At 64.3% G+C, this 49,058-nt stretch carries 44 protein-coding genes and 2 pseudogenes; 27 read left to right on the top strand and 19 right to left on the bottom strand.

The window, feature by feature from the left end; all coding sequences use genetic code 11:
- Position 1 precedes the first annotated feature (1 nt).
- Positions 2–877: a DUF2336 domain-containing protein gene (locus JWR89_RS08370; RefSeq protein ID WP_299714213.1), complete on the top strand. Its 876-nt coding sequence runs from the start codon at positions 2–4 to the stop codon at positions 875–877.
- Positions 878–1,053: 176 nt separating this feature from the next.
- Here JWR89_RS08370 and JWR89_RS08365 read toward each other — a convergent pair whose 3' ends face one another.
- From JWR89_RS08365 to JWR89_RS08355, 3 genes are all read right to left on the bottom strand, one after another.
- Entirely contained in the window at positions 1,054–1,398 is a 345-nt protein-coding gene (locus JWR89_RS08365) for a DUF1491 family protein (protein ID WP_299714211.1), read from the bottom strand.
- Between the two features lie 69 nt (positions 1,399–1,467).
- Positions 1,468–2,196: a peptidoglycan-binding domain-containing protein gene (locus tag JWR89_RS08360; RefSeq protein WP_299714208.1), complete on the bottom strand. Its 729-nt coding sequence runs from the start codon at positions 2,194–2,196 to the stop codon at positions 1,468–1,470.
- Positions 2,189–4,030 carry an ATP-binding protein gene (locus tag JWR89_RS08355; protein WP_299714205.1) on the bottom strand — a complete coding sequence of 614 codons (1,842 nt, stop codon included), beginning with the start codon at positions 4,028–4,030 and terminating at the stop codon, positions 2,189–2,191. The genes JWR89_RS08360 and JWR89_RS08355 overlap by 8 nt, the downstream gene beginning before the upstream one ends.
- A gap of 420 nt (positions 4,031–4,450) precedes the next feature.
- On the opposite strand from JWR89_RS08355, the gene JWR89_RS08350 reads away from it, so the two are divergent.
- Positions 4,451–4,843, top strand: coding sequence for a DUF5330 domain-containing protein (locus tag JWR89_RS08350; protein WP_299714202.1), 393 nt, complete (start codon positions 4,451–4,453; stop codon positions 4,841–4,843).
- 78 nt (positions 4,844–4,921) lie between these two features.
- The gene (locus JWR89_RS08345) at positions 4,922–5,353 is read left to right on the top strand and encodes a SufE family protein (protein WP_299714200.1); all 432 of its coding nucleotides are present in this window, start codon (positions 4,922–4,924) and stop codon (positions 5,351–5,353) included.
- A gap of 171 nt (positions 5,354–5,524) precedes the next feature.
- Here JWR89_RS08345 and JWR89_RS08340 read toward each other — a convergent pair whose 3' ends face one another.
- From JWR89_RS08340 to JWR89_RS08325, 4 genes and pseudogenes are all read right to left on the bottom strand, one after another.
- Complete coding sequence (locus JWR89_RS08340; RefSeq protein ID WP_299714224.1) at positions 5,525–5,854, bottom strand: DUF6456 domain-containing protein; 330 nt, start codon at positions 5,852–5,854, stop codon at positions 5,525–5,527.
- A gap of 29 nt (positions 5,855–5,883) precedes the next feature.
- Positions 5,884–6,117, bottom strand: a pseudogene (locus tag JWR89_RS08335) (DUF6456 domain-containing protein); the annotation flags it as partial.
- A 167-nt stretch (positions 6,118–6,284) separates the two neighbouring features.
- Positions 6,285–6,695, bottom strand: a complete 411-nt coding sequence (locus JWR89_RS08330) for a MucR family transcriptional regulator (protein ID WP_299714197.1) — start codon at positions 6,693–6,695, stop codon at positions 6,285–6,287.
- Between the two features lie 102 nt (positions 6,696–6,797).
- Positions 6,798–7,649, bottom strand: a complete 852-nt coding sequence (locus tag JWR89_RS08325) for a hypothetical protein (RefSeq protein ID WP_299714194.1) — start codon at positions 7,647–7,649, stop codon at positions 6,798–6,800.
- 370 nt (positions 7,650–8,019) lie between these two features.
- Here JWR89_RS08325 and JWR89_RS08320 point away from each other — a divergent pair, with 370 nt between their 5' ends.
- Both JWR89_RS08320 and JWR89_RS08315 read left to right on the top strand, forming a co-directional pair.
- Positions 8,020–9,669, top strand: coding sequence for a glycosyltransferase family 39 protein (locus tag JWR89_RS08320; RefSeq protein ID WP_299714191.1), 1,650 nt, complete (start codon positions 8,020–8,022; stop codon positions 9,667–9,669).
- 193 nt (positions 9,670–9,862) lie between these two features.
- Complete coding sequence (locus JWR89_RS08315; RefSeq protein WP_299714188.1) at positions 9,863–10,642, top strand: class II aldolase/adducin family protein; 780 nt, start codon at positions 9,863–9,865, stop codon at positions 10,640–10,642.
- Between the two features lie 198 nt (positions 10,643–10,840).
- Here the strand turns inward: JWR89_RS08315 and JWR89_RS08310 are convergent, their stop codons facing one another.
- Together JWR89_RS08310 and JWR89_RS08305 are read right to left on the bottom strand one after the other, a co-directional pair.
- Positions 10,841–12,244, bottom strand: a complete 1,404-nt coding sequence (locus JWR89_RS08310; protein ID WP_299714185.1) for a M20/M25/M40 family metallo-hydrolase — start codon at positions 12,242–12,244, stop codon at positions 10,841–10,843.
- A gap of 117 nt (positions 12,245–12,361) precedes the next feature.
- On the bottom strand, positions 12,362–13,642 hold the full coding sequence (locus JWR89_RS08305) for a glycosyltransferase family 87 protein (protein ID WP_299714221.1): 1,281 nt from the start codon (positions 13,640–13,642) through the stop codon (positions 12,362–12,364).
- 318 nt (positions 13,643–13,960) lie between these two features.
- Between JWR89_RS08305 and JWR89_RS08300 the strand changes: the two genes are divergently transcribed.
- On the top strand, positions 13,961–15,307 hold the full coding sequence (locus tag JWR89_RS08300) for a hypothetical protein (RefSeq protein ID WP_299714182.1): 1,347 nt from the start codon (positions 13,961–13,963) through the stop codon (positions 15,305–15,307).
- A gap of 149 nt (positions 15,308–15,456) precedes the next feature.
- Here the strand turns inward: JWR89_RS08300 and JWR89_RS08295 are convergent, their stop codons facing one another.
- Positions 15,457–17,025: a helicase HerA-like C-terminal domain-containing protein gene (locus tag JWR89_RS08295; RefSeq protein WP_299714179.1), complete on the bottom strand. Its 1,569-nt coding sequence runs from the start codon at positions 17,023–17,025 to the stop codon at positions 15,457–15,459.
- A 337-nt stretch (positions 17,026–17,362) separates the two neighbouring features.
- Between JWR89_RS08295 and JWR89_RS08290 the strand changes: the two genes are divergently transcribed.
- From JWR89_RS08290 to JWR89_RS08220, 15 genes are all read left to right on the top strand, one after another.
- A complete protein-coding gene (locus JWR89_RS08290) occupies positions 17,363–17,728 on the top strand; it encodes a DUF2267 domain-containing protein (RefSeq protein ID WP_299714176.1) in 366 nt (121 codons plus the stop codon).
- Between the two features lie 70 nt (positions 17,729–17,798).
- The gene (locus JWR89_RS08285) at positions 17,799–18,206 is read left to right on the top strand and encodes a DUF4332 domain-containing protein (protein ID WP_299714173.1); all 408 of its coding nucleotides are present in this window, start codon (positions 17,799–17,801) and stop codon (positions 18,204–18,206) included.
- 121 nt (positions 18,207–18,327) lie between these two features.
- Positions 18,328–19,182, top strand: coding sequence for a dihydropteroate synthase (folP, locus tag JWR89_RS08280; protein WP_299714170.1), 855 nt, complete (start codon positions 18,328–18,330; stop codon positions 19,180–19,182).
- Positions 19,179–19,544, top strand: a complete 366-nt coding sequence (folB, locus tag JWR89_RS08275; RefSeq protein ID WP_299714167.1) for a dihydroneopterin aldolase — start codon at positions 19,179–19,181, stop codon at positions 19,542–19,544. Before folP ends, folB begins: the two co-directional genes overlap by 4 nt.
- Positions 19,545–19,547: 3 nt before the next feature.
- On the top strand, positions 19,548–20,039 hold the full coding sequence (folK, locus tag JWR89_RS08270; protein WP_299714164.1) for a 2-amino-4-hydroxy-6-hydroxymethyldihydropteridine diphosphokinase: 492 nt from the start codon (positions 19,548–19,550) through the stop codon (positions 20,037–20,039).
- Between the two features lie 266 nt (positions 20,040–20,305).
- Positions 20,306–22,171, top strand: a complete 1,866-nt coding sequence (locus tag JWR89_RS08265) for a methylmalonyl-CoA mutase family protein (RefSeq protein WP_299714161.1) — start codon at positions 20,306–20,308, stop codon at positions 22,169–22,171.
- 3 nt (positions 22,172–22,174) lie between these two features.
- Positions 22,175–22,639 carry a GFA family protein gene (locus JWR89_RS08260; protein ID WP_299714158.1) on the top strand — a complete coding sequence of 155 codons (465 nt, stop codon included), beginning with the start codon at positions 22,175–22,177 and terminating at the stop codon, positions 22,637–22,639.
- A 147-nt stretch (positions 22,640–22,786) separates the two neighbouring features.
- Positions 22,787–24,943 carry a methylmalonyl-CoA mutase gene (gene scpA, locus JWR89_RS08255; protein WP_299714155.1) on the top strand — a complete coding sequence of 719 codons (2,157 nt, stop codon included), beginning with the start codon at positions 22,787–22,789 and terminating at the stop codon, positions 24,941–24,943.
- A 35-nt stretch (positions 24,944–24,978) separates the two neighbouring features.
- On the top strand, positions 24,979–25,296 hold the full coding sequence (locus JWR89_RS08250) for a nucleotidyltransferase domain-containing protein (protein ID WP_299714152.1): 318 nt from the start codon (positions 24,979–24,981) through the stop codon (positions 25,294–25,296).
- Complete coding sequence (locus JWR89_RS08245) at positions 25,297–25,641, top strand: DUF86 domain-containing protein (protein ID WP_299714150.1); 345 nt, start codon at positions 25,297–25,299, stop codon at positions 25,639–25,641.
- Positions 25,638–26,657, top strand: a complete 1,020-nt coding sequence (gene meaB / locus JWR89_RS08240) for a methylmalonyl Co-A mutase-associated GTPase MeaB (RefSeq protein WP_299714147.1) — start codon at positions 25,638–25,640, stop codon at positions 26,655–26,657. Before JWR89_RS08245 ends, meaB begins: the two co-directional genes overlap by 4 nt.
- A gap of 1 nt (position 26,658) precedes the next feature.
- Positions 26,659–27,306 carry a pyroglutamyl-peptidase I gene (locus JWR89_RS08235; RefSeq protein ID WP_299714144.1) on the top strand — a complete coding sequence of 216 codons (648 nt, stop codon included), beginning with the start codon at positions 26,659–26,661 and terminating at the stop codon, positions 27,304–27,306.
- 159 nt (positions 27,307–27,465) lie between these two features.
- Positions 27,466–28,713: a multidrug effflux MFS transporter gene (locus JWR89_RS08230; RefSeq protein WP_299714141.1), complete on the top strand. Its 1,248-nt coding sequence runs from the start codon at positions 27,466–27,468 to the stop codon at positions 28,711–28,713.
- 97 nt (positions 28,714–28,810) lie between these two features.
- Positions 28,811–29,074, top strand: coding sequence for a hypothetical protein (locus JWR89_RS08225; protein WP_299714138.1), 264 nt, complete (start codon positions 28,811–28,813; stop codon positions 29,072–29,074).
- A gap of 118 nt (positions 29,075–29,192) precedes the next feature.
- Positions 29,193–30,563 carry a TIGR03808 family TAT-translocated repetitive protein gene (locus JWR89_RS08220; protein ID WP_299714135.1) on the top strand — a complete coding sequence of 457 codons (1,371 nt, stop codon included), beginning with the start codon at positions 29,193–29,195 and terminating at the stop codon, positions 30,561–30,563.
- An 85-nt stretch (positions 30,564–30,648) separates the two neighbouring features.
- Here the strand turns inward: JWR89_RS08220 and JWR89_RS08215 are convergent, their stop codons facing one another.
- The 4 genes and pseudogenes from JWR89_RS08215 to JWR89_RS08200 form a co-directional block, all read right to left on the bottom strand.
- Positions 30,649–31,116, bottom strand: a complete 468-nt coding sequence (locus tag JWR89_RS08215; protein ID WP_299714132.1) for a TIGR03809 family protein — start codon at positions 31,114–31,116, stop codon at positions 30,649–30,651.
- Between the two features lie 397 nt (positions 31,117–31,513).
- A pseudogene (locus JWR89_RS08210) lies at positions 31,514–33,210 on the bottom strand (S8 family serine peptidase).
- A gap of 173 nt (positions 33,211–33,383) precedes the next feature.
- Positions 33,384–34,100, bottom strand: a complete 717-nt coding sequence (locus JWR89_RS08205; protein WP_299714129.1) for a hypothetical protein — start codon at positions 34,098–34,100, stop codon at positions 33,384–33,386.
- Positions 34,097–34,666: a sigma-70 family RNA polymerase sigma factor gene (locus JWR89_RS08200; RefSeq protein ID WP_299714219.1), complete on the bottom strand. Its 570-nt coding sequence runs from the start codon at positions 34,664–34,666 to the stop codon at positions 34,097–34,099. Before JWR89_RS08200 ends, JWR89_RS08205 begins: the two co-directional genes overlap by 4 nt.
- A gap of 658 nt (positions 34,667–35,324) precedes the next feature.
- On the opposite strand from JWR89_RS08200, the gene JWR89_RS08195 reads away from it, so the two are divergent.
- The 3 genes from JWR89_RS08195 to JWR89_RS08185 all read left to right on the top strand — a co-directional run bounded on the left by JWR89_RS08195 (position 35,325) and on the right by JWR89_RS08185 (position 38,768).
- Positions 35,325–36,470 (top strand): GGDEF domain-containing protein, encoded by a 1,146-nt coding sequence (locus JWR89_RS08195; RefSeq protein ID WP_299714126.1) that lies wholly within the window; start codon positions 35,325–35,327, stop codon positions 36,468–36,470.
- 70 nt (positions 36,471–36,540) lie between these two features.
- On the top strand, positions 36,541–37,653 hold the full coding sequence (locus JWR89_RS08190; RefSeq protein WP_299714124.1) for a DUF2336 domain-containing protein: 1,113 nt from the start codon (positions 36,541–36,543) through the stop codon (positions 37,651–37,653).
- Between the two features lie 401 nt (positions 37,654–38,054).
- Complete coding sequence (locus tag JWR89_RS08185) at positions 38,055–38,768, top strand: DNA helicase (protein WP_299714122.1); 714 nt, start codon at positions 38,055–38,057, stop codon at positions 38,766–38,768.
- 159 nt (positions 38,769–38,927) lie between these two features.
- On the opposite strand, the gene JWR89_RS08180 is transcribed toward JWR89_RS08185, so the two are convergent.
- The gene (locus JWR89_RS08180; protein ID WP_299714119.1) at positions 38,928–39,566 is read right to left on the bottom strand and encodes a DUF1109 domain-containing protein; all 639 of its coding nucleotides are present in this window, start codon (positions 39,564–39,566) and stop codon (positions 38,928–38,930) included.
- Complete coding sequence (locus JWR89_RS08175) at positions 39,566–40,111, bottom strand: sigma-70 family RNA polymerase sigma factor (protein WP_299714116.1); 546 nt, start codon at positions 40,109–40,111, stop codon at positions 39,566–39,568. The genes JWR89_RS08180 and JWR89_RS08175 overlap by 1 nt, the downstream gene beginning before the upstream one ends.
- Before the next feature lie 327 nt (positions 40,112–40,438).
- Between JWR89_RS08175 and JWR89_RS08170 the strand changes: the two genes are divergently transcribed.
- Both JWR89_RS08170 and JWR89_RS08165 read left to right on the top strand, forming a co-directional pair.
- A complete protein-coding gene (locus tag JWR89_RS08170; RefSeq protein WP_299714113.1) occupies positions 40,439–41,119 on the top strand; it encodes a hypothetical protein in 681 nt (226 codons plus the stop codon).
- Positions 41,120–41,210: 91 nt separating this feature from the next.
- On the top strand, positions 41,211–41,987 hold the full coding sequence (locus tag JWR89_RS08165) for an enoyl-CoA hydratase (protein WP_299714110.1): 777 nt from the start codon (positions 41,211–41,213) through the stop codon (positions 41,985–41,987).
- 159 nt (positions 41,988–42,146) lie between these two features.
- Here the strand turns inward: JWR89_RS08165 and JWR89_RS08160 are convergent, their stop codons facing one another.
- Positions 42,147–43,991: an acetyl-CoA hydrolase/transferase C-terminal domain-containing protein gene (locus tag JWR89_RS08160; protein ID WP_299714106.1), complete on the bottom strand. Its 1,845-nt coding sequence runs from the start codon at positions 43,989–43,991 to the stop codon at positions 42,147–42,149.
- 387 nt (positions 43,992–44,378) lie between these two features.
- Between JWR89_RS08160 and JWR89_RS08155 the strand changes: the two genes are divergently transcribed.
- Entirely contained in the window at positions 44,379–45,740 is a 1,362-nt protein-coding gene (locus JWR89_RS08155) for a TolC family outer membrane protein (protein WP_299714104.1), read from the top strand.
- Positions 45,741–45,797: 57 nt separating this feature from the next.
- Here JWR89_RS08155 and JWR89_RS08150 read toward each other — a convergent pair whose 3' ends face one another.
- Positions 45,798–48,347 carry an HWE histidine kinase domain-containing protein gene (locus JWR89_RS08150; protein ID WP_299714216.1) on the bottom strand — a complete coding sequence of 850 codons (2,550 nt, stop codon included), beginning with the start codon at positions 48,345–48,347 and terminating at the stop codon, positions 45,798–45,800.
- Between the two features lie 126 nt (positions 48,348–48,473).
- Positions 48,474–49,058, bottom strand: a 585-nt coding sequence (locus tag JWR89_RS08145) for an efflux RND transporter permease subunit (RefSeq protein WP_299714101.1), incomplete at its 5' end; no start/stop codon positions are given.

Raw genomic sequence — 49,058 nt, 5'->3', positions numbered from 1 at the left:
GCTGACGGATCTCTACGTGCAGGCCAGCACGCATACGCTGGATGAGGAAAAGCAGTTCGTCGAACTGACCGCGCGATTGATCGACCAGGTGGATGACGCGACCCGCGCCGCGGTGCGTGCGCGGCTGTCGGTCTATCCGCATACCCCGCGTGCGATCCTGAACAAGCTCAATCTGCGCCCCGCAATGCCCGACCAGCGCATGCCGCTGGCGCCATCCATCGCGCCGGTCGAAGCGCCGGCGGTAGCGGCCGCGAAGCCGCCGACCGATGCACAAATGCGGATGGCAGCCAGCATGACCATGCAACCGCAGGACGCCTCGGAAATCAGCGCCATGTTCTTCGCGGCCAATGCCAACGGGCGCGCGCAGATCCTGCACAACCTCGCCGAGACGCCGCTGAAACCATCCGCCCGGATCCCGGAAGCGCGCGCCGAGCGCGCGATGCACATCCTCGAAATGGCGGCGTTCGCCGAGGACCGCGACAACTTTGCCCGCGAACTCGGCGAAGCCCTGCTGCTGCCGCATCAGGTCGCCGAACAGGTCGTCAACGATGCCGGCGGTGAGCCGTTGGCGTGCTGCGCCAAGGCGCTCGGCATGAGCAGCGCGATCTTCCAGCGCGTGCTGCTGTTTCTCACCCCCGAATTCGGCACCTCGGTGACCAACGTCTACCGGCTGTCGCGGTTCTACGACATCCTGAGCGAACGCTCGGCGCTGATCATGGTGGCCGCCTGGCGCGGCGCCACCGTGGCCGCGACGCGTGCGAAATATCGCCCGGCGCTGTATGACGACGAACGCCACCGCGCGCGGTCGGCACCGGTCGCGCGGCCGGCGGTGCAGCCGGGTGTCGATGTCACGCGTATGCGAAATACCGGGAAGTAGTTCGGACGAGCACTATCAGCCGTCGTCCCGGCCAAGCGAGCAGAGCGAGCGCAGAGCCGCCGAACTATCAATTGATAGCAAGATAGGCGCAGCTATCCTGGAAAACCAAAACCTCAGAGGTTATAGGTCCCGGATCGGCGTTCGCTAACGCTCACTTGTCCGGGACGACACTGCGTTCAATTCTTCACCAGATCCAGGAAATGCCGGCCGGCCTTGTCCTCGATCTCGACGATCCAGACATCCGGATCGAACGAAATCTCCTTGATCAGCCGCTCCTCGATCTTGCGCTCCTCGACCGGCTGCGGCGGCGAGGCGGCGAACACGCGCTCCACCGGGCGGCTGTCGTCATAGGCGCTCTGCGGCGCAGGGGCGTAGAGCATGGCGTTGCCGTCGAGCAGCGCAATCTTGACGAACACCGCACCGGCCTCCTCCGCGCCGCGCCTGCGCACCGCGCCGAACACGCCTTCGGACTGGCAGCGGCGCAGATAGGCGGCCACCCATATCGATGATTTGAGTCTCATAAGGAGGCTATAGCATCGATTCTCATCCCGGGCGCGATGCGGCGCGCAACGTCCGTGGCAAGTAAGCCGCTACTCGATCGGCCGACCGGTCACGGTGGCCAGTTCGCGGACCATGCGGTCCGACACCTGCCCGGTCACTGGCAGCTTGCGCTCGCGTTCGAAGCGCTGGATCGCGGCCTGCGTATCGGAGCCGACGGTGCCGGTCGGCTTGAGCTGGCCGTAGCCATATTCGGTGAGCGCGCGCTGCACGGAAGCGACGCGGCGCGAATTGACGATTAGGTCGCCGAGCGGATCGCGCGCGGCGTTCGGGATCGGCGCCGGCGGACGCGCTACCGCGGTGGAATTGGCCGGCGGATGGGTGGTGGATTTGACCAGGCCGGCCATCGGATCGGCGGCTGCCGCACGCGACTCCACCGGCTTGCTGTCAGCCTTGGTCTCCGGCTTGCCGTCCACGGGCCGGGCATCGAGCATCCGCGAATCCAGTTTGGCTTCGCCTGGGCGCAGCGTCGCGTCGGCCGGACGCGGCTTCGGCAGCAGATTGACCGACGCCGACGGCGCCGGCAGCGGCACCACCACGCTGGAGCCGAACATCGGCGACGGATGCCGCCCGGCCTGCAGGAAGATCGCGTTGCCGATGATGGCGCTGACGGCGGCGAACGCGATCAGCCCGGCGACCATGTCCTTCGGGCTGTGCAGCAGCATGCGCAGCCACAGGCTGCGCTCGGCCGGCGCTTCGATCACGGCCAGCGCGCGGCTGCGGCGTGGCTTCTTGTCTTTGGGGGAATTGTCCTTAGGCACTCTTCTTCACCTGGTGATCTTGATCCGGGGACACGACACGGAACGCCGGCGTCAGCGTGGCGATATTGCTGGCGGGGGCTGCCGGCGGCGAGAACTGCAGTGGCAGCGCGATGGTGATGGTGGTGCCTTCGTCGAGCCGGCTCTGCACGTTCATTTCGCCGCCATGCATGCCGACCAGGCTCTTGACGATCGACAGGCCGAGGCCGGTGCCTTCGTGGCGGCGCTGGTAGGTCTTGCCTGCCTGGAAGAACGGATCGCCGATCCGCTTCAGGTCGTCGCCGGCGATGCCGACACCGGTGTCGCTGACGCGCAGCAGCAGCCGTGCGCCTTCGACGCCGGCGGTGACGCTGACGGTACCGCCGCGCTCGGTGAACTTGATGGCGTTGGAAACCAGGTTGAGCAGGATCTGCTTGAACGCGCGCAGGTCGCCGTTGACCTCGGGCAGATCCTTCGGCGCGTCGGTGACGAGGTCGATGCCGTTCTCGCGCGCCTTCAGCGCCAGCAAGTTGCAGCAGTTGATCAGCGCCGGACGCGGTGCAAACGGCTCCGGCGAAATCTCGAAGCTGCCGGATTCGAGCTTCGACATGTCGAGAATGCCGTTCACCACCGACAGCAGATGCTGCCCGGAATCGTTGATCAGCTGCGCGTATTCCTTGCGCTTGTCGGCGCTGACCATCAGCAGGTCTTCCTGCACGAGCATCTCGGAGAAACCGATGATGGCGTTGAGCGGCGTGCGCAGCTCGTGGCTCATGGTGGCCATGAAACGCGTCTTGGATTCGCCGGCGCGTTCGGCCTCGGAACGGGCCAGCGCCAGCGCTTCTTCCTGCACCTTGCGGTCGGTGACATCGCGCAGCACGGCGACGACTTCCAGTTCGGCATCCGCCGGCAGCGCCTTGTCGGCACCCTGCTCCATCGGCCGGCAGCGCATCTCGACCCAGATGAATTCAGCCGTTGCAGGCCGCATGCGATCGGCGTTGCGCGCGACATCGCGGCGCAGCCGGAATTCAACGCTGCGGGCTTCGCCACCGCGCGCCGCATCGGACAACGCCGTAAGATAGGCTGGGCGATCGGCGACATGGACGCGGTCGAACAGGCCGTGGCCGAGCAGCCGCTGCGCGGGCGCGCCGACCAGCGCTTCCGCCGCCGGCGAGATGAACTGCACCGCGCCGTTGCGGCGGTGCCGTGAAATCACATCGCTCATGTTGCGCGCCAGCAGGCGATAGCGGTCTTCCTCGACATAGAGCAGCGAGACGCTGGTGCGCGCCAGCGATTCCGCGCCGAACGCGAGACCCGCCGCATAAATCGTCGCCGACGCGACGCCGAATGCCATGAAGAGGCCACGACTTGCAGCCGGGTCAGCCGCCGGAAGCAGATCGAGACCGGTCATCCCGATCAGCATCGCGACACAGACCACGGCCAATGCGGATGCAAAGCCGACGACGCGACGCGACGCCGACAGCGCGGCTTCCAGGGGGACTACCACCAGCCAGATCGCGGCAAAGGATTCGATACCACCAGTGGAGATCGCCACCGCCATCACCAGGCTCGCAAGCGCGATCGACGACAGTATCTGCGCGCTCTCGTAGCGGCCGGTGCGCGACAGGAAGTAGGACAATAGAATCGGTGCGATCAGCCAGGCGAACGCCGCGACCTCCAGCGGATTCGGCGCGCCGCGCATGGCGAGATACGCCGGGAATGCTGCGAGGGCCGCGAGGCTGCCGAGCAGCCGCGGTGCCATGAAGGCGCGATGCCGCGCACTCGTCAGCGCATCGTAGCGCGCCGAGGGATGCAGCAGGGCATCAAGACATTCGCGGATGATGTTCAATACTGTCACGGCTTTCGCGCTACGGCCTGCTCGTCAAATCAGACGCGCCGGAACGCCTCCTTTATCGTTGCCACACCGTGTCAGAGCCGAATTAAGCGAACACTAAAGCGCTCGGCCCGATCACGTGGCTCAACGCGCGAAGGCTGTTTTACGGGGGTTTTCGCGATTTCAATCGGCGGTGATGGTGAACGACACGTTTAAAGCGCCGCGTCGATATGGTTTCGAAAGGGTGCACGCGCGCTTGCGCTTCGGAAACGCAGCGATGTTCATCAATGAAAAATTTACACCGAATCGATTGATGCGCCTTTTCGGCGAATTTTCGTCGATTTAACCGCATCGCAAATACTTGCAGTTTATCGACGGCTGCTAACTTCGATCTAGATTGCGACAAATCGCAACGGAGTTCGAAGAGACCAACGGGGTTGCGCGATGTTTTTCCTGCTTCGCATGGCATTCTGGCTCGGGCTGGTGCTCGTGCTGCTGCCGAGAGACAAGACACCTGAATCGGACAAGGGACCGCAGATCGGCACCTCCGAGGCGGTGTCGGCCGCGAGTGCCGCGATGTCCGACATGAGCCAGTTCTGCAAGCGCCAGCCGGCGGCCTGCGAAGTCGGCGGCCAGGCCGCCACCGCGATCGGCGAACGCGCCAAGGAAGGCGCCAAGAAGATCTACCAGATCATCACCGAGAAGAAGCCGGATCACACCGGTTCGATCGGCGGCGCCGACGGTTCGGAGCCGGGCGAAATACCGGCCACGCCGCCGGACACGCTGACATCCGACGATCTCGCCGCGGAATGGCATATGCCGGCCATCGCCCCCTAAGCGGAACTTCGCCGCCAAGGTGGTCGCTTTCGGGGCCGTCCGCCCCTATATAGGGCCTGCAACGACATGCGGGCCCCGATGACCACGATCGACGACATCAAAGACAATTTCGAGCTGCTGGAAGACTGGGACGACCGCTATCGGTACGTCATCGAGCTGGGCCGTACGCTGGCGCCGATGCCGGACGGCGAGCACTCCGCTGCGAACAAGGTCAACGGCTGCGCCAGCCAGGTCTGGCTGTCGCGCCAGGTGGCGCGCTTCGACGCCGGCGAGCCGGTGCTGACCTATCTCGGCGACAGTGACGCCCACATCGTGCGCGGCCTGATCGCGATCCTGCTGGCGGTGTGGTCCGGCCGCACGCCGCAATACATCCTAGACACCGATCCGATCCAGGTGTTCGACGAACTCGGCTTCAAGGAGCATCTCACCCCGCAGCGCTCCAACGGCCTGCGCGCCATGGTCGAGCGCATCCGCAGGGACGCCACGGAAACGCTGGCCACGGCGACGTAGTTGACTGCGCACCCGCGGCGCGCCCCCTCGCCCCGCTTTTGCGGGGAGAGGGCTGGGGTGGGGGGCACTTGCGAGTGAAACTCTGGCTCCCCCACCCGGAGCCTCGCTAAAGCGAGGCTCCGACCTCTTCCCCGCAAGCGGGGCGAGGTTAGTAAGTGCACTGTGCGCAACCTAACTCTCGAACGCCACATCCTCCGCCAGCCAGATACGGACCTTCCCCGCCAGCCCCCGCACCTCCGCGGCAAAACCGTAGTGCCGCGCCAGCCGATCGAGCCCGAGCTGCAGCACCACCTTGGCGGAGCGCGCCGGCCAGCCGCGTTCGCGCTCGACATCTTCCAGCCCACGCAGGAAGCAGCAGACATCCATCAGGATGCCGGAAAATCCGGCCCGCACGCCTCCATCGCCTGTCCGACGCGCTGCCGCGACGTCACCATCGCGTCGGTCATCTCGCTCGGACTGCTGCCGGAACCGCGCGGACGGCCGCCGGTCGGCGCGGCCCAGTTCGCGGTCATGCGCGGCGCCAGGTTGCCGCGGGTGAAATCGGCGCGCAGTTTTTCGCCAGCGATGAACTGGTGCGGGCTGATCATGCTGCGGCCATCACGACCCTTGTGCCGCGCCAGCCACGCCAGCGGGCTTTCGCTGTCGTTGACCAGCACGGCGGTCGCGCCGTCGTCGGTGAGAATGGTGCGCGTGTCCAGCGACAAATGCTTGGCGCGGTGCGCATCGACGCCTTCGGAATAACGCGGCTTGCGGGAAGCTTTCATGCGGGCGACCTCCAGTTAGGATTATGGTCGCACACGCCAAATGAGGACACAAGTCCTTTTTAGATATTATTCCTAGTTTTGAACGCGCGCATCGCGTGCCGTCAATTCGTCCCCAGCCGCTTTCCGTCGCCGCTTTGTTCCATGTTGGTTCCCCGGAATGGAACCCGTTATTTGCGCCGCCGGCGCTGCTGGCCAAGGCCCATCTTCTTGGCGAGTTGCGAGCGCGCCACCGCATAATTCGGCGCCACCATCGGATAGTCGGCCGGCAGTCCCCACTTCTCGCGGTACTGCTCAGGGGTCATGCTGTACTGCGTCCGCAGATGCCGCTTCAGCGACTTGAAGCGCTTGCCGTCCTCCAGGCAGACCAGATAATCGGCGGTCATCGACTTCTTCAGCGACACCGCGGGTTTCGATGGCTCGGCAGCGACCTCCGGCCGACCGCTGGAAACACGCAGCAGCGCCGCGTGGACCTGGCTGATCAGCGCCGGCAGCTCTGCCGCCGGGGTCGGGTTGTGCCCGACATAGGCTGACACGATGCTCGCCGTGAGGTCGATCAAGCTTTTCGGCGTATCGGTCATGGCCTGCATCTTCTCGCGGAACGGAGCGATTTACTTGACGATTACCTGGCGAAACTTCGCTTCGCGGGGAATGAGAAAACGCGGGCCGCGAGCCCTGCCCGCTTACCCGCGCTGGTCGAGGTGCTCGCGCAGTTCATCGATCGAGGCGAAGCGCATCATGCCTTCGGGCATCTGCGCCTCGATCGAGCCATCGGAATACAGCGAATAGGCCATGCCATCGACCACGCCGGATTTCAGGACGGTCACCGCGGCGGCTTCTTCCTTCGGCGGCGGCGACGGCGGCTCGTAACGCTCCGGAATCAGTTGCTCGTCCGGCGCGCCCTCGGTGAAGGTCGATGGCGCCCGGGCGGCGCGGCGAAACCCTTCGGCGCGTGGCCGCTCGTTGTTCGGCCAGGCGTCCTCAAAACTCTTCGGCGGCGTCGGCGTGGCGCTCTCCACGGCGGACTGCTTCTCTGCGGCTGCGGCCTCGGCGCGTTCACGCTCGCGGCGGGTGGACGAGAACAGCAGATTGCGTCGCTTCGGTTCTTCCGGCTCTGGCGGTGGAGCAGCGGCAATGCCACCCCGCGCGCGTGCCGCCTCTTCCTGCCGTGGCGGCAGTGATCCACCCTCGGTGCCCCGCGCCGCTGCGGGCAGATCGCGGCTGAACAACGGTCCACTGGATTCCGCTGACTGCTCGTCGCCAGAGCCATCTTCGCCGGGTGCCGGAAACTGCAACTCGCGTTTTGGAAGGCGGGCGGCCGCTTCCGGTTCTACCTCCTCTTGCTGCGGTGCGAGTTTCTTCACTTCGCGAACCACAATCGCCAGGCTGATCATGATCAGGCCGGTGCACGCTCCGATTGTACCGGTCAGAATCAGCGTATTGCCGAAGCCGAATTCCTTGACCGGAATACCGAAACCGATTGCGAGAATACCAGCAAGGATAACCGCGATCCCGGCAGCCAGCAGCAAAGTCATCGTCGTGAAACTCCCGGACGGCGTCCGAGCATGTCTCGTCGCCGGTGTCACAATAGCGTCTAAAGTCGCACTTCACCAACTCGCAAAGCTGGATTCACAACTTCTGAAAACGCAAAACATCGCTCAAACTCCGCTCATGTTCAGCAACCATTCAAATATGGCAGGGTATGTTCCAGGCGCGGCCCAAGTGGCAGGCTGCACGCTTGGCGAGCAAATATTCTACCTTGTCCCGATTGGTGCGGCGCACTATGAAGATTGGCCACATTTCCCAATTACTTGATAAGGGAAAGTGCGCTATATCGATGCCGGGGAAACGAGGCTCAAAGAGCGGTTAAGCTGAGCCACTGGGGACACCGGGTTACCAACAATCATGTCATCCATTACGACTTCTGCCCTCGAGACGCCGCTACGGCGATCGGTGGAACGGACTTGCGACGACCTCGCCATCCTGACGCTGGTGGTGGTCAGCATCGTCGCGAGCTTCACCTTCCGCGATTATGGCCTCGGCTGGGACGATTACACCCACGCTGAATATGCCGATCTGTTGCTGAAGATGTACGGCTCCGGCTTCAAGGATCTCGGCGCGCTGTCGTTCGCCAACCTCTACATGTATGGCGGCGGCTTTGACATGGCCGCGGCGCTGCTACACAAAATCATTCCGCTGGAACTGTTCGAGACCCGCCGGCTGCTCGGCGCCGTGGTCGGCGTGGTCGGCCTCGCCGTCACCTGGCGACTCGGCCGCCGCGTCGGCGGCGCCGCGGGCGGCCTTGCCACGCTGCTGCTGCTGGCGCTGTGCCCGACGTTCTACGGCCACATGTTCATGAACCCGAAGGACGCGCCGTTCGCGGTTGCGATGATCATCCTGATGCTCGGCCTTGTCCGGCTGGCGGAGGAATATCCGAAGCCGTCGCCGCGCACGATCCTGATCGTCGGCCTCGGCGCCGGCGTCTCGATCGGTTCGCGCATTCTCGGCGGGCTGGCGCTGGTCTACGCGCTGATCGGATTCATCCCGCTGCTGCTCGAGGAAGTGCGCAACCAAGGCTGGCGCGAAGCCGCGCATCGCTTTCTCCATGTGGTCTACGTGCTGCTGCCCGGCCTCGTCTTCGGCTACCTGGTGATGGGCCTGATCTGGCCGTGGTCGATCCTCGAGCCCGGCAATCCGATTCACGCGCTCAGCTATTTCTCGGCTTTCTTCGAAAAGCCGTGGAAGGAAATGTTTGACGGCGCGATGATCTCGGTGCCGGACATGCCGTGGTCGTATCTGCCGACGCTGTTCGCACTGCAACTGCCGGAAGTGCTGCTGTTCCTGACTCTCGGTGGCGTGGTCATCACCATCATGTCGCTGTCACGCGACAGCGTGTCGCCGCGCCGCAAGACGATCCTGCTGATGTTGACCATGGCCGCAACGCTGCCGCTGCTGATCGCGATGGTGAAGCGTCCCGCGCTCTACAACGGCATCCGGCATTTCATCTTCGTGATTCCGCCGATGACGGTGTTGGCTGGCGCGGCCTTCGCGTGGGGCATGGACTGGTTGCGCGTCAACCATCGGGGCTCCCAGGCCGCGGCGGTCGCCGTGTTCTCGTTCGGACTGATGCTGCCGCTGGCCGAGATGATCCGGCTGCATCCCTATCAATACACCCACTTCAACTACATCGCCGGCACTGTGCGCCAGGCCGACGCGCTGTTCATGCTGGACTATTGGGGTCTCGCGCTGAAGCAGGCCTCGGACGCGCTGAAGGAGCAGATCACCGAACGCCAGGAAAGCCCGCCGGTCGGCCGCAAGTGGAAGGTCGCGGTATGCGGTCCGCAACGTCCGGCGCAGGTGGCGCTCGGTCCGGACTTCACCATCGGCTGGGACAGCCACGCCGCCGACTTCGCCATGACGCTTGGCGAATTCTATTGCAAGGGCCTCACCGCCCCGGTCATCGCCGAGATCAAGCGCGACGACGTCGTGTTCGCCCGCGTCTACGACATCCGCGGCAGCAGCATTTCGAGCCTGCTGGAGATACCGGCGCCGTAAGCGACGCGCGCGGCCGGTAAGTTATAGAAAATCGTTCTGCGCCGGAACAGGACTTGTCGGCCGAACGCGCCGATACGCCGTTCCGCTAGCGTCAAAGCATGACTGCCGCGCAAATCCGCGTGCTTGCTTGGTGGCCCGGCGCAGGACTAGGCTGCACCCAGAACGCAACAAGCATTGCAACCGGGAGATACCCATGTCGCCAGCCGAAGCACGCCTCAAGGAAGTGCCGTCCGAGATGACCGAGGCCGAATGGGCCCAGCGCGTCAACCTCGCCGCCGCCTATCGCCTGGTGGCGCATTACGGCTGGGACGATCTGGTCGATACTCACATTTCGGCCCGGGTGCCCGGCCCCGACCATCACTTCCTGATCAATCCCTACGGGCTGATGTTCGACGAGATCACCGCCTCCAGCCTGGTCAAGGTCGATTTGCACGGCAACCAGCTCAGCGAGAGCGAATACAGCATCAACCCCGCCGGCTTCACCATCCATTCGGCGATCCACGAGGTCCGCGAAGACGCCGGCTGCGTGATGCATCTGCATACGCCGGACGGCACCGCCGTGGCCTCCTGCCTAGAAGGCCTGCAGCCGCTGAACCAGACCGCCCAGCTCGTCGTGCCGCATCTCGCTTACCACGACTATGAAGGCGTCGCGCTGGACCATGACGAACGCCCGCGGCTGCAGAAGGACCTCGGCGACAAGTTCTTCATGCTGTTGCGCAACCACGGCACGCTGACGGTCGGCCAGACGGTCGCCTCGGCGTTCGAACGCATGTTCCACCTCGAGCGGTCCTGCACCATGCAGGTGCGCACCCGCATGCTCGGCCCCACCGCCTATCCGGTAGACCAGATCGTGATCGACAAGAACGCCGAGCTGGTCTCCAACCCGGAGCGCTCCGAACTGCGCTCCATCAAGCTGGTATGGCCGCCGCTGCTCCGCAAACTCGACCGGCTGGATCCCTCTTACAAGACCTGAGTTTTCAGCTATAAAGAGGTCACAAGACCTCTGCACTGAATCAAAACGCCGTCCAATTCCGGACGGCGTTTTTTTGTCTTGTCATTCCGGGGCGCGGGCGGCGTCAGCCGCACGCGAACCCGGAATCCCGAGATGTTCAAAACAGTTCCGGATTCCGGGTTCGCTCGGGCTGCGCCCTCGCGCCCCGGAATGACAGCCTCACTTCTTCGCCTCCGCGAACGCCGCGAGAATCCGCGCCCATGACCGGATGCCCTTGTGAAAACTCTTCAGGTCGTACTTCTCGTTCGGCGAATGGATGTTGTCGTCGTCGAGGCCAAAGCCGACCAGCACGGTGTCGAGGCCGAGCGTTCGCTTGAAATCGGCGACGATCGGAATCGAGGCGCCGGACGCGATCAGCAGCGCTTCCTTGCCCCACTCGTCGGTCAATGCCTGCTTCGCCGCCGCCAGCGGCTTCATGTTCCAGTCGAGCGCGATTGCCGGCGCATTGGAGTGATCGAGGAACTCCGCGGTACAGTCGCCGGGCAGCCGCGCGGTGACGTAGGCGCGAAACGCGTCGCGCACCTTGAGGGGGTCCTGGCCCTCGACGATGCGGAACGAAACCTTGGCCGAGGCATGCGAGGCGATCACGGTCTTGGAGCCCTCGCCGGTGTAGCCGCCGACAATGCCGTTGATATCGCAGGTCGGCCGCGACGAGATCTGCTCGATCAGTTCGCGATCCTTCTCGCCCGCCGGGATCGACAGCCCGATCGGCTTCAAGAACGTCTCCGCGGTGAGGCCGAGCTTCTTCCACTGCGCCAAAATCTCGGGCGGCAGGTCCTTTACGCCATCGTAGTAGCCGGGAATGGTGATGCGGCCGTTGTCGTCGTGCAGCCCGCCGAGAATCTTCGTCAGCACCCGGATCGGATTCTGCGCGCCGCCGCCATAGATGCCGGAATGCAGGTCGCGGTTGGCCGCGGTGATCTTCACTTCCTCATAGACCAAGCCGCGCAATGCGGTGGTGATCGCCGGCGTGTTGGAATCCCACATGCCGGTGTCGCAGACGACGGCGAAATCCGCCGCAAGATCCTTCTTGTTGGCCTCCAAGAACGGCACGAAATTCTTCGAACCGACCTCCTCCTCGCCCTCGATGCAGATGGTGAGATCGATCGGCAGCGCGCCGGTGACATTGACCCAGGCGCGGCAGGCTTCAACGAAGGTGGAGAGCTGGCCCTTGTCGTCCTGCGCCCCGCGCGCGACGATGATGTCGCGCCCGTCGGCATGTTTGGTCACCACCGGCTCGAACGGCGGGCGATGCCAGAGATTCAGCGGATCGACCGGTTGCACATCGTAGTGGCCGTAGAACAGCACATGTGGCCGCTTGCCGGTGTTGCCGCGGGCGGTGGCAACGATCGCCGGATGCCCGGCGGTGGGCCGCACTTCGGTGTTGAAGCCCAGCGACTCGATATCGCTGGCGAGATGTTTCGCCGCAGCCTTACAGTCATCGGCAAAAGCCGGATCGGCGGAGATTGACTTGATCCGCAGCAGCGCGAACAGCCGCTCCAGGCTCGAATCGAAATCGGCATCGACACGGTCGAGAACGGACTGAAGTTGTGCATTCGACATGGCGGATTTCCTTGGGATCTAGTCGCAGGGTGGGCAAAGCGAAGCGTGCCCACGTCTTTCATCATGCTCGGGAACGCGTGGGCACGGCGCAAGGCGCCTTTGCCCACCCTACGAGGTCTACTCAATCGCGGCAGAATCTACCAGTCGCGGCGCGTGGTGCATATGCCAGATCAGGCCGCCGGCAAGCAGCGCGGTGGCCAGGAGGTTATTGCCCCACGCTTGCAGCATGGCGGGGAACACCGGCAACGACAGCGCCATCAAGATGCCGATGACTCCCAGCAACGTCCACGTCCCCGTGCGCACCCTGGGTCGGTCGTCAAATGCCGCGCGATGCATCAGCACCGTCAGCGGCAAAAACAGCCACATGAAGTAATATTGCCGGGCCAGCGGCGACGCCACCGTCATCAGGCAGAACAGGATGCCGAGCTCCTCGGCGGTCGAGCGCGGCGTCATTTTCGCATAGGCCGGGATCACGAGGATGAAGCCGAGCCCGATCAGGCCGGATACCGCCAGCACGATCCAGTTCGCGGTCTTGTAGGGAACGTCGATGACGTTCATGTATTCGGGCGCGTGCTTGGGATCGTCGAGAAAATAGTTGATCGGCCGCACCAGCCGATGCGTCACCGCGATCACGGACTGATTGACCCACGACCAGTTCTGCTCGTCACGCTGGCCGAAGCCCTTCTCCGAGCTGGAGCCGACCATTGCGGAGAACCAGGTCTTGAGCTCCGCGGCGTTGCGTTCGAAACCGCGCACCGGTGCCGGTATCACGTACAATAGCAGCAGCGTGCAGGCGATCATGCTGGCGGACGCCGCCCAGCGCCGCCGCCATAGCAGATAGGGCAGCACCGCCACCGGAAACACCTTGATCGCGGTGGCCAGCGCGAACATGCTGCCGCCCAGCCATGGCCGGTCCTTCTGCATGAACCAGAAGCCGAGCAGCATCATCGCCAGCAGCACCAGGTTGGGCTGGCCGAGATCGTACATGTCGAACACGAAGGTGATGGTGGCGAAGCCCGGTAGCGCCGCCAGCCACGGCGCGGGAATTTTTTCCGAACCGGTCATCGCATTGGACAGCTGGCTGGTGATCGCCCATGCCGCGGAGTTCAAGATCGAGAGCGCGAGATAGAGCGGAATCTTGCCGAACCAGCTTGGGATCGCCAGCAGGACGGCCGGCAGCGGCGGATAGATGAAATCCAGCGCACCATTGGTCATGCGGGTATAGAGATCATTGCCATGCAGCACCTGCTGCCCGGCCCAATACCACAGCGAATAATCCTTGGTCTTGCCGTGCCCGAAGATTTCCGGGACCAGCACGTCCGCCGTCAGCAACAGGCAGGTTAGCAGGAACAGCACGTCCAGCGGCTGCCGCAGGGACGGCCATCGCAATACCGGCATCTGGCCGTCATTCTGAGTCAATTCGCAGTCCTGCAGATGGCGGCAGCAGCCCATGCGCCGCCGGTTCGGGTGGGTAGCAGACAAAGCCCGCCCTGCAAACCCGCAGACCGGTAGCCGGATGAAGCCAACGGCCACGCGAATGCGTCGCCACGTTGCGACGCGGCAGGCTGACTTCTCCCGGGGCTACGAAAGCAGCCGCAGAAACGTTCAGCAACTTGTAGTTCCGTGCTGCGCCCCCTACGGTGTGAGCACCCACAGCCACCGATCGGCCCCTCCCCCATGTCCAGCGACTTGCTACGCCGTCACTGGCCATGGATCATGTTGGCCGTCCTCGCGCTGTACTTTTTGGCGTGGCCTATCTGGCGCGCGCAACTCCTGCTGGAAATCTGGCCCACGGAAGGCTGGAATGCCTATCTTCAGGACGCGGCAGCCCAAGGCCGTCCGCTGTATCCGACCATCGATGCGCTGACGGCGAATAACTATCCGCCGCTTTCCTTCTACGTCGTGGGGGCACTGGGCAAGGTATTCGGCGACAATCTGTTCGTCGGCCGTGCCGTGTCGATCGTGGCCCTGCTCTGCGTCGCCGTCGAAATCTTCTATGCGGTCAGAATATTGGTCGGTAGCCCTGTCGGCGGCCTCGTCGGCGCAACGTGGTACGTCGCCATCATGGCCCGCAACTCCACCGCCTACATCGGAGTCAACGATCCTCAGCTCGCCGGCGAAGCGATCATGGGAGCCGCCCTGGTCTGGTTTCTGGCGCGAGACCGGGCCGGCAAGTCGAGTTACCTGCCGCTGCTGTTGATGGTCGTCGGCGGATTCTGGAAACACAACCTGTTGGCCATCCCCATGACCGCGGTCACTTGGCTCGCGATCAATACCGGCCGCCAGGCTGTCTTCCCGATCTTGTTCAGCGGCCTGGCCTGCCTGACTGGCCTCGGGATCTGCGTCGCATCTTTCGGCAGCGATTTTATCTGGAATATGCTTGCGAACCGCCACTACGCCTGGGCAAATCTGCTGACCAACGTCGGCCACCTTCAATGGTCGGCGCTCGCGCTGGTCATCTGGGCCGGATGGGCGCTTTACAATCCCGCCTCACGCGCAGCCCGCTTCACCACTCTACACATCGGGTTTGGCCTTTTCGCCTGTATCATGCAGTGGTTCGGCCACGGCGTGAGCGGAAACGCGGAATTCGATCTGATACTCGCCTTGGGTATTGGTATCGGCGTGACATTCGCCAGGATTGAGAAGTCATGGCTCGGCCAACGCATCGGCGCGGCCAAGACACGCCATCTGATGACGGCAGCCCTGGCGCTTCGGCTGCTGATGGCAGACCGTCAGGAGACCGCGCTGCTGATCCTGAGCCCGCATTTCAGATCGACGGTCCAAGACGCGGAGCGTGCCTCTCTGCAAGAGATTGCGGTCGTCGCCGCGATGATCGGAGACGTCGCCTGCTCGAACAAAGTCATCTGCCGCGCTGCCGGCAAACCGTTCGTCGTCGACGAATTCAAGATGGAGGAGCTCGTGGCAACGGGAAGGGCAACCGAAAAGGACGTCTCGGCGTCGATCAAAAGCCGCGGCATCACCGTGTTCGACAGCGGCCCGCGAACCAGGGATAGCTGGAATACCTCGTTGAAGTGGGCGATGAGGTCATCGGCGACCTTCTAGCTAGCGCGCGCCGAGAGGAGCGCTTGCGAGATACCGGAGCGGGCGAAAGCGTCACGGGCATGACGCGCAGCATCTTGCCGCGGACGCGATGCAATACGCAGTGTTCCACGCTGCATCGCGTCCGGGACAAGCGTGCGCAGATGGCTATCCTATCGCTTCAATATCCCGCCCAGCGCGCCGCGGACGATCTCGCGGCCGATCGAGCTGCCGAGTTGGCCGCCCACCGACTTGCCGACGCTGGCAACGATGCCGCCGACGACCTTGTTGCTGACCGAGCGCGCGACGTTGCGGGCGATCACCTGCCCGGTCGATAATTTTCCACGTGAAACGCCGCTGCCGAAGATGCTGCCGACGATCCCGCCGAGCTGTCCCAGCCATCCGCCACCGCCGGGCGCATCCGCCGTGGCCGCGGTGCCGGCGACGCGCTTCTGCAGCATTTCATAGGCGGATTCGGAATCGACGGTGGCGTCGTATTTGCCCTTCACGGGGCTCGCGGCCATGATCGCCTTGCGCTCTTCCGGCGTCACCGGCCCGATCCGCGCCGTCGGCGGGCGCACCATCACGCGCTCCACCATCGCCGGGGTGCCGTTGCCTTCGAGGAACGAGACCAGCGCCTCGCCCTTGCCGAGCTGGGTGATGACCTCGGCGGTGTCCAGCTTCGGATTGGCGCGGAAGGTCTGCGCCGCGGCGGCGACCGCCTTCTGGTCGCGCGGCGTGAAGGCGCGCAGTGCGTGCTGCACGCGGTTGCCGAGCTGCGCCAGCACCTTGTCGGGCACGTCGATCGGATTTTGCGTGACGAAGTAGACGCCGACGCCCTTGGAACGGATCAGCCGCACCACCTGTTCGATCTTGTCCATCAGCGCCTTTGGCGCGTCGTTGAACAGCAGATGCGCCTCGTCGAAGAAGAACACCAGCTTCGGCTTCGGCGGATCGCCGGCCTCGGGGAGTTCCTCGAACAGTTCCGACAGCATCCACAACAGGAAGGTGGCGTACAGCTGCGGGCTCTGCATCAGTCTGTCGGCGACCAGAATGTTGATCAGGCCGCGGCCGTCGCGGTCGGTGCGCATGAAATCCTTCAGCTGCAGCGCCGGCTCGCCGAAGAACTTGTCGGCGCCCTGATTTTCCAGCACCAGCAGTTGGCGCTGGATGGTGCCGATGGTCTGCTTGGAGACGTTGCCGTATTGCGTGGTCAGTTCGGATGCGTGTTCAGCCACATGGGACAGGATCGCGCGCAGGTCCTTCATGTCCATCAGCAGCAGGCCCTGCTCGTCGGCGACGCGGAATGCGATGTTCAGCACGCCTTCCTGGACGTCGTTGAGGTCCATCATCCGGCTCAGCAGCAGCGGGCCCATTTCCGAGACCGTGGCGCGCACCGGATGGCCCTGCTCGCCGAACACATCCCAGAAGATCGTCGAAAACTGGTCGGGCTGGAACGTCAGGTTCATGTCCTGGGCGCGCTTCAGGATAAAGTCCTTGGCTTCGCCCAGCTCCGCGATGCCCGACAGATCGCCCTTGATATCGGCAGCGAACACCGGAACGCCGGCGCGCGCAAAGCCTTCCGCCATCACCTGCAGCGAAACCGTCTTGCCCGTCCCCGTTGCGCCGGTGACGAGGCCGTGGCGATTGGCGAGCGGAAGCGTCAGCCAGGCCGGCTGTTCGCCCTTGCCGATGAAGATCCTGTCGTCGGTATCTCCGCTCTTGATCTCGGTGGTCGGCATCGGATCGCCTCTTCGCGCCATCAGAAATTGATCGTCGTTGATTGACCTTAGCGCATCTTGCAATGCGATTGAAATGCCAAGCGCTCGAAACCGGGCCGGTGAAACCGCTGCCAACCGGCGCGCAACTTTCGTCGACCTCGAACATTGAACTGTTCTCGCGTCCGCGAAGAATTGACCAAAACTTCATGTTTGCGATTGCATTGATGCAACACTCATCGCGCGATCGAGGCTGAATCGTGCGGTCGATGGTCGGCCGTGCTTGTAATTCGAATCGCGGCGGCTCAAGATAATTTTTCAACAAGGGCGCCGGCGTTTAACCGGTTAGAGGCGGGGCGTTATGGACGAATTGGTTGAACTGCTGACCTCCAAGGTCGGCATTGACAAGGCCGTGGCTGAAAAGACCATCGGCATCATACTGGGATTTTTGCGCAATGAAGGACCGGCCGAGCCGGTCAGCGCACTGATCGAAAACATCCCGGGCGCCGAGGCGGCTATCGCATCTTCCAACACCGGCGGTGGGCTTGCCAGCTTCATGGGCGGCGGTTTGATGGCGCTGGGCTCCAAGCTGATGGGGCTCGGCCTCGGCATGGGCGAAATCCAGAGCGTGGCGCGCGAACTGTTCAAGTTTGGCCGCACGAAGATCGGCTCCGATGATATGGACAAGATCATCGCCGGCACTCCCGGCCTGAGCCAGTTCGCCTGACCGTCTGTTACGTCAGCACCACGAAAGCCTGTTCGCTTACGCGTCAAGCACCTTCATACGTTCGAGTATCATGACATATCCCATTTCCAAGATTGACGGCCTCACGGCCTTCGCCGCGACCAAACTGAAAAAATCGGGCATCCGCACCATGGAGAGCCTGCTCGAGGCCGCGCAGACCGCCAAGGGCCGCAAGGAACTCGCCGCCAAGACCGGCTTCAGCGAGCAGCAACTGCTGGAATGGGCCAACCTCGCCGATTACCTCCGCATCCCCGGCATGGGCAAGGCCAAGGCCGAACTGCTGCGCGCCTCCGGCGTCAACACCGTCCGCGAACTCACCCACCGCAACCCGGCCCGCCTGGCGCAAGCGATGAAGGACGCCAACGACAAGCGCAAGCTGGTGCAGGTGTTGCCCTCGGAAAAATCCGTCGGGCAGTTGATCGAACAGGCGCGAAAACTGCCGCTGAAAATCACGTATTGAGGGACATTTGTCCCGGACGCGGCGCAGCCCAGGCTCTGCGCAGCAATACTTCGTATTGCGTCGCGTCCGGGGCAAGATGGAGCGTCTTGACTCCCCTCCCCCCGTCGCGCAAAGCGACGCCATGAGCGCAAGCCCTTCCTCCCCCGCTGCGGCCACGATGGCGCACCATCCGGTGCTGGCCGCGATGCTGGCGCGGCCCTACCCCGCGGTGATGGGCATTCTCAACGTCACGCCGGACTCGTTCTCGGACGGTGGGAAATTCGATGCGCCGGAACGCGCGCTGGCGCAGGCCCGGCGGATGATCGCCGACGGCGCCGACATCATCGACATCGGCGCGGAATCCACCCGGCCCTACGGCTCAAAGCCGATCACCGCCGACGAGGAATGGCAGCGCCTCGCACCCGTGCTAGCCAACCTGGTGGCATTGGGGACGCCGGTCTCTATCGACAGCATGAAGGCCGATGTCGTGGCCCGGGCGTTGAAAGCCGGCGTCACCATCGTCAACGACGTCTGGGGCCTGCAGCGCGATCCCGACATGGCGCGCGTGATCGCGGAACACGACGTGCCGGTCGTCGTCATGCACAACCGCGACGACGTCGATCCAGCCATCGATATCGTCGAGGACATCAAGGCATTTTTCGCGCACACGCTGACGATTGCCGCAAAAGCCGGCATTGCCGACAGCCACCTCGTACTCGATCCCGGCATCGGCTTCGGCAAGACGCCGCAGCAGAGCATGATCGCGCTCGCGCGCTTGCACGAGCTGCGCGGCTTCGGCCTGCCGATTCTGGTCGGCGCCTCCCGCAAGAAATTCATCAGCACCATCGTGCCGTCCGAGCCGCAGCAACGGCTCGGCGGATCGTTGGCCGCGCATCTGCTGGCTATGCAGCGCGGCGCGACCATCATCCGCGCCCATGACGTGGCGGAAACCGTGCAGGCGCTGCGCGTGATGGCGGCAATCGAGGACACAAAATGAGCGACACGATCTTCATCAAGGGCGTTTCGGTCCACGCCCACCATGGCGCCCTCGATCACGAGGGCCACGTCGGCCAGCGTTTCGTGATCGATCTCGAACTCACTGCGGACATTTCGGAAGCATCCCGCAGCGATCGCCTCGCCGACACCGTATCCTATGCCAATGTGGTGGCGACCGCGATTGCCGCCTTCAAGGACGCCAACTACAAGCTCGTCGAACGCGCTGCGGGCGCGGTCGCCGAAGCCGTGCTGACGGCGTTCCCGAAGATCAGCACCATCAAGGTGACCGTGCACAAGCCGCATGCGCCGATCGCCGCAATCTTCGACGATGTCGGCGTGATCCTCGTCCGTTCGCGAAAGTAGGCCATGGCCAGCGTCATCATCTCGCTCGGCGGCAATGTCGGCGATGTCCGCGACACCTTTCGCAAGGCAATCTCCAACGTCTGCGGCATGACCCAGGCAGCCCTGATCGCGCGCTCGTCGGATTACGCCACCCCGCCGGTCGGCGGCGTCCCGCAGCACGACTACGTCAACGCCGTGATCGAGATCGACACCGACCTCGATCCGCACGCGCTGCTGTTCACGCTGCACCGGATCGAGCAGAAATTCGGCCGCAACCGTGCCAACGAGATCCAGTGGGGGCCGCGCTCGCTCGACCTCGACATCATCGCCTATGACGACGTGACAATCGCCAAGCCGGAACTGATGCTGCCGCACCCCCGCGCCTTCGAGCGCGCCTTCGTGATGGTGCCGCTGGCCGAGATCGCCCCGGACCGGGTGATCGCCGGCAAGACGGCAAGTGAGGCGTTGAAGGGGCTATCGACCGAGGGAATTCGCAAGCTGCCGGATCTCGATTAATTCCCGGCCTCTCCACGTCGTCCCCGCGCAGGCGGGGATCCATAACCTCAGTCCTCGAAATTGAAACGCGGCGGCTGCCGAGTGCCAGCCGAGACTTCGGCGGGTATGGGTCCCCGCCTGCGCGGGGACGACGGGGAGAGGCCGAAACGCCACATGGCATACCCGCGCTGTCGCGTCCGCCATGTCCCACCCCCCATTGGCTTCCCCGGCGCTACGTGGCATTTTCCGGGGAACAACGAAGCAATGCCCGGGAGTGACGTTTTTCAATGCCGACTGCGATGGACGACCTGCGGCTGGCCGCCGATTTTGCGCCCGCGAGCCAAGACGACTGGCGCAAGCTGGTCGATGGCGTGCTGAAAGGCGCGCCATTCGAAAAGCTGGTCAGCAAGACCTATGACGGCATCAAGATCCAGCCGATCTACGAACGCGCCCGCGACGCCGCGCCGGTCGCCGGCCGCGCGGCCGGGGCGCCGTGGCAGATCATGCAGCGGATCGACCATCCCGACGCGGCGAAAGCCAATGCGCAGGCGCTGCACGATCTCGAAAACGGCGCCACCGGCCTGGCGTTGGTGTTCGCCGGCGCCAACGGCGCGCGCGGCTTCGGCCTGGAAGCCACCGCCGAGACCATCGACAAGGTGCTCGATGGCATCTTCATCGACGCCGGCATCGCGCTGGAATTGCATGCCGGGCCGCAATCCCGGATGGCCGCGACACATCTCGCCGAGTACATCAAGCGCCGCGAGATCGATCCCGCCAAGTGCGAGATCCGGTTCGGCTATGACCCGATCGGCGCTACCGCGGTGTGGGGCCAGAGCGCCTATAACTGGTGGGAAATGGCGCCCGCCGTCACCGAGGCCATCAAGAAACTGGCGTCGCAGGGCTTCAAGGGCCCGTTCGCGGTCGCCGATGGCCGCATCATCCACGATGCCGGCGGCTCCGAGGTGCAGGAACTGGCCTGGGTGCTCGGTGTCGCGGTGTCTTATCTGCGCGCGCTGGAAGACGCCAGCGTGCCGGTCGAGATCGCGCGCGGCATGATCTATGCGCGGCTTTCCGCCGACGCCGACCAGTTCCTGACGCTGGCGAAGTTTCGCGCGCTGCGGCTGTTGTGGGCGCGCATCGAGGAAAGTTGCGGCCTGACGCCCAAGCCATTGTTCATCGCCGCCGACACCGCGTGGCGGATGCTGACCCAGCGCGATCCTTATGTGAACCTGCTGCGCGCCACGGTGGCAACGTTCTCCGCCGGACTCGGCAGCGCCAATTCGATCTGTGTGCTGCCGCACACCCTGGCGCTCGGCCTGCCCGATGCGTTTGCCCGCCGCGCCGCCCGCAACACCCAACTGGTGCTGCTGGAAGAATCCAGTCTGGCCAAAGTTTCCGATCCCGCCGCCGGCGCTGGGGGCATCGAGGCGCTGACGCAGGAATTGTGCAATGCCGCCTGGGCGCTGTTCCAGGACATCGAGAAGGCCGGCGGCGCCTTCTATGCGCTCGGCAACAACGTGCTGCAGCCCAAGGTGTCGGCAACCCGGGCGGCGCGTCAGGCCAGCATCGCGCGGCGCCGCGAGGTGCTGACCGGCGCCAGCGAATTCCCCAACCTGCACGAGCCTCGTGCCACCGTGTTGAAAGTCAAGGCGGTCCCCGCCAAGCCCTACGGCAAGGACAAGATCAAGTTCAACGCGCTGGCGCCGATCCGGCTGGCGACGCCGTTCGAGGCCTTGCGCGACAAGTCGGACCACATCCTGGCCCGCCAGGGCGCGCGACCCAAAGTGTTCCTGGCCAATCTCGGCACCGCCGCCGACTTCACCGCGCGCGCGACATTTGCCAAAAGCTTCTTCGAGACCGGCGGCATCGAGGCCGTCGATACCGAGGGCTTCGTTGAGCCCGCTGCTCTCGCCGAGGCCTTTAAGGCATCCGGCGCAGCGTTGGCGTGCCTGTGCTCGTCGGACAAGCTCTACCCCGCCCACGCCACGGCAGCGGCCAAGGCGCTGCAGACCGCCGGCGCGAAGCATATCTACCTGGCAGGCAAGCCGGGCGAGCTAGAGACGGCCTTGCGCCAGGCGGGCGTGAAGGATTTCATCTTTGCCGGCGGCGATGCGCTGGCGATGCTGGTGGCGGCCTACGGCCTGATGGAGTGACGGATGGCAACGGCGAGCAAACCCGTTTTGACCGGCGGCTGCCAATGCGGCGCAATCCGCTTTGCGCTGACCGCGGCGCCGACCCGCGTCAGCATCTGCCATTGCAGGATGTGCCAGAAAGCCTCCGGCGCACCGTTCGCCTCATTGGCCGATATCCCGAACGAGCATTTTGCCTGGACGCGCGGCCAGCCTTCGGCGTTCAAGTCCTCGTCGATCGGGGAGCGCGATTTTTGCGCGGCTTGCGGCACGCCGCTGAGCTTTCGCGAGATCGGCGGCTCCAAGATCGAGATCATGACCGGCGCCTTCGACCGGCCCGACCGCATGGTGCCGACACTGCAGTTCGGCACCGAGTCCCGGCTCGGCTGGGTGTGTACCGTGGCGAATTTGCCGAGCAAGACCACGATGCAGAACTATGGTCCAGAGAAACTGGCGGAAGTGTTCAGCTATCAGCATCCGGATCATGATTGATGACTGAAGCGCAAACCACACCACGTCATGCCCGGGCGAAGGCGCGAAGCGAAGCTTCGCAACTGACGTCCCGGGCATCCACGTTCTTCGTGCAGCAAGGCGTGGATGGCCGGGACAAACCCGGCCATGACGGCAAAGGCCAATGACATGAGCAAGATCCCTGACTTCGCCGACATCGCCTTCGCGACCTCCGCCGCATCTGGCGGGCCGTCGCGCGGCGAACCTTGGCTGACGCCCGAAGGCATTCTGGTGAAGCCCGGCTATTCCGAGGCCGACGTCGAAGGCATCGATTTCCTTCAGACCTGGCCGGGCATCGCGCCGTTCCTGCGCGGCCCCTACCCGACCATGTATGTCAACCAGCCCTGGACGATCCGGCAATATGCCGGGTTCTCCACCGCGGAAGATTCCAACGCCTTCTATCGCCGCAACCTCGCCGCCGGCCAGAAGGGCCTGTCGGTCGCCTTCGACCTCGCCACCCATCGCGGCTATGACAGCGATCATCCGCGGGTGTCCGGCGACGTCGGCATGGCCGGCGTCGCGATCGACAGTATCTACGACATGCGCACGTTGTTCTCCGGTATTCCGCTCGACCAGATGAGCGTGTCGATGACCATGAACGGCGCGGTGCTGCCGATCCTGGCGCTGTTCGTCGCCGCCGCCGAAGAACAGGGCGTGCCGCCGGAGAAGCTGACCGGGACGATTCAGAATGACATTCTGAAAGAGTTCATGGTGCGCAACACCTACATCTATCCGCCGACGCCTTCGATGCGGATCATCTCGGACATTTTTGCCTATACCTCGCAAAGAATGCCGAAGTACAATTCGATCTCGATCTCCGGCTATCACATGCAGGAAGCCGGCGCGACGCAGGATCTGGAGCTCGCTTATACGCTGGCCGACGGCGTTGAATATCTGCGCGCCGGCATGGCTGCCGGCATCGACGTCGATCGCTTCGCACCAAGGCTGTCGTTCTTCTGGGCGGTCGGCATGAACTTCTTCATGGAGGTCGCAAAACTGCGCGCGGCACGCCTGTTGTGGGCCAAGCTGCTGACGCAGTTCAATCCGAAGGATCCGAAATCGCTGAGCCTGCGCACGCACTGCCAGACCTCGGGCTGGTCGCTGACCGCGCAGGACGTCTACAACAACGTGATGCGCACCACCATCGAAGCGATGGCGGCGACGCAGGGCCACACGCAGTCGCTGCATACCAACGCGCTCGACGAGGCGCTGGCGCTGCCCACCGACTTCTCGGCGCGGATTGCCCGCAACACGCAATTGTTCCTGCAGCAGGAAAGCGGGACCAACCGCATCATCGATCCCTGGGGCGGCTCGTATTACGTCGAGCGGCTCACCCAGGAACTCGCCGCCAAAGCCTGGGGGCACATCCAGGAAGTCGAAGCACTCGGCGGCATGGCTAAAGCCATCGAAGCCGGGGTGCCCAAATTGCGGATCGAGGAAGCCTCGGCCAAGACCCAGGCGCGGATCGACGCCGGCCGTCAGGCGGTGATCGGCGTCAACAAGTTCAAGCCGGTGGATGAAGCACCTTTGGACGTGCTGAAGGTGGAGAACTCCACGGTGCGGCGGCTGCAGATCGACAAGCTGGCGCGGCTGAAGAAGGAGCGCAGCCAGGCCGACGTCGATGCCGCCTTGCAGGCGATCACGCGCTCGGCCCAGGACGGCAGCGGCAACCTGCTGGCGCTGGCGATCGACGCGGCGCGAGCCAAGGCCACCGTCGGCGAAATCTCCGACGCGATGGAAAAGGTGTTCGGCCGGCATCGCGCCGAGATCAAATCCATCACCGGCGTCTACAAGCGGGAGGCCTCCACCATGTCGAACCGGGTCGAAAAGGTGCAAGCGCTGATCGACGCCTTCGAGGACGCCGAGGGCCGCCGCCCGCGCATCCTGGTCGCCAAGATCGGCCAAGACGGCCATGACCGCGGCCAGAAGGTGATCGCCTCGGCGTTCGCCGACATCGGCTTCGACGTCGATATCGGACCGTTGTTCGCCACCGCCGACGAAGCGGCGCGGCAGGCAGTGGAAAACGACGTCCACATTTTGGGACTTTCCTCGCTCGCCGCTGCGCATCTATCCGCCGTGCCCGAGTTGAAGGCCGCGCTGAAGAAACAGGGCCGCGACGACATCATGATCATCATCGGCGGCGTCGTGCCGCCGCAGGACTACGCCGAACTCTACAAGGCGGGCGCCGAGGCGATCTTCCCGCCCGGCACGGTGATCGCCGATGCTGCCGAAGAGCTGATCCACAAGCTCAATGCACGGCTGGGGCATAGCGAGGCGGCGGAGTAGCTGCGCTTCCTCGCCGATTGTGCTAGTCTACCGCCATGACCGACGTCGCCGACATCTCCCTGGACACCATCCTCGCCAAGCTGCGCGAGCTTGCCCCTGCGATCAAGGCTGAGGGTGTCACGCGACTGGCGGTGTTCGGCTCGCGGGCGCGCGGAGATGCGCGGGCGGACAGCGATCTGGATATTCTGATCGAGACATTCGACCGCAGCGACGGCACGCGACGGTTCGATTGGTCCAAGGTCATGAATATCATCGAGGACTCAACCGGAGTTTGGCCTCACCTCATGTATCCGACCGAGTTGACGCCGCGCATCAAGGAACGCATGGCCGACGATCTGATCGAGGTGTTCTGAATGCCGCCCTCGGTGGAAGACCGGTTTCAGGATATCCTTCGATCGGCGACCAAGATCGGGATTTTTGTCGAAGGTCGCAGCTTCGAAGAATTCGTTTCGGACGACATGCGCTATCTCGCGACCGAGCGCCTGCTCGGCATCGCCTGCGAAGCCGCTTTGAAATTACCGGACAGCGTCAAACAATCGGCGCCACACATCAACTGGCGCGCGATGAACAATTTCGCCAACCTCTTGCGTCACGCCTATCATTCGACCAATGCAGAAGAGTTATGGAAGATCGTTCAGAGTGACATTCCCCCTTTAAAAGCCTTCGTCGAACAGCGCATCCGTGAAGGCGGCCAATGACGCTGTCAGACATGCCAAAGTCCTCAACGAAAGCGCGCATCTCGTTTGATATCCCCGCCCTCGCCGCCTCCACCCGCGCCGGCTCGCGCGCCGCGCTGGCGCGTGCGATCACGCTGGTGGAGAGCCGCCGCGCCGATCATCAGGCGGCGGCGCGCGAGCTGGTGCAATTGCTGCTGCCGGACACCGGCCGCGCCATGCGCGTCGGCATCACCGGCTCGCCCGGCGTCGGCAAGTCGACCACCATCGACGTGCTCGGGACGTATCTGATCCAACAGGGCCATAAGGTCGCGGTGCTGGCGGTCGATCCGTCGTCGGCGCGCACCGGTGGCTCGATCCTCGGCGACAAGACACGGATGGCGCTGCTGTCGGCTGAGGACAATGCCTTTATCCGCCCGTCGCCGGCATCGGGCACGCTCGGCGGCGTTGCGGCGAAGACGCGCGAGGCGATGTTGTTGTGCGAAGCCGCCGGCTTCGACGTGGTATTGGTGGAGACCGTCGGTATCGGCCAGTCCGAGACCGCGGTCTGCGACATGACCGACTTCTTTCTCGCTTTGATGCTGCCCGGCGGTGGCGACGAATTGCAGGGCATCAAGAAGGGCCTGATCGAACTCGCCGACATGATCGCCATCAACAAGGCCGATGGCGACAATCTCGCCCGTGCCAATATCACTGCCGGCGACTATCGCGGCGCGCTGCATATCCTGACGCCGCGGAGCGAGCACTGGCATCCCCCGGTGGTCACCTATTCCGCGCTCGCCAACACCGGCATCGAGGAGCTGTGGCAGAAAATCCTCGATCACCGCACGGCCATGAAGGCCTCCGGCGATTTCGCCCAGCGCCGCAGGGAGCAGCAGGTCAAGTGGATGTGGACCATGCTGGAACAGCGGCTGATGGCGCGGCTGCGCGCCGATCCTGCGACTCGCGCGAAAGTGAAGCTGATCGAGAAAGACGTTGCCGACGCCCGCCTCACGCCGTCCGTGGCCGCGGAGCAGATCGCCTCCTTGCTGAAGGAGTGAGATGATCGAGCCGCTTCGCATCCTCATCACCGGCTTCGGTCCGTTTCCGGGCGCGCCGGTGAATCCGACGCAGCCGCTGGTGGCGCGGCTGGAGAAACTGCGCCGCCCGGCCTTTGCCGAGGTCGAGCGCATCGCGCACATCTTCCCTGTCACATACACCGCCGTGGATCGCGAACTGCCGCGGCTGCTCGCGCAGCACCGGCCGCACGCACTGCTGATGTTCGGACTGGCCTCGCGCACGCCGTTCGTCCGGATCGAGACCCGCGCCCGCAATGCCGTCACCATGCTGTGGCCCGATGCCGATCATACCCGGGTGCGGCAAGCTTCGATTGCGCCGGGCTCCGACTCGCGGCGTTTCGGCCCGCACACCGCACGCCTGCTGCGCGCCGCGCTCGGCACCGGCATCGATGCAAGGCTCTCGCGCAACGCCGGCAGCTATCTGTGCAACTATCTCAGTTGGCGCGGCATCGAGGCCGTCGGCCGGCCGGGCGGTCCCTGCGTCGCCTCATTCGTGCATGTCCCGCTGCTGGCGCGCGACCCCGCCTCAAAGCGGATGACGCTGGAGCAGTTGGTCGATGCCGGCGAGGCGCTGTTGCTGGAGACGGTCCGGCTGGCCCGGGCCAAACTGCGCGAAGCTTCCAACGGCTGACCCCGCGCTACCCCGGCACCGCCCACTAACCCGTTGGCCGGTTCCATTTTCATCAAGTCCGGACTGGCATTTCCCTCCTGCGACGCAGCCATGCCGAAAATCCGCTTGTGCACCGCAGCATGGACATCCTAACTGCCGCGAGTTTTCAAGGATGGTTTCGTGACCGATATCAATGCCGACGTTTGGATCTCATCGGCCCACCGACCGATGAAGTTCCCGGAATTCGTGCTGGTGATCGCCTCGATCATGGCGCTGAACCCGCTCGCGATGGACATCATGCTGCCCTCGCTGCCGGACATTGGCGTCGCCTTCAAGATTGGCGATGCCAACCGGCTGCAGACCGTGCTGTCGACCTTTCTGCTGGGTTTCGGCCTCGGCCAGTTCGTGATCGGCCCGCTCTCGGACCGCTTCGGCCGGCGGCCGGTGCTGCTGATCGGCATGGCCGTGTATTGCGCCGCCAGCCTGCTGGCGATCGTGGCGCCGTCGTTCGAAACGCTGTTGCTGGCGCGCGCGCTTCAGGGCCTCGGCACCTCGGCGACCCGGGTCATCGCCACCTCGATCGTGCGCGACTGCTACGCCGGCCGCCGCATGGCCAGCGTCATGTCGCTGGTGATGATGGTCTTCATCGCCGTGCCGGTCGTCGCGCCGTCGATCGGCCAGGCCATCATGCTGATGGCGCAGTGGCGCGGCGTGTTCGTCGTGCTGACGGTCTATGGCATGCTGGCGTTGATCTGGAGCGCCTTCCGGTTGCCTGAAACGCTGCCGCTGTCTGAGCGCAAGTCGCTGGCGATCGGCGACGTGCTCGACGCCTATCGCCAGACCGTGACCAACCGGCAGACGCTGGGCTACGCGCTGGCCGCCGGCGGCGTGATCGGTACGCTGTTCGGGTTCGTGTTCACGGCGCAGCAGGTGTTCACCGAGATATTCCATCTCGGGCATTATTTTCCGCTGGCCTTCGCCGGCATCGCCATCGGCGTTGCACTCGCCGGCTTCCTGAATTCGCGCTTCGTCGGTCGCCTCGGCATGCGCGTGATCTCGCATGGCGCGCTGATCGGTTATGTCGCCATCGCCGCGCTGATGCTGGCGGCAGTGGAGCTCGACGTGCTGACGCTACCGGTGTTTATGACACTGTCGGCACTGATGATGTTTGCCTTCGGCCTGGTGTTCGCGAATTTCACGGCCCTTGCGATGGAGCCGCAGGGCCACATTGCCGGTACCGCATCGTCGCTGTACGGCACCATCACCACCCTGCTCGGCATCGGTATTGGTTACATGATCGGGCAGGACTACGACGGCACCCTGCTGCCGTTTGCCACCGGCTTTTTCCTCTGCACGCTCGCGGCGCTCTGCGTCGTCGCGGTCGTGGAAAAGGGCCGTCTTTTCACGCCTCACAGGATGGTGAGCTGATCCATCGCGGCGTTGCCTGCGGGGCAGCCGCGCTTTTCGGGGATACGCCGAACCCGGCGCCCCTTCACACGTTAGACATTCTTACCGGAGCGATCCGATGCCCTACGCGCTATTCTGTGAAGATGCGAAACTGAGCAAGACCTACCCGACCGAAGCCGACGTCTGGAAGCTCGCTGCCGACAGCGGGCTGGTTACCGATGTCGAAGCCAAAAACGCCAGGCCTGAACCGCGCCGCCTGCTCGACAACGACTACGAGATTCGCCCTTGCCAGCCGGAGCCCGGCGAGTGCCCGGAGAAGAACGAGCGCGATGCCCGCGCTGAAGAGGAGTTCCAGCAGTTGCTGAAGGGCAAGCACGCCTAGAGAGCCGCCGCCTGATTAACCCTACCGCTACAATCGCCATCGTTGCGCCTCGCCTGTCCACCGCGCATGCGCCATTTTGGGTTACGCCACTCTGCGCACATCGCCGGGAGACGCAACCATGGACGTCCATCGCCGCCACCTGCTCCACTTCTCTGCCGCCGGTCTGGCCGCAGGCGCCGTTGCCGTCTCCGCTGATCTCGCCCGTGCGGCGCCGCTGACCTCGACGCTCGGTCGCGATATCACCCACTACGGCGTGCGCCCTAACAGCCCTGACGACCAGACACGTGCCCTGCAGCGCGCCATCGACGATGCCGCGCGGACCCAGACCTCGCTGGCACTGCCGCCCGGCAACTACCGCACCGGCCTGCTCAAACTATCGAGCGGCACGCAACTGGTCGGTGTGCGCGGCGCGACTACATTGATTTTCAGCGGCGGCGCGTCGCTACTCTCAGGTGAAGGCGCCGATCATATCGGCCTCAGCGGGCTGACGCTGGACGGCGGCACGATCAAACTGCCGACGCGGCGCGGGTTGATCCATTGCCTGCAGGGCCGCGATCTCCGCATCACCGACTGCACCATCACCGGCAGCGGCAATAACGGCATCTGGCTGGAGAACGCCGCCGGCGCGATCTCCGGCAACACGCTGTCGAACATCGCGAGCACCGCTATCGTCTCGTTCGACGCCCAAGGTCTCGTGGTATCTCAGAACACGATTTCCGGCACCCGCAGCAACGGCATCGAGATTCTGCGCACCGCGATCGGCGACGACGGTACGCAAGTCATAGACAACCGCATTGAGGATATCAAGGCCGGCCCCGGCGGCTCCGGCCAGTACGGCAACGCCATCAACGCGTTTCGCGCCGGCAATGTGATCGTGTCCGGCAACCGCATCCGCGATTGCGACTATTCCGCCGTACGCGGCAACTCGGCATCGAACATCCATATCACCGGCAACAGCGTCAGTAACGTACGCGAAGTCGCGCTGTATTCGGAGTTCGCTTTCGAGGCCGCGGTGATCGCCAACAACACCGTCGATGGCGCTGCGGTCGGCGTCTCCGTCTGCAATTTCAACGAGGGCGGCCGCATCGCTGTGGTGCAAGGAAACATCATCCGCAACTTGCTGCCGAAGCGACCGATCGGCACCGTGCCGGACGACGACGCCGGCGTCGGCATCTATATTGAGGCGGATGTGGCGGTGACCGGCAACGTCATCGAGAATGCCCCGTCGTTCGGCATCATCGCCGGTTGGGGCAGGTATCTGCGCGATGTCGCCATCACCGGCAACGTCGTCCGCAACACCTTCATCGGTATCGGCGTCTCGGTGATGCCCGGCGCGGGCACGGCGCTGGTCAGCAATAACATGATCTCCGGCACGCCGCGCGGGGCCGTGGTCGGGCTGGATCACGCCAGGCCGGTGACGCCCGACCTCACTGCCGAGGGCGCGCAGCGCTATCAGCAGGTGGCGATGTCGGGGAATGTAGTGCGTTGATCCTTGCCCCGTTCGGAGCGGCACACGGCAAGCAACTGCATCGCCTGAGAATGCCGCACCGCGTCCGGGACGAGAAAGCTACCGATTACAGCGCAGCTGTGCGCAGCATTGGATACCGTTCGCCGAGCACCAATGGATCGAGCGCGCGCTTCCAGTCCAGATCGTCGCGCGTGACGTCGGGGGTGTGGGGCGCCACGGCGACCGGCTGCAACGACGGCGACGCCGCCAGTGCCACCGGTTTGGCGACGGCGGCGGACCGCGGCTCTTCGTGCAGGACGGAGCCCCGATACGGCGGCACGCCATTGGGGCGATCAAGCCAGGACCACGTCACTGGCATGTTGCCGAAGGTGGCTTCCTGGGTTGCCATCGCCCGCCAGCGATCGACCGCGGCCTTGGCTTCCTGGATGTTATCGAGAAAATCGGCTTCGGTATGGAAGCGGCGCCAACGGCCGCTTTCGAACAGGTCGGTCAGGTAGTCCAGCCGGCTTTCGGCAAGCGCGGCCCAGCGCTCGACCATCTGGCGTCCGGTAACGGCATTGGGGTGTGGTGACATGAAAATGTCCGCAAGAGGAAAACGGACGCAAAACAACAAACGAATCGATCACCAGTACTTGGCAATGATCTGTGGAGAAGTTCCCGGGGTCCAGCGGAATGTGGTCGAAATTGGACACATGCCACCAAATACCAGCGGAAACTCCCGCGAACATTGCGGTCCGACGAGTCAACCCGCAGGGGAGAATGGCTGGGTTATGGTTAATAATTGACTAACGAAAAACCCGCCCGGGGGGACAACCGGGCGGGTTTAAGCGATATCGGGCGCTGGGGTGGATGGGCGCTCGCGCCGGATACGGCCTCGTTGGGGAGGGATAACCGCTCCCACCTCCATCAGTCGCCGTAGCTCCGACAACGTTCAATGCGGTGACATTATTTTTCGAAATTTGCGGTCGGGACTATGGCTTCCCGGAAGCGATTTCAGGCGCGGACGCGTCCACCGCGCGGGTTGCCGGCGCTGGATCCGGAACGCTAGCAGGCGCCGGCACTGCGGCCACCGGGACCGTCCCAATTTGCACCGCCGACACCGCGGCGTAGGCATCCGCTGCGCCGGCGCCGAACAAATCGTCGCGGCCGGGCGCGCCGAGATCGCGCGCGCTCTTCATCAGTATCCCGCGCAACTCACGCGGCGTCAGTTGCGGATTGCGCTCGATCATCAGCGCCGCGAGCCCACTGACATAGGCCGCTGAAAACGAGGTGCCCGAGGTCATCTGATACTTACGGTCCGGCGCTGGCAGGAAAATATCGACGCCGGGCGCGGACACCGCAATATGGCTGCCGCGGTTGGAGGCGGCGAACAACCGGTCATAGGCGTCTGTAGCGCTCACCGCGATGACGTTAGGGTTGGCGGCGGGATACAGCGGCTGCGATTTCGGCCCCGCATTGCCGGATGCCGCGACCATCACGATGCCGCGGTCATCGCCGCGGCAATGCCGCGCTCGACTAGCGGATCCTGCGGGCCGGCAAAGCTCATATTGATCACCTGCGCGCCGTGCGACGCCGCGTAGTCGATACCCTTGAGGATGACGAAGGACGTGCTTTCGGTGCCGCTCGACGCCACGCCGAAGGCGCGGATTGCCAGGATGCGCGCAAGCGGCGCGCTGCCCATCAGCCGCGCATGCGACACGATTGCGCCGGCGATTCCGGTGCCATGGACGTGCGGACCTTCGGCGCTGCCCAGCGCGTCGAACGAACCCGCGATGGCATTGGCCAGTTCGGGATGCGCGACATCGATACACGAATCGATCACCGCGACCGTGACGTTGCTGCCATAAGCGAGCTTGTGGGCTTCCGGCAGCCGCATTTTCGCGAGCGCATATTGCGCGGGATCGCCCTCGCCCAGTGCTGGCGTCGTGGTCTGGTCCTGCAGTACGTAGCGGAAGTTGGGCTGGACGGCGCGCACGCTGGAATCCGCGCGCATTTGTAACGCGACGGCCTCGACCGGGCGATTGTCGGTGATGCGGAACAGCGTGAGGGTGCTGCCGATCAGCGGCAATTCCTGCGCCGCGATCCGCGCCAGTCGGTAGCGCTGCGCCAGCGCGCCGGCCTGGGCGTCGGTGAGCGCGCCGTCGATTTCCGCGACGATCTGGCCGGAGACGTAACGCTGATTGAGCGCAGCCGGCGCGCCGCGGCGCGGCCCCGCCCCAGCATTCTGGCTGCGGGGCGGCGGGCCGTTAAAACTGTTGTCGAGATCGGCGACGAACGGCACGTCCTTGCATTCGCCCGACGCCGCGCGGTTGGCATAGGCGCAGGCCGGATAGGTGTTGGACGAATAACGCACATAGGGAATGGTCGGCAGCACCACCGCAAGGCGGGGCGGCGTCGATGGCACGACCCGGCTTGGCGGCGGCGTGCGGCTGGCCGTGATGCCGCTCGACCGTGGCCCGCCACGACCGGTCGCGATACCCACGGCATTGATCCCGGTACGGCCGGCAACGGTCGGGCCGCGGCCGGCGATATTTCGGATGCGGCCGATGGCCGGGCCGCGCCCGGCGACACGGGCGGCGCCGGCGACATTCGGATTGATCCGCACCGTCGCGCCCGGCGAAAACGTCGTAATTCGTGAGCCCATGTTGAGGTTGGGCGAGCGCATCATCCTTTGCGCATGCCCCTCGACGACGCCGAGCGGGGCGATGGCGGCGATCAGGGCCAGAACCGCACCGCGCCGTGCCAACCGCTTGCCGGCATCGCGATCATGGTTCATGGCAAGCTCCTCGCACGCCGCCACGCGGTCGCGCGTCACGTGCTATCCCGGGCGACTATCGCCGCTTACTGCGCAGAGACCGCCATGCTGACGATCTTCTCGGCCTCCAGCCGGCGGATCAGGCCGGCGATCTGGTCGGGCGTCATCGCCTTGGTGCCGAACTGCAGCTGGAACAGGCCGTCCTTGCCGCCATCGACGATCGACCCCTGATACGTTTCCAGCAGCGCGGTGATGTCGGACATCCGCGCGGTCGGCGCGAAGCGCACGAAGGCGCGCGTCCCGGTATCCGGCGCGAGCGAGCGGGTGATCGTGGCCGGAGCGTTCGGCTGCGGCGCGGGCTGATAGGACGCAGTCTGGAACGAACCCGGTTCGCGCTTCATCAGGATCGCGCCGATCACGCCGGCCTGCAGCAGCAGCGCCAGCGCGCCGACCGCGGCGGAAGCGGCCAGCGTACGCGGCGACAGCCGAGCAAAAAACCCGGCGACCCGGGCGGAAATGTTGAAAGAGCCGTAGGAATCCCGCGCCGGCTCGGCGTCGATCGCGGCGAACAGTTTCTGCATTGCCCGTGACGAGGGTGCGCCTAGGCTCTCGTTGAGCAGGATGGTTTCGGCATATTCCTCCTGGATGGCGGCATATTGCCGGGCCAGCTCGGGATCCTTGGCCAGCGCCTCATCGACGCGGCGGGTGTCGCGCGCATTGAGCGTGCCGGCAGCGTGCCAAGGCAACAGTGCCTCGATCTCGCCGGGTGCCTCGTCCTGCACTTTGTTGCTCATCGCCATCATGGCCAGCCTCGTTCTACGCCGGCTGCCTTGAGCAGTTCGGCCAATTTCTTGCGCGCATAAAACAGCCGCGTCTTCACAGTATTCTCAGGAATTCCCACGATCTCGGCCACTTCTTCCACGGATTTTTCGTGGTAGTAGACCAGATCGACGATCTCCCGGTGATCTGGCGAAAGCGACGTCAGGCACTTCCGCAACGCGACACTGGTATCCTTCTTCTGCACGGCGACTTCCGGATCGTCGGACGAGTCCGGAATCGCGTTGGCCGTTTCGTCGTCCAGCTCGGCATCCTTGCGCTTGCGCAGCGCCGACAGCGCCTTGAACCGCGTAATCGCCAGCAGCCAGGTCGAGACCGCGGAACGGCCTTCGAATTTGCCGGCCTGGCGCCATACGTCAAGGAACACCTCGCTGATCAGGTCTTCAGCAATCTGCTCATTCCGGACCAGCCGCAGCCCAAAACGAAACACCCGGACGTGATGCCTGCCGTACAGCACCTGCATGGCGAGACGGTCGCCTTGCGCGATCCGAGCGATCAGGACGTCGTCCGAGGTCGCCTGCGTCGCACTCAATGGCCGTCTCGCAAAGTTGGTCGGGGAAAGGACGTAAGAGGTTCGACTGACAAGGCAAAATCTTCTCAATGACGCCGGAAAACGCCGGGCGCAGCCGCGTCGAACGCAAGTTCGGCGGCCTTTGCGCACAAGCATGCCACGTCGGATATCATAGCGCGCCAGTCCCCCGCGAAACGATTCACCCTGCAACCTTACCAAGTCGTAGCGCGCCGACCAGTCCCTGTCGCGCGATCCGACTTTTTTGCGGCGCAGCCTCGCTCTTCCGTCCCCAAACACAGTACCGCCAGGCGGAGTATAATCGCCTGGCGGCACCGCTTGGAACTGGGCATTGCAATACCCCAGCTTCAATAGGTCTGCGGCTACCAGAAAAGGTTCAGCCCGAAACCTTAAGATATGGATCCCGTAGCTTCAGGTGGCGGATTTCCGCTACATCAAGTCAACTTCAGCCCCGGCACTCACCAGGCCGGGGCCCTTTTTTACTGAATTGAGTGTGTGCGGTATCCGACAGTACCATAATACTGCTCGGAGCGGGTCAAATTATCCTGTCAAATAAACAGGATAGCGTCGTGCGGACTCAGGTACCACACGATAAAAGATACGAAACCTAAAGGCTTGGGCGATTAGGTTACAACAATTCGATACCGGCGCTAGAGAGACCATGATCACGGCCACCTCCATTCAGGGACCGGCGAACGGCGATTTTGAATTCGTCGATGGCGAAGCGCTGTCGGAAACGCTGATCAGGCGCCTGAAACGCCGGCGCCAGACCCTTGCTCTGGCGGCGATCAGCCACGCGGTCAATGTCGCGCTGCTGGCGGTCTATGCCGCGGCCGGAACTATTTCGTTCACCGTGGTCGCCATCTTCGCGGCCTGTGCCGCCGGGTCGGTCGGCTTCTTCTGGGCGCTTTCCGAAAGCGGCGTGACCGACCGTTCGAGCGACCATCATTTCGCGGCGCCCTACACCGCGACCACTTTCGCCTTGCTGCTCGCCTTCATCTACATCGTGCCTGAAGTCGCCGTGGTGTTTCTCTGTGCGCTGTTCCTGGTGGCCAACGTCATCGCCCTGCGCTCGACGCCGCGCCAGGGCGTCGTGGCCTGGACCGTGATCACCGGCGGCCTGGCCGTATTGTTTGGGCTGGCCGATCTGCCGCTGTCGCTGCCCTACGGCCCCCCGCTAGAGCGGCTGGCAACCCTGCTGACATTCTCCCTCACCATCGGCCGCAGCATCTTCATCGGGGTCTTCGCCAGCACCCTGCGCGAGGCGCTGTACCGGCGTCGCGTCGAACTCGAGGCCGCCTACAAGCGGATCGAAGAGCTGGCTGAACTCGACGAACTGACGGGATCGTTCAACCGCCGCTGCATCATGCGGATGCTGGACGACGAGATCGTCCGCGCCCAGCGCAGCAAACTGCCCTGCTCCATCGCGCTGATCGATCTCGACTGGTTCAAGCGCATCAACGACAGCTTCGGTCATCCCACCGGCGACGAAGTGCTGCGGACATTCGCCATCACCATCTTCGCCAACATTCGCAGCATCGACAAGTTCGGCCGCTACGGCGGCGAGGAATTCCTGCTGGTGCTGCCCGGCACGCCCCATGAAATGGCGGTGCAGATGCTCGACCGGCTGCGTTCGATCACCGCCGCCCTCGACTGGAGCGCGTTTTCGGAAGGGCTCTCCGTGACGATCTCCGCAGGCGTTGCGACATTAGGTCCGCACGAAACACCCGACACGCTGCTTGCACGTGCCGACCGCGCGCTCTACGCAGCCAAGGAGCGTGGACGAAACCGTATTGGCAGCGCCTGAATGTTATTTTAGTTGTCCCGGCCGCGAAGAATTCGCGGCCGGTTATTTTCGAAAGCTCCAGGACAGAGTCATGACTTCGAAATCTACCCTGACGGCCAGTTTGCTCGACGAGCTGCAGACGACATTGGCCCATGGCACGGTCGCGCGCCGCGTCGAGACGCTGCGCCGTGTCACCGATCTCTTTATCAGCAACGCCGTGGATTATTCCGATGCCCAGATCGCCGTGTTCGACGACGTGTTCGCCTGCCTGATCGAGCAGCTCGAGGCTTCCGCCAAGGTGCTGCTGGCCGAGCGCCTCGGGCCGGTCGCCGGCGCGCCGCCGCGGGTGATGCGCACGCTGGCCTTCGATGACCTCGCTGAAGTCGCCGCGCCGGTGCTGTCGCAGTCGGACCGGCTCGACGACCAGACCCTGATCGAAAACGCGAGCACCAAGAGCCAGGCCCACCTGCTGGCCATTTCGGTGCGCAGGATCCTGAGCCGCGCGGTCACCGACGTGCTGGTCGCGCGCGGCGATGACACCGTCGTCAAGAGCACCGCCAGCAACCCCGGCGCCGACTTCTCCGAAAACGGCTACTCGACGCTGCTGTCGCGCGCCGAGCGCGATGACGGCATCGCGACCTGCGTCGGCCTGCGCGCCTCCATTCCCCGGCATCACTATCTCAAGCTGGTGGCCAAGGCCTCCGCGTCCGTGCGCGCCCGGCTCGACGCCGCGCATCCGCAATGGTCGGACGATGTTGCGGCGGCCGTCCAGGAAGCGACGCAACGCGCCCGTTCGGCGCCATCGGCCATCAACCGGGAAACCACCACCGCCCATGGGCTGGTGCGCTCGCTGTTCGACGACGGCCGGCTGGACGAGATCCAGGTAGCGAAATTCGCGGAGGCCGGCCACTTCGACGAAACCAACGCCGCGATTGCCTGCCTCGCCAACGTTCCGGTCGCCGTCGCCGAGTCCATGATGGTGGAGTCGCGGACCGAGGGCATCTTCATCCTCGCGAAGGTGGCAAATATGTCATGGTCGACGGTCAAGGCCATCATCAACATGCGCGAACAGCTCGCGGGCGCACCGATGTCCGACAACCGCACCGACAAGGATATCTACGAGCGGCTACGACCGTCCACCGCGCAACAGGTGCTGCGCTTTCATCGCATGCAGCAGGCCACCTCCAACATGCCGGCGGCCTGACGCAGCGCTTCCCGCTTCACCTCTCCCCGCCTGGCGAAGCTTGCTTTCGCGCGACGGAGCGAGGGAAGCAGGCGCACTTTCCGAAAACGGATCGGATTCCAGTCGGCATGGCCTTGTCCGTCCAGGCGTTGATGACGGGCCCACATATGCAGGCGATATCGCTGGATCGCGCTTCGGAATTGAGCGGCAGCCAGATTTCCTCCGGATTTTTCACCAACCCTATATGAACGAGATTTTCAGCTCGCAGGGATTGGGGTACGATCTGATTCTGGCGCGGCCCACGCCTCCCTCCCTCCGCTCGGGAAAGTAGAATTCATACAGGGCTATGCGCTCATCAACCGACTGTTCGAGCAAAAGCAAAAGGAGGGATTGCGAATACCGCTCGCTATAGGAGGTTATCGATGAAGCTGTCTGCGCCCATCTATCATTTGAAGCGCAAGGCGAAGCTGCTGGCTCGCCAACGCGCCATTCCCTTACACCACGCGCTTGACCGCATTGCGGTTCAGGAAGGCTATAGCGGCTGGAGCTTGCTGGCCGCGCGGCATGCGGCCACCTCTCCCGCCGCCAAGCTGTTCGGGCGGCTGACGCAAGGCGACCTCGTGCTGGTCGGCGCCCGGCCGGGCCACGGCAAGACCCTGATGGCGCTTGAACTTGCCGTAGAGGCGATGAAGCTTGGTCATCGGGGCGTCTTCTTCACCCTGGAGTTCACCGAGAAGGACATCTTGAACCGGTTCGATGTAATCAGCGTAAAACTCGCACAGTTTGGCGGCTTGTTCACGTTCGATTGCTCCGACGCCATCAGTGCCGATTACATCATGGCGACGCTGCAGTCGGCACCGTCGGGCACGCTGGTCGTCATCGATTACCTACAACTGCTCGATCAACGACGTGAAAGTCCTCCGCTGGCCGAGCAGGTCAGCGCGTTGAAGTCATTCGCGCGGGATCGCGGGCTGGTGATCGTTTTCATCTCCCAGATCGATCGCGCCTATGATCCGTCGAAGAAGCCGTATCCCGAAATGCAGGACGTGCGGCTGCCCAATCCGCTTGACCTGACGCTGTTCGACAAAACCTGTTTTCTGAACAATGGCGGCGTTCAGCTACAGGCGACGAGCTAAAATCCGACAGCGCCTTGCTTGCCTCTTCCCGCCGCTCCGTCATTGCGAGGAGCTCTTGCGACGAAGCAATCCGGTCTTTGCTTGCGGTCTTCTGGATTGCTTCGCTTCGCTCGAAATGACGTGGCTGGCGGTGCCGATTCCGCTTCAGCGCATCACGCTCTAGTACTTCAACAGTTTTGCGCCAGCCAACGCGCCGACTGCCGTCACCAGCGCGGTGGCCAGCGTGTACCAGGTCGCCACGAACAGCGGCGAGTCGTCGACGCAATGCGCGGCGTACAGCGTCGCCGCAAGGCCCGCCGACAGCAATCCCGCCAGCGCCCCCGCCACCGCCGGGCGCGCCGGCGCCCCTTGCCGCAAGGCGTACAAGGCCGCGCCGAGGATCGGCAGCGACAGAACCGGAATGGCGCTCAGGCACAACATCGAATTGCGGCCCATCAAACGCATCATCATCGGCGTGCGCTGCGGCATCATCATCTCGGCAATGAGCGCAGCGACGAGGATGAAGGGTGACAGCAACAGAAGCCAGATCCAGCGCCCGAGCGTGGCCTCCGGGCGCGACAGATGCAGGCTGATCACGATGGCCGGAATGGCGAGCGCGAGCGTCACCAGGAACTTGGTATCGAAGAACGGATTGCGCATCGCGGTCATGAAATCCGGCCGGAAGCCGATGGTGACAAGCAGCATCGCCGCGGTCACCGGTAACGCCACCAGAAGCGCCGTCGCCAGTGCCGTGCCGACCCGGCGATCGCGCTGCTCGTGATCGGCGGCCAGCGCTTGAATCAGGCGATCGGTATCCATCAATCCCTCCGCAGCTTGGCCGCCAGGCTGGCGAGGCCCCGGTGCAGCGCCACGCGCACGGCACCTTCGCTCATCGACAGCTTCGACGCCGTCGCCTTGATCGACTCGCTTTGCACCGCAATCGACTGCAGCACGTCGCGCTGCCGCGGCGGCAGCCCGGCGAGGTGATCGGCGATCTCGGCTTGCGGCAAGGTCTCCGCCGGCGGCTCGCTCGGAATCACCTCGGCGAAATCGTCGATGTTGACAAAGATGCGGCGGCCGCGCCGGCGCAGCGCGTCGATCAGCTTGTTGCGGGCGATGGCGAACAGCCATGGCGCGAACGGCGCCTCGGTGTCCCAGGTCTGCCGCTTCAGATGCACCGCCAGCAAAATGTCCTGCACAATATCCTCGGCCTGGTCAGGCGGCTGGCCGGCCCTCGCCAGCCCACGCCGCGCCCCCGCCCGCAGCACCGGCGTAACCGACTTCAGCAGGCGGTGATAAGCGACACCGTCTCCCGCATTGGCCGATCGCATCAGATCGGTCCACTCGTCGTCACGTCCGTGCACGCACGCTCCTAACAGGACAATTCGGCCGAAACTTCAATTTGTTACGGCGGACGGCGAAATATTCCGCCGTCACATGGTCCGCAACGCGGGCTTGTCGCGTCACGCCCTGGATGAACGGCGTTTCGGCTGGGCACGGCATATCATCCATTTCGCCAGTCTGACACCTGCCCCTTGATTCCAAAAACAAATTTCGCCGGCGTTGCCGTCGAACGCCCGGGCCTGCCCCGGTTTTGCCGGACTCCGCCAAAAATTCCCTTTTTTGGCCGCGCTGTGGACACGGCTGCAGGCTCCCTTGCGATCGGGGGCGGGCATTTCGGGGAGATCGCCATGAATATCACAGCCAGCGGGCGCTCGGCGGCCATTCTCGCCGCGGGACTTTGGATGTGCATCGCAGGACCGCTGCGCGCGACGGAGACCGACGCGCGTGCGGCCGATCCGGCAGCGACGGCGGAAGCAGCGCCGGACAAGCCGATGGCGCTAAACAAATCCAACAGGCACCACAGCTCGAAGAAGGTCACCGCGAAATCGCGCAAAACCGACAATAAGTCGGACAGCAAGACCGACAAGGCGGCGTCGAAAACACCCGATACGCCGGCCGATGACAAGGGCACCAAGACCGGTGACGGCGCGAACATGCCGGCGGCGGTTGCCAACGCCAATGCGCAACTGCCGGCTGAATTGCCTGCTGATACGTCAAAGATGGACGCGCAGGCCGACGGCATGCAGAACTGGATGGGCCGCAAGCCGGACGGCGCCGCCGCGATGCCGCCCGAGGACAATGCCCAGGTGGTCTCCGCCGACCAGCTCAACGAGGTCGATCGTGCGCTGAGCGACGACAAGCCGATCGACAAGCCGGCGCTGACGCTGGCAAAGGCCACCATCGATGCGCCGGTGATCGTCAACCGCGACGATGCGGCGTGGGACAAAACCTCTTTGATCGGCAAGATCTTCATCGCCTTCGGCGGCCTGCTGACCATGGCCTCCGCGGCACGGATGTTCATGGCCTGACGGCCTGGTTCTTGCCCTTGTACGGCATCCCGCCAGCGGGCACATTGCGCGGCGGCCGGAGACGGCCGCCACAAACAATGCGGGATGAAACATGAGCTACGAACACATCATCGTCGAGCGCCGGGGCGCGGTCGGCCTTCTCACGCTGAACCGCCCGAAGATGCTCAACGCATTGTCGTTCGGCGTGTTCGGTGAGATCAAGCTCGCCATCGACGAGCTGGAAGCGGATGACGGCGTCGGCTGCATCGTCGTCACCGGCAGCGAGAAGGCATTTGCCGCCGGCGCCGACATCAAGGAGATGCAGCCGAAAAGCTTCATCGACATGTTCAATCGCGACTTCACCCAGATCGGCGGCGACCGCGTCGCCACCTGCACCAAGCCGACCATCGCAGCCGTGTCCGGTTACGCGCTCGGCGGCGGCTGCGAGCTGGCCATGATGTGCGATATCATCGTCGCTTCCGACACCGCCAAATTCGGCCAGCCGGAAATCACGCTGGGCACCATTCCCGGCATCGGCGGCACCCAGCGCCTGACCCGGGCGATAGGCAAATCCAAGGCGATGGACCTGTGCCTCACCGGGCGCATGATGGACGCCGCCGAGGCCGAACGCGCCGGCCTGGTCAGCCGCATCGTGCCGGCGGACAAGTTGATGGAAGAAGTGATGGCGATGGCCGAGAAGATCGCCGCGATGTCGCGCCCGGTGGCGTCGATGGCCAAGAGCGCCGTCAACCGCGCGTTCGAGACGCCGCTGACCGAAGGCCTCAAGGTCGAGCGCGACCTGTTCCACGCGACTTTCGCGCTGGAGGATCGCAGCGAGGGCATGGCGGCGTTCATCGAGAAGCGCAAGCCGGTGAACAAGAACAGGTAGCTCCCGTTCCCCGGACGCAGCGCAATGCGTCGCTCTTTGGCGACGTAGTGCGCTGCAGAGCCGGGGTCCCGGTGATCTGCGAAAGAACGACCGGGATCCCGGATCTGCGAAGCGGCACTACGCGCCGCATCGCGTCCGGGACACGAATGAGCGGCGACGCTACTTGTTTCTTGCCAGCGCCCCACACACCAGCATTCGATAGACGCGATCCTTCAGCGTCGCGGGCCGATCCAGGCCCAGCCGGGAAAGACAAGCTCTATCCGAGGCTTGCGGTGCGTGCTGCCATCCCTGCCACAAAAGCGCCGCAAGACCTTGTGGCGAAGTTGCGGCAGCGCTTAAAATCTGCAGCGCGGGGATCAAACGCTGCTCGACCTCGGTAAAGTCGCTGCCGAACGGAAACATTGGCAGCAACCCCGCTTCGCGCGCAGGCTTCAGCGCCGCTGCGATCCGCTCCGGCGTGTTGTCGCGATTCGCGGCAGCGATCTCGAAGCCTTTCGGCAGCTTGCCGGCGTCCTTGGCCTGCTTCATCAACTCCGGCTGAAACCGCGAATCCGCCACCGCCAGCATCGCCGCGATCACATCGGCATCCGACTTGCCCCTGAGATCGGCGACGCCGTATTCGGTGATGACGATATCGCGCAGATGCCGCGGGATGGTCTCATGGCCGTAGCGCCAGCGGATGTTGGAGACCGGCTTGTTGCCGGCGCGCACCGCCTCCACGGCGAGCATCGAGCGCGCGCCCTCCAGCGCGAAGGCCTGCGCCACGAAATTGTACTGGCCGCCGACGCCGCTCACCACCTGGCCATCGTCGAGCCCGTCGGAAACGACTGCGCCCAGCAGCGTCGCCATCATCGCATTGTTGACAAAGCGCGCATCGACGCGGGCGCGGCGCTTTGCGGTCTCATTGCCGTACAGTTCGTTGGTGAAAGACACCGGCATCATCTGGATTTTGGCCAGTTGGGCCGGCGCCATCTCGCGTAATGCCGCATAGAACGATTTCGGCCCGAGGAAGAACGCGCCGTGCAGGATCACGCCATCGACTTCGCGCTTCAAAATACCGGCGTCGATCAGGCCGAGAAAGGCCTCGAACAGCATTTCGCTGACGCCGTAGAGTCCCTTTTCAAAGCTGCCGCTTTCGAGTGGCAGCGCGCCGGGCGATAGCCGCTGCATGATGTTCCGGAACGCCCCGTTGTCGCGCTGGCGCACGATCAATCCCTGCGCCAGCGCATCGCCGACCTGGCCGATGCCGATCTGCAGCGTGCCGCCATCGCGCACCAGGCCAGTGGCATGCAGGCCGATCGCATATTTGGTGTCAGAGATGGGCTCCGGTGGCGGCGCGAACAGCGGAAACTCGGTCGCCGCGCTTTCCAGCACGGCGCTGAATTCGGAGCCTTCGAGATCGCCCTGCCCCGGCATGAACGGCAGTTCGGAATTGACCTGCCCGATCAGTTTGAACGCGGCGCGGCCCTCGGCGCGGGCGCGCAGCAGGTCCAGCGTGGTGTCGGTGTTGCAGCTCAGGCTGTAGCGCACGACGCCGTCCACCACTCGCTTCGCCACCAGTTGGGTGATGACATTGAGCCCGCGCGCCAGCAGATAGGACGCCGCATGGGTGTAGTTCGCAGAAATGTAGTTCTGCTGCGCCTTCGGCACACGCAGCCACTTGCCGGCGAGGAAGAAGAATTCGATCACCTCGATATTGTCCGGCAGTGCGCCGCGATGCAGCGCGTCGGCATAATCGAGATCGGGATAGGAGCCGAACAGCCGCTCGATCACCGGTGAGATGAAGCGTTTCTCCAGCTCGCTGGACGGCTTCGGCTTCTCCAGCGTCAACGCCGAGAACAGCGTCAGCTTGATGCTGCGGTCGGCGGCGGCGCGCTGGTACAGCGCATTGACGATGTGGTTGGCCTTGCCGAGGCCGAGCGGCAGGCCGACCACCAGCGTGGTGCCGACATCGCGAATGATCTCTTCCGCGATGGCCTCGGGATCGGCGAACATTTTCGGCATGCGGTGTCCGGTTGTCGCGGAGGCGAACGGCATGGCCGCGCGATCGCGTGGGCCCGACGTCGCTACCATCGGGTGCAGCGTTATTCAGAAATGTGCCCGACATGCAACACACGGTACCGTATCCGCACGGGCTTGTTGTCGCATTCCGAATGCCGGTATTTCCCCCTAGGGTCCTGATCAATCAAGCGAACTGGGCGCCGAAATGCCCTGTGGGGAACGCGTCGAAGCCCGGAGGTTCTTCACCGGATGGTTTGCCTGTGATGGCAACGCCCTCTAAACATACAATGGACGTCGGCGGGGGCGGACGTTCGAAGATTGCTTTGGGATAACATGATTCGTGATCACGGGAGATTGGGCCTCGCCGCAAGGCGCGCGCTGCGCACAGGCATGGCTCTGGGCGTCGCCGGTTGCTGCGTCCTGGCGCTGTCCGATGCCCACGCCGAGACCGTTCCGGAAGCCCTAGCCAAGGCCTATCAGTCCAATCCGCAGCTAAATGCCGAGCGCGCCCGGCAGCGCGCCACCGACGAGAACGTGCCGCAGGCGATGGCCGGCTACCGGCCGCAGGTCAACGCCACCCTGAGCTACGGTTTGCAGGCCGTGCGCAACCTGCTGGTGGACAACACCATCGCGGGCGCAACGCTGAAACCATGGACGATCGGCGTCACCGTCACGCAAACGTTATATAACGGCAACAAGACCGCCAACAGCGTCCGCGTCGCCGAATTGCAGGTGCAGTCCGGCCGCGAGGCGCTGCGCAATGTCGGCCAGGGCGTGCTGCTCGACGCCGTGATCGCCTATACCAACGTGCTGGCCAACCAGTCGCTGGTCGAGGCACAACGCGCCAATGTCACGTCGCTGAAGGAAACCCTGGGCATCGCGCAGAAGCGGCTCAATGCCGGCGACGTCACGCCGACCGACACCTCGCAGGCCGAAGCCCGTCTCGCGCGCGGCCAGGCCGATCTGAACGCCTCGGAAGTGACGCTGGCCATCAGCCAGGCCACCTATGCGGCGGTGATTGGCGCGGCGCCGGCGCGGCTTAGCCCGGCCGAGCCGATGGACCGCCTGCTGCCGCGCAGCCGTGACGACGCCGTGGCGATGGCCTTCAAGAGCCACCCCGCGGTGGTCGCCGCCAGCTTCGACGTCGATGTCGCCACCACCACCATCAAGGTCACGGAAAGCACCCTGCTGCCGACCATCACCTTGCAGGGCAGCGCCAGCCGCTCCCGGGATTCCGACCCGACGCTCGGGACTTTCGGCACCGACCAGGCCTCGATCGTCGGCCAGCTCAACGCGCCGCTTTATGATGGCGGCCTTGCCGCCGCGCAAACCCGGCAGGCCAAGGAACTTTCCTCGGTAAGCCGGCTGGTGCTGGACCAGGTGCGCACCCAGGCACGCACGGCGGCCACCGGCGCGTGGGTTTCCAACGAGGGCTCCAAAACCGCGGTCACGGCCGCCGAGGCCGAAGTGCGCGCCGCCGGCGTCGCGCTGGCGGGCGTACAGCGCGAGGCCGCCGGCGGCCAGCGCACCACCGTCGATGTGCTGAACTCGCAGCAGGATCTGGTGTCGGCGAAAGCCCGGCTGATCGGCGCGCAACGCGACCGCGTCATCGCCTCCTACGCGCTGCTCAGCGCCGTCGGTCGGCTCGACGTCAAGACGCTCGGCCTCAACACCCCGGACTACCTGCCGGAAGTGCACTACCATCAGGTGCGCGACGCCTGGCACGGGTTGCGGACGCCGGACGGGAAGTAACGACCGCACATACTTCACCTCGCCCCGCACTTGCGGGGAGAGGGAAGCAAGCGCCATCTACTTCTTCCCCATCGCCATGGTCAGCGCTGCGATCAGAGCCGCGACGTCATACGGCTTGCGCACGATCGGCACGTCGCTCATTTCCGGCGGGATCAGGCTGGTTTCGCCGTAGCCGGTGGCGAACACGAACGGGATGCCGCGCGCGACCAGCGCATGGGCCACCGGCAGCGAACTGCCATTGCCGAGATTGACGTCGAGGATCGCCACGTCGGGATGGAAGATCGTCAGGTTGTGCAGCGCCTCCTTCACCGAGGACGCGGTCTCCACGGTCCCGGCGCCTTCGTCGGCCAGCATGGTCTGCACGTCCATGGCAATGAGCAACTGGTCCTCGACCATCAGGATGCTCAGCCCGCGCATCGAGGCGGGCGGCGCATGATCGACCGCGCGCGCACTAGCGACCGGCTTTGCCACCGCCGCCGGCCAGGTGACAAACTGCGCCGGGATCAACAGCCTGACCCGGGCGCCTTCTTCCGCGTATTGGACCTCGCTCTCGCCGCCGAGATCATAAGGAATGCTGCGACCGATCAGCATCGAACCGAAACCCGGCTTCGCCATCGGGTTCACCCGCGGGCCGTCGCGCTCAAGCCAATCGATGTCGCAGTCGCCCAACGGTGTGCGCTGCCATTTCAGCGACAGCCGGCCGGCATGAACCGACAGCGCGCCGTACTTGGCGGCGTTGGTCGCCAGTTCGTGCAGCACCAGCGCAAGCACGGAGAACGCGCGCGCATCGAGCAGCACGTCGGGACCATCCAGCGCGATTTCGGCGGTGACGTCCCGATAGGGCGACAGTTCGGCTTCGAGCAATTCCCGCAAGCCGCCGCCGCCGGCGCCGCGGATCACCTGGTCATGGGCCAGCGACAGGGCCTGGATCCGGCCCCTCAATGAGGCCACATAGGCCTCGATGCTGCGGCCTTCTTCGACCGGGTGCGAGACAAGCGATTTGATCAGCGCCAGGATATTCTTGACGCGGTGATTGAGCTCTTCATTGAGCATCTTCTGGCGCAGATCGGCCTTGTGCCGCTCGTCGGCCAACAGCTCGCTGTGGCGCATCACCACTTCCACCAGTGAGGTGCGCGTGGCCTCCGCAGTGTCGCGCTCAGTGGGCAGCCAGGGGTGCGATTGCCGCTCCACGGCCTGCTTCCAGATCGCAAAACTCTTGCGCGGCGTCAGGCGATCGCCGAGCGGCCCGCTCTCGTAGCGCTTGTTCGGATCGCCGCCCCAGTTCACGGTCTGGGCGACTTCCTTGCGGAAAAACACCAGATAGTCGCGCGGCAATTGTGACAGCGGCACCGCCAGCACGCCGGAGGCTTCGGCGCGGTAGACCTCGGCGCCCGGCAGCCGCTCGGACAGCGCATTGGTGGCCCACACCCGGCCTCCGGCCACTGAGTTGATGAAGCTCATCAGAGCAGGCACGGCCGCCGTCGGCGGCGTGCTGCCATGGCAGGTCCAGGTCTTGTTGATATAGAGGCCGACACCATCGCAGGGCATCAGAGCGGTGAAATCGGCAACGCTGTCGCGCAACAGGTCTTGGATTTCGCCGTGCGGCGTCACATTCTGCATCAGCCGGTCGAGAAACTGCCGCGCGCGCTCGCTGGCTTCGAGCTTGCGCTTCTGGATCAGCTCGGCGAGCTGCAACGAAAAGAACTCGCCGAACATTTCCGCAGCAACGCGCTTTTCCATCGGCAGCACGCGCGGCTCGTAGTGGTGGCAGGCGATCAGGCCCCACAACACGCCCTTGCTGACGATCGAGATCGACATCGAGGCGCCGACGCCCATGTTGCGCAGATATTCGCAATGGATCGGCGAGACACTGCGCAGATGCGCGAAGGACAGATCGAGCGGTTCGCCGGACGTATCGAGCGCCGGCTCGATGGCGACGCGCTCGCCATCCGTATTGGAGACGATGCGGATGGTGTTCTGCACATACAGCACGCGCGCCTGCTGCGGGATATCGCTGGCCGGAAAATGTTGGCCGAGAAAACTTTCCAGATCGCCGCGCCTGGCCTCGCTGATGACCTGGCCGGAGCCGTCATGGGCGAAGCGATAGAGCATCACCCGGTCATAGCCGAGCGCGGCGCGGAGCAGGCGCGCGGCGCCGTCAAACAACGCGTCGAGATCGGCAATCTGCCCGATCCGCCCCATCAGTAGCCGCGCCAGCTCCAGCGGCGGCGTGGTGTCCGCGTCAGTCGTCCGCTCGAATTCGACGATGTTGACGCCCTGGTGGCGGTGGATGGCAATGTTGAAAGTGTCGGACGAATGCGCGATGCGGACCCCGAGCAGCAGTCCCGGACGCGTCAGGTTACCCCACCGGGCGACGGCATTGCGAATGTCATGGGTCGCCTGCTCGCCGATCAGCTCGTCCAGCGTTCTGCCGTTGATGTCGGTATTCTCGACGCCGAGCATCGCCCCGGCATTGACCGAATGGCGCCGCACTATAGCGACGGAACCGTCGCAGGCCAGCAGGCAGCCATGCGGCTGAATGCTGCCAGGGATATGAATCGGTTCGCGATCGCAATTGGTCAGATCGACGGTGTCGGTGGAGGCCAGCATTCAGCACACTCTGGAGGCCACCAAGACGCAGCCCAAGGGTTGATCGATCCAACGAACGATCACCCTTTTCGATCCGACGCCAGCAAATAATCCGTCTCGTCGGTGACCGGACGGATAACCGCCCTACCGCGTCTTGCGCGAAAACACCGAGATCAGGACCGGCAGCGTGATCAAAATCACCAGCGGCGCCAACATCATGCCGGTCACCACCACGATGGCGAGCGGCTTTTGCACCTGGGAACCGATGCCTTCCGACAGCGCCGCGGGCAGCAGGCCGATGCCGGCGACGATGCAGGTCATCAGCACCGGGCGGAGCTGCAGTTCGCCGGTGCGGATCACTGCCTTCAGGCGCTCATAGCCTTCGTCGATCAGCTGGTTGTATTGCGACAGGATCAGAATGCCGTCCATTACCGCGATGCCGAACAACGCGATGAAGCCGATCGCCGCCGAAACGCTGAACGGGATGCCGGAGATCAGCAGGCCGAGCACGCCGCCGAAGATCGCCATCGGGATCACGCTCATAGCCAGCAGAGTATCGACCATCGAGCCGAAGTTGAACCACAGCAGCACGCCGATCAGCAGCAGGCTGATCGGCACCACGATGGACAGCCGCTTGATGGCGTCCTGCAGATTTCCGAACTCGCCGACCCATTCGACCCGTGACCCCGGCGGCAGTTGCACCTGTTCGGCGACCTTGTCCTGGGCCTC

It is taken from the genome of Tardiphaga sp., from assembly GCF_028290785.1.
Lineage (GTDB): Bacteria > Pseudomonadota > Alphaproteobacteria > Rhizobiales > Xanthobacteraceae > Tardiphaga.
This window is presented reverse-complemented; position numbering and strand designations above follow the sequence as displayed.

Bases quoted from the DNA above. Each gene is read 5' to 3' on its own strand.
- JWR89_RS08365 (WP_299714211.1), bottom strand. From the start codon at position 1,398: ATGAGACTCAAATCATCGATATGGGTGGCCGCCTATCTGCGCCGCTGC.
- JWR89_RS08350 (WP_299714202.1), top strand. From the start codon at position 4,451: ATGTTTTTCCTGCTTCGCATGGCATTCTGGCTCGGGCTGGTGCTCGTG.
- JWR89_RS08345 (WP_299714200.1), top strand. From the start codon at position 4,922: ATGACCACGATCGACGACATCAAAGACAATTTCGAGCTGCTGGAAGAC.
- JWR89_RS08330 (WP_299714197.1), bottom strand. From the start codon at position 6,695: ATGACCGATACGCCGAAAAGCTTGATCGACCTCACGGCGAGCATCGTG.
- JWR89_RS08325 (WP_299714194.1), bottom strand. From the start codon at position 7,649: ATGACTTTGCTGCTGGCTGCCGGGATCGCGGTTATCCTTGCTGGTATT.
- JWR89_RS08320 (WP_299714191.1), top strand. From the start codon at position 8,020: ATGTCATCCATTACGACTTCTGCCCTCGAGACGCCGCTACGGCGATCG.
- JWR89_RS08315 (WP_299714188.1), top strand. From the start codon at position 9,863: ATGTCGCCAGCCGAAGCACGCCTCAAGGAAGTGCCGTCCGAGATGACC.
- JWR89_RS08310 (WP_299714185.1), bottom strand. From the start codon at position 12,244: ATGTCGAATGCACAACTTCAGTCCGTTCTCGACCGTGTCGATGCCGAT.
- JWR89_RS08305 (WP_299714221.1), bottom strand. From the start codon at position 13,642: ATGCCGGTATTGCGATGGCCGTCCCTGCGGCAGCCGCTGGACGTGCTG.
- JWR89_RS08300 (WP_299714182.1), top strand. From the start codon at position 13,961: ATGTTGGCCGTCCTCGCGCTGTACTTTTTGGCGTGGCCTATCTGGCGC.
- JWR89_RS08295 (WP_299714179.1), bottom strand. From the start codon at position 17,025: ATGCCGACCACCGAGATCAAGAGCGGAGATACCGACGACAGGATCTTC.
- JWR89_RS08290 (WP_299714176.1), top strand. From the start codon at position 17,363: ATGGACGAATTGGTTGAACTGCTGACCTCCAAGGTCGGCATTGACAAG.
- JWR89_RS08285 (WP_299714173.1), top strand. From the start codon at position 17,799: ATGACATATCCCATTTCCAAGATTGACGGCCTCACGGCCTTCGCCGCG.
- folP (WP_299714170.1), top strand. From the start codon at position 18,328: ATGAGCGCAAGCCCTTCCTCCCCCGCTGCGGCCACGATGGCGCACCAT.
- folB (WP_299714167.1), top strand. From the start codon at position 19,179: ATGAGCGACACGATCTTCATCAAGGGCGTTTCGGTCCACGCCCACCAT.
- folK (WP_299714164.1), top strand. From the start codon at position 19,548: ATGGCCAGCGTCATCATCTCGCTCGGCGGCAATGTCGGCGATGTCCGC.
- JWR89_RS08265 (WP_299714161.1), top strand. From the start codon at position 20,306: ATGCCGACTGCGATGGACGACCTGCGGCTGGCCGCCGATTTTGCGCCC.
- JWR89_RS08260 (WP_299714158.1), top strand. From the start codon at position 22,175: ATGGCAACGGCGAGCAAACCCGTTTTGACCGGCGGCTGCCAATGCGGC.
- scpA (WP_299714155.1), top strand. From the start codon at position 22,787: ATGAGCAAGATCCCTGACTTCGCCGACATCGCCTTCGCGACCTCCGCC.
- JWR89_RS08250 (WP_299714152.1), top strand. From the start codon at position 24,979: ATGACCGACGTCGCCGACATCTCCCTGGACACCATCCTCGCCAAGCTG.
- JWR89_RS08245 (WP_299714150.1), top strand. From the start codon at position 25,297: ATGCCGCCCTCGGTGGAAGACCGGTTTCAGGATATCCTTCGATCGGCG.
- meaB (WP_299714147.1), top strand. From the start codon at position 25,638: ATGACGCTGTCAGACATGCCAAAGTCCTCAACGAAAGCGCGCATCTCG.
- JWR89_RS08235 (WP_299714144.1), top strand. From the start codon at position 26,659: ATGATCGAGCCGCTTCGCATCCTCATCACCGGCTTCGGTCCGTTTCCG.
- JWR89_RS08225 (WP_299714138.1), top strand. From the start codon at position 28,811: ATGCCCTACGCGCTATTCTGTGAAGATGCGAAACTGAGCAAGACCTAC.
- JWR89_RS08220 (WP_299714135.1), top strand. From the start codon at position 29,193: ATGGACGTCCATCGCCGCCACCTGCTCCACTTCTCTGCCGCCGGTCTG.
- JWR89_RS08215 (WP_299714132.1), bottom strand. From the start codon at position 31,116: ATGTCACCACACCCCAATGCCGTTACCGGACGCCAGATGGTCGAGCGC.
- JWR89_RS08205 (WP_299714129.1), bottom strand. From the start codon at position 34,100: ATGATGGCGATGAGCAACAAAGTGCAGGACGAGGCACCCGGCGAGATC.
- JWR89_RS08195 (WP_299714126.1), top strand. From the start codon at position 35,325: ATGATCACGGCCACCTCCATTCAGGGACCGGCGAACGGCGATTTTGAA.
- JWR89_RS08190 (WP_299714124.1), top strand. From the start codon at position 36,541: ATGACTTCGAAATCTACCCTGACGGCCAGTTTGCTCGACGAGCTGCAG.
- JWR89_RS08185 (WP_299714122.1), top strand. From the start codon at position 38,055: ATGAAGCTGTCTGCGCCCATCTATCATTTGAAGCGCAAGGCGAAGCTG.
- JWR89_RS08180 (WP_299714119.1), bottom strand. From the start codon at position 39,566: ATGGATACCGATCGCCTGATTCAAGCGCTGGCCGCCGATCACGAGCAG.
- JWR89_RS08170 (WP_299714113.1), top strand. From the start codon at position 40,439: ATGAATATCACAGCCAGCGGGCGCTCGGCGGCCATTCTCGCCGCGGGA.
- JWR89_RS08165 (WP_299714110.1), top strand. From the start codon at position 41,211: ATGAGCTACGAACACATCATCGTCGAGCGCCGGGGCGCGGTCGGCCTT.
- JWR89_RS08160 (WP_299714106.1), bottom strand. From the start codon at position 43,991: ATGCCGAAAATGTTCGCCGATCCCGAGGCCATCGCGGAAGAGATCATT.
- JWR89_RS08155 (WP_299714104.1), top strand. From the start codon at position 44,379: ATGGCTCTGGGCGTCGCCGGTTGCTGCGTCCTGGCGCTGTCCGATGCC.